Origin of the sequence: Eisenbergiella porci (assembly GCF_009696275.1) — a bacterium.
In the GTDB taxonomy this organism is placed as follows: domain Bacteria; phylum Bacillota; class Clostridia; order Lachnospirales; family Lachnospiraceae; genus Eisenbergiella; species Eisenbergiella porci.
Map to the genome: position 1 here is coordinate 115,344 of NZ_VUMI01000004.1, position 55,974 is coordinate 171,317.

Annotated in this window: 61 protein-coding genes and 1 pseudogene (2 of these 62 running past the window's edge); 47 read left to right on the plus strand and 15 right to left on the minus strand. The window is 48.4% G+C overall.

Annotation, left to right across the window (positions count from 1 at the left end):
- Positions 1-2,101, plus strand: partial view of an ATP-dependent DNA helicase gene (locus tag FYJ45_RS03730; protein ID WP_321170201.1) — the 3' portion only. The gene continues 290 nt to the left of window position 1, outside the view; 2,101 of the gene's 2,391 nt are visible here — the last part of the coding sequence; the start codon falls outside the window, past its left edge; its stop codon occupies positions 2,099-2,101.
- Between the two features lie 91 nt (positions 2,102-2,192).
- On the opposite strand, the gene FYJ45_RS03735 is transcribed toward FYJ45_RS03730, so the two are convergent.
- The gene (locus FYJ45_RS03735; RefSeq protein ID WP_154463542.1) at positions 2,193-3,056 is read right to left on the minus strand and encodes a deoxyribonuclease IV; all 864 of its coding nucleotides are present in this window, start codon (positions 3,054-3,056) and stop codon (positions 2,193-2,195) included.
- 598 nt (positions 3,057-3,654) lie between these two features.
- Here FYJ45_RS03735 and FYJ45_RS03740 point away from each other — a divergent pair.
- Positions 3,655-4,977: an alpha-amylase family glycosyl hydrolase gene (locus FYJ45_RS03740; protein WP_021635439.1), complete on the plus strand. Its 1,323-nt coding sequence runs from the start codon at positions 3,655-3,657 to the stop codon at positions 4,975-4,977.
- Positions 4,978-5,134: 157 nt separating this feature from the next.
- On the opposite strand, the gene FYJ45_RS03745 is transcribed toward FYJ45_RS03740, so the two are convergent.
- On the minus strand, positions 5,135-5,887 hold the full coding sequence (locus FYJ45_RS03745; RefSeq protein ID WP_154463543.1) for a copper homeostasis protein CutC: 753 nt from the start codon (positions 5,885-5,887) through the stop codon (positions 5,135-5,137).
- A 389-nt stretch (positions 5,888-6,276) separates the two neighbouring features.
- Here FYJ45_RS03745 and FYJ45_RS03750 point away from each other — a divergent pair, with 389 nt between their 5' ends.
- Positions 6,277-6,585 (plus strand): hypothetical protein, encoded by a 309-nt coding sequence (locus FYJ45_RS03750; RefSeq protein WP_154463544.1) that lies wholly within the window; start codon positions 6,277-6,279, stop codon positions 6,583-6,585.
- Positions 6,586-6,778: 193 nt separating this feature from the next.
- On the opposite strand, the gene FYJ45_RS03755 is transcribed toward FYJ45_RS03750, so the two are convergent.
- Both FYJ45_RS03755 and FYJ45_RS03760 read right to left on the minus strand, forming a co-directional pair.
- On the minus strand, positions 6,779-7,309 hold the full coding sequence (locus FYJ45_RS03755; protein ID WP_154463545.1) for a phosphatase PAP2 family protein: 531 nt from the start codon (positions 7,307-7,309) through the stop codon (positions 6,779-6,781).
- Between the two features lie 36 nt (positions 7,310-7,345).
- Entirely contained in the window at positions 7,346-8,695 is a 1,350-nt protein-coding gene (locus FYJ45_RS03760) for an MATE family efflux transporter (protein WP_154463546.1), read from the minus strand.
- Between the two features lie 241 nt (positions 8,696-8,936).
- Here FYJ45_RS03760 and clpB point away from each other — a divergent pair, with 241 nt between their 5' ends.
- Positions 8,937-11,537 (plus strand): ATP-dependent chaperone ClpB, encoded by a 2,601-nt coding sequence (gene clpB, locus FYJ45_RS03765; protein WP_154463547.1) that lies wholly within the window; start codon positions 8,937-8,939, stop codon positions 11,535-11,537.
- Positions 11,538-11,795: 258 nt separating this feature from the next.
- Here the strand turns inward: clpB and FYJ45_RS03770 are convergent, their stop codons facing one another.
- Positions 11,796-11,945: a hypothetical protein gene (locus FYJ45_RS03770; protein ID WP_021635448.1), complete on the minus strand. Its 150-nt coding sequence runs from the start codon at positions 11,943-11,945 to the stop codon at positions 11,796-11,798.
- A gap of 91 nt (positions 11,946-12,036) precedes the next feature.
- Positions 12,037-13,176: a sodium ion-translocating decarboxylase subunit beta gene (locus FYJ45_RS03775; protein ID WP_154463548.1), complete on the minus strand. Its 1,140-nt coding sequence runs from the start codon at positions 13,174-13,176 to the stop codon at positions 12,037-12,039.
- 689 nt (positions 13,177-13,865) lie between these two features.
- Between FYJ45_RS03775 and FYJ45_RS03780 the strand changes: the two genes are divergently transcribed.
- The 4 genes from FYJ45_RS03780 (at position 13,866) to FYJ45_RS03795 (ending at position 17,572) form a co-directional block, all read left to right on the plus strand.
- A complete protein-coding gene (locus FYJ45_RS03780; protein WP_330588515.1) occupies positions 13,866-14,066 on the plus strand; it encodes a DUF4250 domain-containing protein in 201 nt (66 codons plus the stop codon).
- Positions 14,059-15,567: an ASKHA domain-containing protein gene (locus FYJ45_RS03785; RefSeq protein ID WP_195841638.1), complete on the plus strand. Its 1,509-nt coding sequence runs from the start codon at positions 14,059-14,061 to the stop codon at positions 15,565-15,567. Before FYJ45_RS03780 ends, FYJ45_RS03785 begins: the two co-directional genes overlap by 8 nt.
- Before the next feature lie 225 nt (positions 15,568-15,792).
- On the plus strand, positions 15,793-16,734 hold the full coding sequence (locus tag FYJ45_RS03790; protein WP_154463550.1) for a 2-hydroxyacid dehydrogenase: 942 nt from the start codon (positions 15,793-15,795) through the stop codon (positions 16,732-16,734).
- A 127-nt stretch (positions 16,735-16,861) separates the two neighbouring features.
- Positions 16,862-17,572, plus strand: a complete 711-nt coding sequence (locus FYJ45_RS03795) for a polysaccharide deacetylase family protein (protein WP_154463551.1) — start codon at positions 16,862-16,864, stop codon at positions 17,570-17,572.
- Between the two features lie 194 nt (positions 17,573-17,766).
- Here FYJ45_RS03795 and FYJ45_RS03800 read toward each other — a convergent pair whose 3' ends face one another.
- The gene (locus tag FYJ45_RS03800) at positions 17,767-17,976 is read right to left on the minus strand and encodes a hypothetical protein (RefSeq protein WP_025490506.1); all 210 of its coding nucleotides are present in this window, start codon (positions 17,974-17,976) and stop codon (positions 17,767-17,769) included.
- A 272-nt stretch (positions 17,977-18,248) separates the two neighbouring features.
- Here FYJ45_RS03800 and FYJ45_RS03805 point away from each other — a divergent pair, with 272 nt between their 5' ends.
- Positions 18,249-19,625 carry a replication-associated recombination protein A gene (locus FYJ45_RS03805; protein WP_154463552.1) on the plus strand — a complete coding sequence of 459 codons (1,377 nt, stop codon included), beginning with the start codon at positions 18,249-18,251 and terminating at the stop codon, positions 19,623-19,625.
- A gap of 55 nt (positions 19,626-19,680) precedes the next feature.
- Here FYJ45_RS03805 and FYJ45_RS03810 read toward each other — a convergent pair whose 3' ends face one another.
- Genes FYJ45_RS03810 through FYJ45_RS03820 form a run of 3 tightly spaced genes read right to left on the minus strand, consistent with a single transcriptional unit; the run spans position 19,681 to position 22,277 of the window.
- On the minus strand, positions 19,681-20,196 hold the full coding sequence (locus FYJ45_RS03810; RefSeq protein WP_021635457.1) for a DUF4364 family protein: 516 nt from the start codon (positions 20,194-20,196) through the stop codon (positions 19,681-19,683).
- Complete coding sequence (locus tag FYJ45_RS03815) at positions 20,105-21,118, minus strand: TIGR01212 family radical SAM protein (protein ID WP_154463553.1); 1,014 nt, start codon at positions 21,116-21,118, stop codon at positions 20,105-20,107. The genes FYJ45_RS03810 and FYJ45_RS03815 overlap by 92 nt, the downstream gene beginning before the upstream one ends.
- A gap of 4 nt (positions 21,119-21,122) precedes the next feature.
- Positions 21,123-22,277, minus strand: coding sequence for an NAD(P)-dependent malic enzyme (locus tag FYJ45_RS03820; protein ID WP_154463554.1), 1,155 nt, complete (start codon positions 22,275-22,277; stop codon positions 21,123-21,125).
- 149 nt (positions 22,278-22,426) lie between these two features.
- Between FYJ45_RS03820 and FYJ45_RS03825 the strand changes: the two genes are divergently transcribed.
- The 33 genes and pseudogenes from FYJ45_RS03825 to FYJ45_RS03985 all read left to right on the plus strand — a co-directional run bounded on the left by FYJ45_RS03825 (position 22,427) and on the right by FYJ45_RS03985 (position 46,193).
- A complete protein-coding gene (locus tag FYJ45_RS03825; RefSeq protein ID WP_154463555.1) occupies positions 22,427-23,527 on the plus strand; it encodes an endonuclease/exonuclease/phosphatase family protein in 1,101 nt (366 codons plus the stop codon).
- 228 nt (positions 23,528-23,755) lie between these two features.
- Positions 23,756-24,100 (plus strand): DUF305 domain-containing protein, encoded by a 345-nt coding sequence (locus FYJ45_RS03830; protein ID WP_195841640.1) that lies wholly within the window; start codon positions 23,756-23,758, stop codon positions 24,098-24,100.
- A gap of 12 nt (positions 24,101-24,112) precedes the next feature.
- Positions 24,113-24,259: a DUF305 domain-containing protein gene (locus FYJ45_RS03835; RefSeq protein ID WP_195841641.1), complete on the plus strand. Its 147-nt coding sequence runs from the start codon at positions 24,113-24,115 to the stop codon at positions 24,257-24,259.
- A gap of 434 nt (positions 24,260-24,693) precedes the next feature.
- Positions 24,694-26,604 carry a transcription termination factor Rho gene (rho, locus tag FYJ45_RS03840; RefSeq protein ID WP_154463605.1) on the plus strand — a complete coding sequence of 637 codons (1,911 nt, stop codon included), beginning with the start codon at positions 24,694-24,696 and terminating at the stop codon, positions 26,602-26,604.
- 194 nt (positions 26,605-26,798) lie between these two features.
- Positions 26,799-27,005 (plus strand): 50S ribosomal protein L31, encoded by a 207-nt coding sequence (gene rpmE, locus FYJ45_RS03845; RefSeq protein WP_025490513.1) that lies wholly within the window; start codon positions 26,799-26,801, stop codon positions 27,003-27,005.
- A 132-nt stretch (positions 27,006-27,137) separates the two neighbouring features.
- Positions 27,138-28,205, plus strand: coding sequence for a DUF1385 domain-containing protein (locus FYJ45_RS03850; protein ID WP_025490514.1), 1,068 nt, complete (start codon positions 27,138-27,140; stop codon positions 28,203-28,205).
- A complete protein-coding gene (gene prmC, locus FYJ45_RS03855) occupies positions 28,202-29,053 on the plus strand; it encodes a peptide chain release factor N(5)-glutamine methyltransferase (RefSeq protein ID WP_154463558.1) in 852 nt (283 codons plus the stop codon). Before FYJ45_RS03850 ends, prmC begins: the two co-directional genes overlap by 4 nt.
- Positions 29,054-29,110: 57 nt before the next feature.
- On the plus strand, positions 29,111-30,184 hold the full coding sequence (gene prfA, locus FYJ45_RS03860) for a peptide chain release factor 1 (RefSeq protein WP_154463559.1): 1,074 nt from the start codon (positions 29,111-29,113) through the stop codon (positions 30,182-30,184).
- A 399-nt stretch (positions 30,185-30,583) separates the two neighbouring features.
- On the plus strand, positions 30,584-30,979 hold the full coding sequence (locus tag FYJ45_RS03865; protein WP_021635470.1) for a nucleoside 2-deoxyribosyltransferase: 396 nt from the start codon (positions 30,584-30,586) through the stop codon (positions 30,977-30,979).
- Positions 30,980-31,048: 69 nt separating this feature from the next.
- Entirely contained in the window at positions 31,049-31,567 is a 519-nt protein-coding gene (locus FYJ45_RS03870; protein ID WP_154463560.1) for a GNAT family N-acetyltransferase, read from the plus strand.
- Positions 31,568-31,999: 432 nt separating this feature from the next.
- Positions 32,000-32,827, plus strand: coding sequence for a protein kinase family protein (locus tag FYJ45_RS03875; protein ID WP_321170202.1), 828 nt, complete (start codon positions 32,000-32,002; stop codon positions 32,825-32,827).
- A 240-nt stretch (positions 32,828-33,067) separates the two neighbouring features.
- Positions 33,068-33,244 carry a hypothetical protein gene (locus tag FYJ45_RS29415; protein WP_195841642.1) on the plus strand — a complete coding sequence of 59 codons (177 nt, stop codon included), beginning with the start codon at positions 33,068-33,070 and terminating at the stop codon, positions 33,242-33,244.
- A 253-nt stretch (positions 33,245-33,497) separates the two neighbouring features.
- Complete coding sequence (locus tag FYJ45_RS03880) at positions 33,498-33,914, plus strand: PH domain-containing protein (protein WP_195841643.1); 417 nt, start codon at positions 33,498-33,500, stop codon at positions 33,912-33,914.
- A gap of 52 nt (positions 33,915-33,966) precedes the next feature.
- Positions 33,967-34,386 carry a DUF3592 domain-containing protein gene (locus FYJ45_RS03885; RefSeq protein WP_154463563.1) on the plus strand — a complete coding sequence of 140 codons (420 nt, stop codon included), beginning with the start codon at positions 33,967-33,969 and terminating at the stop codon, positions 34,384-34,386.
- A gap of 61 nt (positions 34,387-34,447) precedes the next feature.
- A complete protein-coding gene (locus FYJ45_RS03890; RefSeq protein ID WP_117545385.1) occupies positions 34,448-34,783 on the plus strand; it encodes a TIGR04076 family protein in 336 nt (111 codons plus the stop codon).
- Between the two features lie 30 nt (positions 34,784-34,813).
- On the plus strand, positions 34,814-35,470 hold the full coding sequence (locus FYJ45_RS03895) for a zinc dependent phospholipase C family protein (RefSeq protein WP_154463564.1): 657 nt from the start codon (positions 34,814-34,816) through the stop codon (positions 35,468-35,470).
- 52 nt (positions 35,471-35,522) lie between these two features.
- The gene (locus tag FYJ45_RS03900) at positions 35,523-36,389 is read left to right on the plus strand and encodes an aminoglycoside 6-adenylyltransferase (RefSeq protein WP_154463565.1); all 867 of its coding nucleotides are present in this window, start codon (positions 35,523-35,525) and stop codon (positions 36,387-36,389) included.
- 88 nt (positions 36,390-36,477) lie between these two features.
- Complete coding sequence (locus FYJ45_RS32080; protein WP_207708386.1) at positions 36,478-37,248, plus strand: GNAT family N-acetyltransferase; 771 nt, start codon at positions 36,478-36,480, stop codon at positions 37,246-37,248.
- A 15-nt stretch (positions 37,249-37,263) separates the two neighbouring features.
- A pseudogene (locus FYJ45_RS03910) lies at positions 37,264-37,665 on the plus strand (GNAT family N-acetyltransferase); the annotation flags it as partial.
- 51 nt (positions 37,666-37,716) lie between these two features.
- Positions 37,717-37,905, plus strand: a complete 189-nt coding sequence (locus FYJ45_RS03915; RefSeq protein WP_154463567.1) for an SAP domain-containing protein — start codon at positions 37,717-37,719, stop codon at positions 37,903-37,905.
- 48 nt (positions 37,906-37,953) lie between these two features.
- Positions 37,954-38,388, plus strand: coding sequence for an N-acetyltransferase (locus tag FYJ45_RS03920; protein ID WP_154463568.1), 435 nt, complete (start codon positions 37,954-37,956; stop codon positions 38,386-38,388).
- A gap of 136 nt (positions 38,389-38,524) precedes the next feature.
- Positions 38,525-38,890, plus strand: a complete 366-nt coding sequence (locus FYJ45_RS03925) for a nucleoside triphosphate pyrophosphohydrolase family protein (protein ID WP_330588518.1) — start codon at positions 38,525-38,527, stop codon at positions 38,888-38,890.
- 33 nt (positions 38,891-38,923) lie between these two features.
- Positions 38,924-39,619 (plus strand): DUF3795 domain-containing protein, encoded by a 696-nt coding sequence (locus FYJ45_RS30295; RefSeq protein WP_235930542.1) that lies wholly within the window; start codon positions 38,924-38,926, stop codon positions 39,617-39,619.
- A gap of 60 nt (positions 39,620-39,679) precedes the next feature.
- Positions 39,680-40,012 (plus strand): MazG-like family protein, encoded by a 333-nt coding sequence (locus tag FYJ45_RS03940; RefSeq protein ID WP_154463569.1) that lies wholly within the window; start codon positions 39,680-39,682, stop codon positions 40,010-40,012.
- A gap of 44 nt (positions 40,013-40,056) precedes the next feature.
- Positions 40,057-40,377, plus strand: a complete 321-nt coding sequence (locus FYJ45_RS03945; protein ID WP_154463570.1) for a hypothetical protein — start codon at positions 40,057-40,059, stop codon at positions 40,375-40,377.
- 15 nt (positions 40,378-40,392) lie between these two features.
- Complete coding sequence (locus FYJ45_RS03950) at positions 40,393-40,884, plus strand: NUDIX hydrolase (RefSeq protein WP_154463571.1); 492 nt, start codon at positions 40,393-40,395, stop codon at positions 40,882-40,884.
- Positions 40,866-41,399, plus strand: coding sequence for an NUDIX hydrolase (locus FYJ45_RS03955; protein WP_154463572.1), 534 nt, complete (start codon positions 40,866-40,868; stop codon positions 41,397-41,399). Before FYJ45_RS03950 ends, FYJ45_RS03955 begins: the two co-directional genes overlap by 19 nt.
- A gap of 47 nt (positions 41,400-41,446) precedes the next feature.
- The gene (locus tag FYJ45_RS03960) at positions 41,447-41,977 is read left to right on the plus strand and encodes a dihydrofolate reductase family protein (protein ID WP_154463573.1); all 531 of its coding nucleotides are present in this window, start codon (positions 41,447-41,449) and stop codon (positions 41,975-41,977) included.
- Between the two features lie 84 nt (positions 41,978-42,061).
- A complete protein-coding gene (locus FYJ45_RS03965; protein ID WP_154463574.1) occupies positions 42,062-43,045 on the plus strand; it encodes a DUF4003 family protein in 984 nt (327 codons plus the stop codon).
- A gap of 144 nt (positions 43,046-43,189) precedes the next feature.
- Positions 43,190-43,840 (plus strand): GNAT family N-acetyltransferase, encoded by a 651-nt coding sequence (locus tag FYJ45_RS03970; protein ID WP_154463575.1) that lies wholly within the window; start codon positions 43,190-43,192, stop codon positions 43,838-43,840.
- Positions 43,837-44,613: a nitroreductase family protein gene (locus tag FYJ45_RS03975; protein WP_154463576.1), complete on the plus strand. Its 777-nt coding sequence runs from the start codon at positions 43,837-43,839 to the stop codon at positions 44,611-44,613. Before FYJ45_RS03970 ends, FYJ45_RS03975 begins: the two co-directional genes overlap by 4 nt.
- Positions 44,614-44,662: 49 nt before the next feature.
- Positions 44,663-45,271, plus strand: a complete 609-nt coding sequence (locus FYJ45_RS03980) for a nucleoside/nucleotide kinase family protein (protein ID WP_154463577.1) — start codon at positions 44,663-44,665, stop codon at positions 45,269-45,271.
- Between the two features lie 187 nt (positions 45,272-45,458).
- Positions 45,459-46,193 carry an SIR2 family NAD-dependent protein deacylase gene (locus FYJ45_RS03985; protein WP_154463578.1) on the plus strand — a complete coding sequence of 245 codons (735 nt, stop codon included), beginning with the start codon at positions 45,459-45,461 and terminating at the stop codon, positions 46,191-46,193.
- Positions 46,194-46,365: 172 nt separating this feature from the next.
- Here FYJ45_RS03985 and FYJ45_RS03990 read toward each other — a convergent pair whose 3' ends face one another.
- Positions 46,366-47,133: a class I SAM-dependent methyltransferase gene (locus tag FYJ45_RS03990; RefSeq protein WP_154463579.1), complete on the minus strand. Its 768-nt coding sequence runs from the start codon at positions 47,131-47,133 to the stop codon at positions 46,366-46,368.
- Between the two features lie 139 nt (positions 47,134-47,272).
- The gene (locus FYJ45_RS03995; RefSeq protein WP_154463580.1) at positions 47,273-47,797 is read right to left on the minus strand and encodes a GNAT family N-acetyltransferase; all 525 of its coding nucleotides are present in this window, start codon (positions 47,795-47,797) and stop codon (positions 47,273-47,275) included.
- A 706-nt stretch (positions 47,798-48,503) separates the two neighbouring features.
- Here FYJ45_RS03995 and rfbD point away from each other — a divergent pair.
- The 4 genes from rfbD (at position 48,504) to FYJ45_RS04015 (ending at position 52,557) form a co-directional block, all read left to right on the plus strand.
- Positions 48,504-49,352 carry a dTDP-4-dehydrorhamnose reductase gene (gene rfbD, locus FYJ45_RS04000; RefSeq protein WP_154463581.1) on the plus strand — a complete coding sequence of 283 codons (849 nt, stop codon included), beginning with the start codon at positions 48,504-48,506 and terminating at the stop codon, positions 49,350-49,352.
- A gap of 80 nt (positions 49,353-49,432) precedes the next feature.
- The gene (locus FYJ45_RS04005; protein ID WP_154463582.1) at positions 49,433-50,695 is read left to right on the plus strand and encodes a dicarboxylate/amino acid:cation symporter; all 1,263 of its coding nucleotides are present in this window, start codon (positions 49,433-49,435) and stop codon (positions 50,693-50,695) included.
- 50 nt (positions 50,696-50,745) lie between these two features.
- A complete protein-coding gene (locus FYJ45_RS04010; RefSeq protein ID WP_154463583.1) occupies positions 50,746-51,774 on the plus strand; it encodes an arginase family protein in 1,029 nt (342 codons plus the stop codon).
- 51 nt (positions 51,775-51,825) lie between these two features.
- The gene (locus FYJ45_RS04015; protein WP_235930543.1) at positions 51,826-52,557 is read left to right on the plus strand and encodes a zinc-binding dehydrogenase; all 732 of its coding nucleotides are present in this window, start codon (positions 51,826-51,828) and stop codon (positions 52,555-52,557) included.
- A 99-nt stretch (positions 52,558-52,656) separates the two neighbouring features.
- On the opposite strand, the gene FYJ45_RS04020 is transcribed toward FYJ45_RS04015, so the two are convergent.
- Positions 52,657-53,400: a PepSY domain-containing protein gene (locus tag FYJ45_RS04020; RefSeq protein ID WP_154463584.1), complete on the minus strand. Its 744-nt coding sequence runs from the start codon at positions 53,398-53,400 to the stop codon at positions 52,657-52,659.
- Positions 53,401-53,521: 121 nt separating this feature from the next.
- A complete protein-coding gene (locus tag FYJ45_RS04025) occupies positions 53,522-54,052 on the minus strand; it encodes a ferritin-like domain-containing protein (protein WP_154463585.1) in 531 nt (176 codons plus the stop codon).
- 260 nt (positions 54,053-54,312) lie between these two features.
- Here FYJ45_RS04025 and FYJ45_RS04030 point away from each other — a divergent pair, with 260 nt between their 5' ends.
- On the plus strand, positions 54,313-55,308 hold the full coding sequence (locus FYJ45_RS04030; protein ID WP_154463586.1) for a 1-acyl-sn-glycerol-3-phosphate acyltransferase: 996 nt from the start codon (positions 54,313-54,315) through the stop codon (positions 55,306-55,308).
- Here the strand turns inward: FYJ45_RS04030 and FYJ45_RS04035 are convergent.
- Positions 55,271-55,974 carry the 3' portion of a sensor histidine kinase gene (locus tag FYJ45_RS04035; protein ID WP_154463587.1) on the minus strand. 673 nt of this gene lie beyond the right edge of the window, so the window shows 704 of its 1,377 coding nt (coding positions 674-1,377); its start codon lies off the right edge, out of view — the gene reads right to left on this strand; it ends in the stop codon at positions 55,271-55,273. The genes FYJ45_RS04030 and FYJ45_RS04035 overlap by 38 nt on opposite strands.

Genomic DNA, 55,974 nt, shown 5'->3' on the forward strand with positions numbered 1-55,974 from the left:
GAAAGGGCCGGTGGATGTGCATCTGGCGCAGGCGAAGTGCTATGCTTTCATGTATGCCGCAGATCATGACAGCGCACAGATGAAGGTGCGTATGACCTATTGCAATATGGAAACGGAAGAACTGCGGTATTTTGTCAGTACACACAGCAGAGCGGAGCTGGAAGAGTGGTTCATCGGCATTCTGGAGGCATATAAGAAGTGGGCGGATTTTTCCAGCAAGTGGCAGGAGGCAAGGACAGCGTCCATAAGACAGCTGGCTTTTCCTTTCCCCTACAGGGAGGGGCAGAAGGAGCTTGCCACCTATGTATACCAGAGCATCGTCCACAAGCGGAAACTGTTCATTGAGGCGCCTACCGGCGTAGGAAAGACACTTTCCACCGTATTCCCGGCGGTAAAGGCCTTGGGAGAGGGAAAGGCAGAGCGTATTTTTTATCTGACAGCCAAGACCATCACCCGCACGGTGGCGGACAATACCTTCCAGCTGCTGCGTGATAAGGGGCTGCGTTTTAAGACAGTAATCCTGACGGCCAAGGAAAAGATATGCTTTATGGAGGAAACAGAGTGCAATCCCGGCGCCTGTCCCTATGCGGACGGCCATTATGACAGGATCAACGAAGCCATTTATGATCTGCTCACCCATGAGGACCACTATAACAGAGAGATGGTGGAAACCTATGCCAGGAAATATAAGGTCTGTCCCTTTGAAATGAGCCTGGACATGAGCCTGTTTTCCGATGGCATCATATGTGACTACAATTATGTGTTTGATCCCCATGTTTATTTAAAACGATTTTTCAGTGATGGAGTGCAGGGACAGTACCTTTTCCTGATTGATGAGGCGCATAATCTGGTGGAACGGGGACGTGAAATGTACAGCGCAGTGCTTGTGAAGGAGGATTTCCTTGCGCTGAAGAAAATTGTTAAGGAATATGATTCCAAAATGGAGCATCAGCTGGATAAATGCAGCAGGGAGCTGCTTCCGCTGAAACGGGAATGCGAAGGCTGCCAGGTGGTGTCTTCCATAGACAGCTTTGTGCTGGCGGTGGAGCGTCTTTCGGAAACCATGGAGAAATACCTGGAGGATCATGATGAGAGCCCTGTCAGGGAGGATGTACTGGATTTTTATTTTGAAGTTTCCCATTTTCTTGAGATGTATGACAGGCTGGATGATAATTATGTCATCTATACGGAGCTGGAGGAGGATGACAGCTTCCTGGTCAAGCTGTTCTGCGTGAATCCTTCCGTAAATCTGAAGGAATGTATGGAACGGGCGCGCAGCACTATCCTGTTTTCGGCCACGCTTCTGCCCATTCAGTATTATAAGAGCCTTCTGGGCGGGAATAAGGAAGATTACGAGGTTTATGCACAGTCAACCTTTAATCCCAAGAAAAAAGCGCTATATATAGGAAGCGATGTAACCAGCAAATATACCAGGCGATCCAAAACCGAATATATAAATATAGCGACTTATCTGCATGAGATTACAAAAATGAGGTATGGAAATTATCTGATTTTCTTCCCCTCCCATTCCTTTTTGCAGAATGTGTATGAGGCTTACGAAGAATATTTACTGGATGAGGAAAAAGAAGAATGCATCATTCAGGAGGATATTATGAGTGAGGAGGACAGAGAACAGTTCCTCGGGCGTTTCGAAGGAAACAGAGGCTGTGAGCTGGGGGATATGATCCATATGGAGATTGAGGAGGAGCAGGAAAAGAGCCTGCTGGGCTTCTGTGTAATGGGCGGTATTTTCAGTGAGGGCATCGATCTGAAGAACGACAGCCTGATCGGCGCGATCATTGTAGGGACCGGGCTTCCCCAGGTATGTAATGAACGGGAGATACTGAAGAGCTATTTTGATGCCATGGGGAAAAATGGTTTTGATTATGCCTATCGGTATCCGGGAATGAATAAGGTGCTACAGGCTGCAGGAAGAGTGATCCGGACGGCGGAGGATGTGGGAATTGTGGCCTTGCTGGACGACCGGTTCCTGGGAGGGGCCTATCAGCGGCTGTTCCCCAGAGAATGGGACACCTATGAAGTGGTAACGGCGGATCAGGTGGCCCGTCGGGTGGAACGTTTCTGGGACGAATGGCTATAGTAAAGGACAGCACAGGCCGCCGGCGGAGGATAATACTCTGCCGGCGGCCTGGGTTTTATAAGAGGCACCCTGCTGTCTTAGGTGGGGCATCTTACGGTTCCTGTAACAAAAATGCGATTTCTTCCTTATAAGGAGGGAGCGTTTTGTCAGGATTTTCCGGATCCGGACGGTAGGGTGTTTCCAGTATCCTGGGGATGCCGGGGAAATCCGGATGGTGTACGATACAGCGCAGCGCTTCGGCACCGATGGTGCCCTCTCCGATATTGGCGTGGCGGTCTTTTGCCGCGCCCAGGCTGTTTTTGCTGTCATTAATATGAAAAACAGCGATCTGTTCCTTGCCGAGTATCCGGTGGAATTCCTCCATGACCCCGTCAAAGTTATCCACAATGTCGTAGCCTGCGTCATTTACATGGCAGGTATCAAAGCATACACGCAGCTTGTCACTGCAGGCAACTCCGTCATAGATGGAGGCAAGCTCTTCAAAGCTCCGTCCGATTTCAGAGCCTTTGCCGGCCATGGTTTCCAAAGCTATACATACCGGTGTGTCCGGGGTGAGCACCGCATTCAGCCCCCGGACGATTTGGCGGATGCCCACCTCGCTTCCCGCGCCCACATGGGAGCCGGGATGAAGTACCAGCACGCTGCTGCCCATGGCGGCGGTCCTTTCCAGCTCCAGCGCCAGAAAATCCACAGCCAGGGAGTAGGTATCGGGATTTACCGTGTTGGCCAGATTGATAATGTAGGGCGCATGCACTACAAAATCCTCGATCCCGTTCTGTTTCATATAATCTTTTGCAGCATCTATATTCAGTTCGCTGACAGGCTTCCGCTTTGTATTCTGGGGCGCGCCGGTATACACCATGAAGGTATTGGCCCCGTAGGACACGGCTTCGCGCGCCGAACCAAGCAGCATTTCCTTTCCTGCCATTTTTACATGAGATCCGATTTTTATCATAAAAACTCCTGTATCAGGTATCTTTTCCGGGTTGCTTTCAGCCGCTTTTCCGGCGGCAGGAAATCAGTATAGCACAGGATTTGCTTTGTGAAAAGATAAAATTTCAGGGAATTATTATGTTGATGTGGATAAAATTGTGGAATGTGCGGATTACCAAAAACGGAGACGATTTTTTTCGGAAATGTCCTGTGGAAAACTTGTTTATGGCGCCATGAATTGTGGATAACTATGTGGAAACTGGGGATTTCTTATGCAGATAATGTCGAATAAATAAGAAATTTGGTACTTATGCACATTTTCACATGATGGTCGATATTGAGTAAAAATGACCCTGTGGTTACTCCAGTTATGTAAATCAATGTGGATAATTCAGAAGCCTTATCCACAAAAAACCCCTTTTTATAGGAGTGGAAAATACTGTGAATTTATGTTATCCACACATCTGGATAAGTGGAAAATTATCACCGGATATGTGGAAAAATACCTGTGCGGAAAGCAGTGGAAAGTGCGTCCGGTATATGTTATACTTGCACGGGAAACTTTTATTGCGGAGATTTTTGCGGGTTTCCCTGAAAAGAAGAAAAAGGAGGACACAGCGATGTGGGCTTACGAAAGCGTTTTTTACCAGATATATCCTCTGGGCTTCTGCGGAGCGCCGTTTGAAAACGACGGGACGCAGCAGGCGCCGGAGACTGCGGGAATACGGAAGGTGATTGACTGGATCGGACATATCAGAAAGCTGGGGGCAAATGCCATATATTTTTCTCCCCTGTTTGAATCCGATACCCATGGATACAATACAAGAGATTTCAGGAAGGTGGATCGCCGCCTTGGCACGAATGAGGATTTTAAGGAGGTTTGCTCCAGGCTTCATGAGGAAGGAATCCGCGTGGTTCTGGACGGGGTGTTTAACCATGTGGGAAGAGGCTTCTGGGCTTTTCAGGATGTGCTGAAGAACAGGGAGAATTCTCCCTATCTTAACTGGTTCCACATTAATCTGGGAGGAAACTCCAATTACAATGACGGCCTCTGGTACGAGGGCTGGGAAGGCAATTACGATCTGGTAAAGCTGAACCTGCGAAATGAAGAGGTCATCAACCATATTTTTGAAAGCATCAGGCTGTGGGTGGAGGAGTTTGATATTGACGGGCTCCGCCTGGATGTGGCTTACTGCCTGGATCACGATTTTGTAAGACGGCTGCGCAGCTTCTGCGACGGGCTGAAGGAGGATTTCTTCCTTGTGGGAGAGATGCTGCACGGAGATTATAAGGTGCTGGTGAATGACGGCATGCTGCATTCCTCCACTAATTATGAGTGTTATAAGGGGCTGTATTCCAGCTTTAACAGCATGAACCTGTTTGAAATTGTCCATTCATTGTTAAGACAGTTCGGTCCCGAAAACTGGACGCTTTACAAAGGGCTGCATCTGCTTTCCTTTGTGGATAACCATGATGTTACGAGAATTGCCAGCATCCTGTCCAATGAGAAGCATCTGCCGTTGATCTATGCGCTGATGTTCGGCATGCCGGGAATTCCCTGTGTCTATTATGGAAGTGAATGGGGCGCCAAAGGAAATAAAAGTGAAGGGGATCAGGCGCTGAGGGCTTGCTTTGAAGCACCCGTGGAAAATGAATTATCTGAATTCATCAGCCGTCTGGCTGAGGCTAAAAAGAACTCCCATGCGCTCAATTACGGCGCATTCCGTTCGGTGGTACTTACCAATAAGCAATGTATTTTCGAACGCGCTGCCGACGGGGAAAGGGTGCTTGTGGCAATTAATGCGGACAGCGAGCCATATACGGCCCACTTTGATGCGGGCTGCGGCATGGCGGTGGATCTGATTTCAGGAGAAAACCACGATTTTGGCGGAGGAAGCCAGCTTGCGCCCTACAGCGCGTATTTCTGGAAGTGCGAAGCGTAAGGCAGCAGCCGCGGAGGTATGGAACAGTTACATTGAATCAAAAAAACAGAGGTACCGGGCAGGGCTGCTCCGGCGCTTCTGTTTTTTTATAAAGCCTTTTAAAGATAACCCATGTCGGTACGGCAGGGCGCAGCCGCCGTACATGGCTGTACAGGGATTACCGGGCGGCCTCGTCCAAAAGACGGCGAACGGCACGTACAGCGCTTTCATCGGTCTGCCAGATTTCATACTCGCTCATGCCGGGCAGGCCCATGGATACCCGGGGGTTACGAAACTGCATTCCGCTTTCCAGAATCCGTTTCCCGGACATATGATAGGCTGTCAGGGAGGTCTGCTCCAGCAGTGTGCGTACGGCGCCGGCGTTAATGCCTGCGCCGGCCAGAATTGTGAGATCAGGGCCGGCCTGCGCCTGAAGCTTCTTAAGAAGCTCAATGCCCTTCAGACAGGACGGAGCCTGGCCGGAAGTGAGGATGGTGTTGATTCCCAGGGCCTTTGCCTGCTCCAGGGCCTCAAACGGATCCCGGCACATGTCAAAAGCGCGGTGAAGCGTTACGGACATACCCTCCGCCGCTTCCATCAGCTGTTTCATGGCTTCCATATCCAGCCTTCCTTCAGGCGTAAGGCAGCCGATAACCACACCTTCCGCACCTGCCTGGCGGAACTGTTTAACTTCCTCCAGGATTATCTGGAATTCTTCCTGGGAATAAAGAAAATCGCCAAAACGGGGACGTATCAGCGCATGGATCCGTATGCTGCTGTGCCTGCGGATCTGCCGGTAAAGAGCCAGCGTGGGTGTGGTTCCGCCTATAATCAGGTTGGAACAAAGCTCAAGCCTGTCGGCGCCGCCTTTTTCCGCCAGCAGTGCGGATTCTGCAGAATCAACGCAGCATTCCAGTAAATAAGAAGACATAGCATTCCCTCCAAATCAGTTAATACAGTACATTGAACGTGAACAGTAACATTGTGTTAATTTAAGAAAATACAGTGTTTTGTACCAGGGTAAATCCGGTGCATCTGCACTAAGTGTAACATAGTACGGACATAAATTCCACAGCGGAACCGCCGTTGACTGCGGCTGCAGCTGCCTGAAAACCGCGAAAAATAAGTTAATATGAATAAATATGGAGAAAACTGCGATAAATGTGTACGAACTGTGAACAAAATCTTATGAAATTCATAATTTGTTAAAAAAGTTTATAAAAACTATTTACAAGTTTAGAAAAACATGTTATTCTCATTTTCGTAATAAAGATTCAGCCGGATATCCAGCTGAGCGTTCGATTAGGAGGAGAATTAATTATGAAGAAAAAATTAGTAGCAGTTTTAACAGCAGCAGTTATGACATCCGCTCTTATGGTAGCTTGTGGTTCCAGCGATGCAGCAGCACCTGCAGAATCTACCGTAGCAGCAACTGAGTCCGTAGTTGAAAGCTCCGTAGCAGAAAGCTCTGAAGTAGAGTCTACTGTAGAAGAGAGCACAGAAGCAGCTTCCACCGAAGCTACTGTAGAAGCTACAACTGAAGAAGCAAGCACAGAAGCAACTGAAACTGCTTCTACCGAAGCTGAAGCTACTGAGACAGCTACAGAGTCTACAACAGCAGCTGAATAATTCAGCCGGTTATTCTAATAAAATAATAAGAAAGCAGGATTTCCCGCCACATGGAAGATCCTGCTTTTTTATTATTTTATAAGAAGGTTCTGCCTGCGGCCGACGGGGCGGGCAGGCTTTTCCGTTGGCTTCCGGCCGAAATAAGAGGCAGCGCAAAATTATAGGGCAACGGAAATCCGCCGCCCGGAATCGGTCAGGAAATATGCAGCCTGGGCTCCAGCCTGTTGGCCAGGAAACAGCCGGCAAGACCTGCAAGGACACCAAAGATAAGGCCGAAAAATACATCCGTGGGATAGTGTACATACAGATAAAGGCGGGAGAAAGCGATACAGGCCGCCAGGATCAGAGCCGGTATGCCAAAACGCCTGTTGTTTTTCATAATGGCAGTTGCAGAAGCAAAAGAGGCAAAGGTATGGCCTGAGGGAAAGGAAAAATCCAGCGGCGGCGGTATCAGCAGCTCAATGGCCGTATTTACGGTAAAGGGCCGCAGCCTTGCTACCAGGGGCTTCATGATCATATTGCCGGTTACGAGCATAATCAGCAGGGCAATGGCAGAGGCAAGGCCTGTTTTCCTCGTTTTCGGGATAATAAGCAGCACAAGGGTAAGCAGGATCCAGAAAATACCCGCATTTCCCAGAGCGGAAATAAAGGGCATAATCACATCCAGAAATTCATTTCGCAGCAGATGCTGTACAGCGTTTAAAAAATCAATTTCCCAGCTCATAGGTTATCCTTTCGTAAGTGTACGGCGTCCGTACAGTTATTTTTCTTTTTCTAATTTTTTCCTGACAACAATGAAACAGATAAAATGGGCTATGGCGGTTACAAGCCAGGTGACCGGATAGGACAGGTAGAGTATAAACAGGCTCCGGTGCCACTGGAAGATGGTAAATATCCAGACGATCCGCAGTCCACAGGCCCCGGCCAGCGATACAATCATGGGGAGCACGGAATAGTTCAGGCCGCGCAGGCTTCCCACAAGAACATCCATCATGCCGCACAGGAAATACACCGTACAGATGACCTGCATACGCATCAGGCCGTATTGGATGACCTCCGGATCGGAAGAATAAATATGCAACAGCCTGTCTCCAAGGAAGTAGGCGGCATTGCCCATGACCAGCCCGACAGTGATGACGAGCAGCTCACAGGTAATGAGGATTTTGTTGATACGTTCTTTTTTTCCGGCGCCCAGGTTCTGGCTGGTAAAGCTCAGGGAAGCCTGGTAGAAGGAGTTCATTGAGGTATAGACGAAGCCTTCCAGATTACTGGAGGCAGTGCTTCCCGCCATGGCGATGGAGCCGAAGGAATTGATGGAGGACTGGATCAGGACGTTTGAAATGGAAAAAACAGCGCCCTGCATTCCGGCCGGCAGCCCGATCCGTATCATCTGGATCAGTTTATCCTTATGAATATGGAGCTTATTCAGATACAGCTTAAAGCATCCTGTCTCATGAATCAGGCAGCGCAGCACCAGCAGTGCGGAAACACACTGGGAAATAACGGTGGCTGTTGCAACGCCCGCAACACCCATATGGAAGCAGATGACAAAAATCAGGTTGAGAACCACATTGATGACGCCGGCGGCAAACAGAAAATACAGGGGTCTCTGGGTATCCCCTGTGGCGCGTAGTATGGCGGCGCCGAAGTTATAAAGCATGGTGGCGGGCATTCCCACAAAATAAATACGCATATACAGCGCTGCCTGCCCCAATACGTTATCGGGTGTTCCCATCAGGGTCAGGAGCGGTTTGGCAAGAATGATGCCGAAGAAAATGAGAAAGGTGCCGCACAGGAGACTGAGCAGGACGGAGGTATGGACCGTCTCGCTGACCGCCTTTTCGTGTCTGGCGCCCATATAGTTGGCAACCAGGACATTGGTGCCGATGGAGAGGCCGATAAATACGTTTACCAGCAGGTTGATGAGGGAACCTGTGCTTCCTACGGCGGCCAGAGCCTCATGGCCGGCAAACCGGCCCACAACAACAATATCGGCCGCGTTGAATAAAAGCTGCAGGATGCCGGAAAACATAAGAGGGACGGCAAATTTCAGTAATTTTCCGGTTAGGGGACCGTTGCACATGTCGATTTCATAGGATTTTGTCTTCATGATATGCGGGATTTCCTTTTTTATGTATATTCAGAAAAATTTATAAATTTCCATAATTACCCTGAACGGATAATTATATTACAGATTGTACCTCTGTTTTCGAGGGAAAACAAGGGGGGACATCGTGCCTGCGGATAGTTGGTTACCGTTAATTAAAAAAAGGTGTTGACAACAGTTCATACTATTGTTATAGTAGTAATAGAACAAATAAAACAAATGCAGATACAGGAGGGCAATGTGTATGAATATTTCAAAATTTACACAGAAATCCATGGAAGCCGTGGAACGGTGCCAGAAGCTGGCCTATGAATACGGCAACCAGGAAATAGAAGAAGAACATCTGCTCTATAGCCTCCTTACCATAGAAGACAGCCTGATACTTAAGCTGATTGAGAAAATGGGTATTCAGAAGGAGCACTTTGTTAACCGGGTGGAGAACGCGGTGAGCAAGCGTGTCAAGGTGCAGGGCGGACAGGTTTATGTGGGAAGGGATCTGAATCAGGTGCTTACCTCCGCAGAGGATGAGGCAAGGCAGATGGGAGACGAATATGTTTCCGTTGAGCATCTTTTCCTGAGCATGATCAAGCATCCAAATAAGGAAATCAAGGCTATCTGGACCGAATACGGCGTTACCAGGGAACGGTTTCTGCAGGCGCTTTCCACAGTGCGGGGCAACCAGAGGGTAACCAGCGACAATCCGGAGGCTACCTATGATACGCTGGAGAAGTACGGCGAGGACCTGGTGGAGAAGGCGAGGAACCAGAAGCTTGATCCGGTAATCGGCAGGGATGCGGAGATCCGTAACGTTGTCCGTATCCTTTCCAGAAAGAGCAAGAACAATCCGGTCCTTATCGGTGAACCCGGCGTGGGCAAGACGGCTGTTGTGGAGGGCCTTGCCCAGAGAATTGTGCGCGGCGATGTGCCCCAGGGACTGAAGAATAAGAAGATTTTCGCACTGGATATGGGCGCGCTGGTGGCGGGCGCGAAATACAGAGGCGAGTTTGAGGAGCGTCTGAAGGCCGTGCTTGAGGACGTGAAGAATAGCGAAGGCCAGATTATACTTTTCATAGATGAGCTGCATACCATTGTGGGGGCAGGTAAGACGGAAGGAAGCATGGATGCCGGAAATATGCTCAAGCCCATGCTGGCCAGGGGCGAGCTGCACTGCATCGGCGCCACCACGCTGGACGAGTACCGCCAGTATATTGAAAAGGATGCAGCACTGGAACGCCGTTTCCAGCCTGTTATGGTGGATGAACCCACGGTGGAGGACACCATTTCCATCCTCCGCGGACTGAAGGAGAGGTATGAAGTATTCCATGGCGTGAAAATTATGGATAACGCGCTGGTAAGCGCCGCCATCCTGTCCAATAGATATATTTCTGACCGTTTCCTGCCGGATAAGGCCATTGACCTGGTGGATGAGGCCTGTGCCCTGATTAAGACGGAGCTGGATTCCATGCCTACCGAGCTGGATGAACTTCAGCGTAAAATCATGCAGATGGAAATCGAAGAGGCTGCGTTGAAAAAAGAAGAGGATCGGCTGAGCCAGGAGCGTCTTACGGACCTGCAGAAGGAACTGGCGGAGCTGAAGGAGGAATTCCAGAACAGAAAGGCCCAGTGGGATAATGAAAAGGCAAGCGTGGAGAAGCTGTCGAAGCTGCGTGAACAGATAGACGCCATCCAAAGCCAGATAGAAATCGCCCAGAGAGAGGGTAATCTGGAAAAAGCGGCGGAGCTGAGCTACGGCCGGCTGCCGGAGCTGCGCAGACAGCTGGAGCTGGAAGAAGAGAAGGTTAAAAATGAAGATCTGTCCCTGGTACACGAAAGTGTAAGCGAGGATGAAATTGCCAGAATCGTGTCCCGGTGGACCGGCATACCGATTTCCAAGCTGACGGAGAGCGAGAGGAACAAGACGCTGCATTTGGACGAGGAGCTTCATAAGAGGGTGATTGGCCAGGATGAAGGCGTTACCAAGGTGACGGAGGCAATTATCCGTTCCAAGGCCGGCATTAAAGACCCTACCAAGCCTATTGGCTCCTTCCTGTTCCTGGGACCTACCGGCGTAGGTAAGACAGAGCTTGCAAAGGCGCTTGCAGCGGCGCTGTTTGATGATGAAAACAATATGGTCCGCATTGATATGAGTGAATATATGGAGAAATACTCCGTGTCCAGGCTGATCGGAGCGCCTCCCGGATACGTAGGCTATGAAGAAGGCGGACAACTGACCGAAGCGGTCAGAAGAAAGCCCTACTCGGTGGTGCTGTTTGATGAAATAGAGAAAGCCCATCCGGATGTATTCAATGTGCTGCTTCAGGTGCTTGACGACGGCCGGATTACGGATTCCCAGGGAAGGACGGTAGACTTTAAAAACACCATCCTGATCATGACGTCCAATATCGGAGCCAATTATCTGCTGGAGGGCATCAGCCACGACGGCGAGATTACGGAGGAAACGGAAAACTATGTAATGACGGATCTGCGCGCTCATTTCAGGCCGGAGTTCTTGAACCGTCTGGATGAAATCATACTGTTCAAGCCGCTTACCAAAGATAATATCGGAGGCATAATCCGCCTGATTATCGGGGATTTGAACAAACGTCTTTCCGACAGGGAGCTGACGATTGAACTTACCCCTGCGGCAGAGGAATTTGTTGTGGATAATGCATATGATCCGGCATACGGCGCAAGGCCGTTGAAGAGATATATTCAGAAGTATGTGGAGACGCTTTCCGCGAAGCTGATTCTGCAGGACGCAGTGGGAGAGGGCGATACCATCCTTATAGATGTAAAGGACGGCAGTCTGGAAGCCCACAGGAAGGAAGTTCCCGCCAATATGTAACAGCGCGGGCAGGCGGCCCATAATGCGGCAATCGTTAATGGCCGGCTTCCGGCGGCGGTCCTGGGAACTGGATTTTGCGCCAACCATGAAGGCGTCGGACTGTAAAACTTTAAATGAAAATAAAATCCCCTCCGGTGAGATATACACCGGAGGGGATTTTGTAATGGCTCAAAAAATATGGATGCTAAATCCAAACTTGCATTCCAGAAAGTTCAGTTATCTGAATTGTTACATTATTTTGCCGGCTGAAATACAATGCTATTTTTCAGCCTTATTCTCATCTTCTTTTTTCCCGGCGCCAAGACGGCCCATCAGAGCCACGACCAGGCTGATAATAATGATAACGGTGAAAATTCCAACCATACCCTTTCCCATGATGGACAGGGTAATTAAAAAATTATTCCACATAAAAAATACTCCTTTCCGTAACAGTAAGTTAACCTGCGGTTAAAAGCGTCCGTCCCACAAACAGGCGGAAGCCAGGCTGAAATCGTCCGTCCTACAGATAAGCGGAAACCAGGCTGATAACCAGGCCGCCCGCGATAACGGAAGCAATCTGGCCGGAAACATTGACGCCGGTCGCCTGCATGATAAGAATATTGCCAGGATCTTCCTTCATGGCCATCTTCTGTACGACTCTGGCGGACATGGGGAAGGCCGAAATACCGGCGGCGCCTATCATGGGATTGATTTTTTCCTTGCGGAACAGGTTCAGGACCTTGGCAAAAAGAACGCCGCCGATGGTGTCGAATACGAAAGCCACAAGGCCGAGCACCATGATCAGCAGGGTGTCAAGGCGTACGAAGGCATCCGCTCTCATGCTGAAGGAAATGGTGATTCCCAGAAGCAGGGTAATCAGGTTGGCAAGGGAGGTCTGGGCGGTATCGGAAAGATTTCCCAGGACGCCGCATTCACGAAGCAGGTTGCCGAACATCAGGAAACCGACTAAAGATACAGAGGCGGGGGAAATCAGTCCCACCAGGAAGGTAACAATTATCGGGAAAAGGATCCTGGTGGTCTTTGTAACCGGTCTGGCCGGTTTGGCGGGCATGCGGATCCGTCTTTCCTTTTTCGTGGTGACCAGACGGATGGCAAAGGGCTGTACAATGGGAACCAGCGCCATGTAAGAATAAGCGGCGACGGCAATTGGGCCGACATACCTGGAACCCAGAACCTGGGAAACCAGAATGGAGGTGGGGCCGTCGGCAGCGCCGATGATTCCGATGGATGCGGCATCCTTCAAATCAAAGCCCATCAGAGCGGCGGCGCAGATGGCAAAGAAAATACCAAACTGGGCGGCAGCGCCGAAAAGGAACATGACGGGCTGGGAAAGAAGGGGACCGAAGTCAATCATGGCTCCGATACCGATAAACAGCAGAATCGGGAGCGCTTCGGAGGCCTCAATCCCTACGTTGAACAGCCATTCAATGATACCGTTAACCTCTCCGATGCCGGACATGGTCTGGTTGATGACGCCGGACAGCGGAAGATTGACGAGAATGGCGCCGAAGCCCATGGGCAGAAGCAGCGCAGGCTCGTACTCCTTTTTGATTGCGAGATAAATGAGCAGGAGGCTGACAAGATACATAATTACCTGCTGGGGGGTGATGGACAGTAATCCTTCATAAATGAATTCCATACTTTTTCATCCTTTCTTTGTGGTGGTAAAATGTTGCAGGGCTGCAGCGTCATGTACATTTTACGGGAGGCGCCAGGCTCTTACAGTAATGGTAAAGCAAAAACGCCGCCCGGGGAAATTCCTGTAAAACCATAAAAAAAGAGACCTTCGGCGTACGCCAAAAGTCTCGTTCTTTCTTCACAGAAAGTGTACAACCATGATTCAGCCTGCCTGTCCCGGCATACGGTACTGTAAATCTGCGTTTCCCGTAATGCGGACGGCCTGAATCAGGGTATGTTGATTGTACATGGATACTACTCCCCTTTAACTTATCTTCAGAATAGCATCAAAAAAGAAGCTATGTCAAGTCCATTTCATAATATGAACAAAATATATACATGAATTCAGGGGGGGAATGGCGTGTGTCGCTCTGCCCGGAGCTGGTTTTGTCCCCGGAGACGTCAGCGGCGGTGATGCAGTTCCCCCCTGTCCATGGGACTGTCTGCCCGGCGTTCTGTTTTCCGGGAGGGATGGGGGCTATTTGCGTGACTCGCATGCAAATATTAGAAGAAAATAAGCCAGGTTTCTTGAAAGAAGGGCGGGGATTGCCTATAATAGGGGAGGCTCCTGCTGGTGAATTTGCGAGGCGGGTGATGGTGCAGGGGATGTTGGTTTGGCTGTGAAAGGATTAGGCGGTTGCGGCTGATTTTTTGGATGATTATGGAGGTAGTGTTATGGTGATGCCTGAGGATCCGGTGATGCTGTTGAGTTTTGTGAATATGAAGCTCAGGGATTTTTATGGGAGTCTGGATGCGTTGTGCGAGGAGTGCGGCGTGGATAAGGCCAGGCTTGTGGAAAAACTGAAGAAGATAGATTATGTTTATGATGAGGAGAGAAACCAGTTTGTCTGATAAGAGGATAACGGTAAGGCGGGACGGGGAAGAGCGGGTGATCGAAGCGCCTGTGGGAGCAGGATTTCTCAGTCTTTTGAAGATGCATGGGTTTCCTTTGGTGTGCTGTAATGGGAAGGGGACGTGCGGGCGGTGCCGGATTTTGTTCGAGGGGCAGAGGGCGCCGCTGCCTGTGGCGGCGGACAGGATCGCTTTTTCGGCGGAGGAGCTGAGACAAGGGTACCGGCTGGCGTGTATGCACCGGGTACAGGGGGATTGTACTGTGCGGGTGGAGTTCGTGGAAAGCAGGACTGTGGAAGCGGTTACGGATCATGGCGGCGGGATAAGGGACGGCAGTGCAGGTGCCGCCAAAGACAGCGGCGCGGCGAATGGAGGAATGCCGGGCCGCAGCGCAGAGTATCTGATCGCAGTTGACCTGGGGACGACAACGGTGGCCATGCAGGCTGTGGCAGCGGATTCCCTGCGGGAGCTGAGGCGGGGAGGAAGGCTGCGTATCCTTGGGGAATACAGCTGTATGAATCCGCAGCGCAGGTGGGGGAGTGATGTGATTTCCCGGCTGCAGGCGGCGGAAAGGGGAGAGGCCGGAGAACTGGCAGAGGCTGTTAGAGATGTCCTGGAAGAGGGTGTGGAACAGCTTTGCGGTGAGCTGGGCGGGAGGCCGGAGAGTATCTGGCTGGCGGGAAATACTTCGATGGAGCATCTGCTGATGGAGTTGGATACGCGGACGCTTGGAAGATATCCTTTTACTCCGGTATGCCTGCAGGAAATGTGTCTTACCGGAAGGCAGGGGAAGGACGGCGTTTCGGGACAGGAGATCCGTTTATTGCCGGGAATATCGGCTTTTGTGGGCGCAGATATTACGGCGGGGCTTCTGGCCTGCGGTTTTGCGGAGTGTGAAGACGGGGAATGCAGATTGTTTATTGATCTCGGGACGAATGGGGAAATGGCAATCGGCAGGGGAGACAGGCTCATCTGTACGGCTGCCGCGGCCGGCCCGGCTTTTGAAGGCGGCGCAGGAGTTAATGTGCCGGGAACGGATATGATTGCATTGCTGGCAGAAATGCTGGAGGGCGGTGTGATTGATGAGACAGGCCTGCTCCAGGAGCCTTTTTTTGATACGGGCTGGCAGAAGGGAGAGCTGCGTATCACACAGCAGGATATCCGCGGGCTGCAGATGGCAAAAGCAGCGGTATGCGCGGGTGTGGAGCTGCTGATGGAAGCTATGGGGACGGATGCCTCCCGGATTGACAAAGTCTTTCTGGCCGGCGGTTTCGGTTATTTCCTGGATGTGGAAAAGGCGGCCCGGATCGGTTTATTCCCTCCGCAGCTGGCGGGAAGGGTGACTGCGGTGGGGAATACCTCGCTTTTGGGAGCCTGCCTTTATGGCGGGGAGGAATCCCTGCGGGAAAAAGCGGAAGCCATGTGCCGCAGGGCCGAGGTGCTGAATCTGGCGGAAGTGCCGGGATTTGAGCAAAAATATCTGGAACGGCTGAATTTTTAACCGGTGCTTTCCGGTGGGGAATTTTCAGACATTGTATATGTTTGAGTGTGACTGTTCAGGACCTTCACAGTTACGTACGTTTTCGTTGACAGTTAAATGAATGGAGTAAAAAAACTGCCCGTCAGGGAACCTGTATTTTGCTCCGCAAAACTAAAATCAGGAGTAAAATCATTTCCTTTTCAGAGGACGCGCATTTTACTCCACAAAAACAGGAGAATAAAAAAGATGAAACTTGTGATTATTGAACCGCTCGGCGTAGAAAAGGAGAAGCTCCTTGCGCTGGCAGAGGAAAAACTGGAAGGAAAGGTGGAAATCGTATATTATGATACCCGCGTTACGGATACGGAAACGTTGATAGAACGGGCGAAGGATGCGGATATTCTCGCTTTTTCCAATCTGCCCTTTAAAAAAGAGGTGCTGGAGCACTGTGATAACCTGAAGATGATTTCCGTAGCTTTTACGGGTGTGGATCATGTGGCTATGGATTACTGCCGGGAAAGAGGAATCCTGGTGAGCAACTGCGCCGGATATTCCAATACGGCGGTGCCGGAGCTTGTGTTCGGCATGGTGCTGAACCTTTACCGGTATATTATTGAGTGCAATCAGGCTGTCCGTGAGGGAAAGGATAAGACCGGGCTTGTGGGACAGGAGCTGGAAGGAAAAAAATTCGGCATCATTGGAATGGGCGCAATAGGGACAAGGACCGCGCAGCTTGCCAGGGCATTTGGATGTGAGGTTTACGGTTATAACAGGAGCCCCAGAGAAACAGAAGGCGTCACCATGACGGATATGGATACTCTTTTGCGGGAATGCGATATTGTATCACTCCATGTACCACTGACCGAACAGACAAAGGGGCTGATAGGTGAGGCGCAGCTTCGTCTGATGAAGCCCAATGCGATTCTTGTCAATACGGCAAGAGGGCCGGTGGTGGACAGCCAGGCGCTGGCGGCAGCCCTGGAAGAGGGAAGAATTGCCGGAGCGGCAGTGGATGTATTTGAAACAGAGCCTCCCATCAGCGAGGATCATCCGCTTCTGAAAGCGCCCAGGCTGCTTGCCACGCCTCATGTGGCTTTTGCTACAAAGGAGGCCCTTTATAAGAGGGCGGTTATTGTATTCGTTAATATTGCATGCTATCTGGACGGGAAGCCGCAGAACGTGATGTAATAAGGACCGCTGTTCGGCAGGTCAGCGTATTCGCTTCGCGAACCTGCACACGGTACCAGGAAGGAATGATAATTTTCCATCCTGCTGCATATAGTATGAAAGAAAGCGGAAACCAGAGGTCAGTGTCATGCTGAAGGGAAAAGGATGGATAGCGTTCCTGACGATAGTACTTTTTACGGCGGCTTTGTCCTATTTTGCAAGAGAGAAAAACGGGGCCGCAAGGCAGGAAGCGTGGTCCTCCCATACACTGGCGGACGCCGGCTATGAGGATGAAGCGCCGTATAAGGGCAAGGTGGCCCTGACCTTTGACGATGGCCCGCATCCGGTATGTACGCCGCAGCTTTTGGTCGGCCTGAAAAAAAGAGATGTGAAGGTGACTTTTTTTGTGACGGGGGAAAACGTGGAGAGCTATCCTGAAATTGTAAAAAGAGCCAGCGAGGAAGGTCATCTCATTGGAAACCATACCTTCCATCATGTACAGCTGACTGCGGCAAATTCAGATGATTTTAAAAAAGAAATTATTTCAACCAACGATATTATCCAGGAGGTGACCGGAAAGGAAACCTCCTTTATCCGTCCGCCCTACGGTTCCTGGGATAAAAAGTATGAAAAGGAGCTGAACATGTTTCCTGTGCTCTGGGATGTGGACCCTCTGGACTGGTGCTCCACAAACGTGGATAAAATCGTGAGGAGCGTGCTTGCGGGAACGAAGGAAAACAGCATAATCCTGATGCATGATTCCTATGATTCCACGGTGACGGCAGCGCTTCAGGTGGTGGATATCCTGAAAGCGGAAGGGTATGAATTCGTGACGGTTGACGAGATTTTGTTTGACTGAAGCTTTGCGGGAATGATATGGGAAAAACAGCGCCGCCTCAGACCGCCTCCATCGTAAGGAGAAGGAAAGGAAGCTGTTTGAAGCGGCAGGGCAGCTGCCTGCGGCGGCATTGCTTTTCCCCCAGGGGCAGCCTGGTATTTCTTCCGATACTGCAAATCCGGGTTATGAAGTTGTCAGTCATGGTTACGAAACTGTCAGTCCTGGTTTTCTTTTTTATCCTTTTCTCTCATCTGTTCCATTTCTTTTTCACTCATTTCGGGCGCGCCGAAGGGATATAATTCACGGTAGGCTTCCAGTGTTTTTTCATGGACGGTGCCGGCGGGAATCAGACCCGTGCAGTCATAGGCGGATACGGCGCTGGTGTAGTCCTGATCTTCGGGAATATTGTAATCTTCATCTTTCATGGGATATTTCCTCCTTTTGGATTTTAGTATATGGAAAGCGGATAAAATTATGCGGCGTGTGTCCTGCGGCAGTATTTCAGCGGCTGTTGATGGAGGGAATTCCTGAAGCATTTTCTTACGGTCAGCGCGGTAAATGCGCAGACCTGCCTGAACCGCTGCCGATGCCTGCCTTTTTTTAAAATCCCTGGCCGGCGCCGATTGATTTCACGGTTGCGGGACGTTATAATAGAGGAAGCCGACGCAAAAAAGTACGGCATCAGGAGAAAAATACAATGGATTTATTTGATTATATGAGAGAAAACAGTATGGAGAAGGAATCCCCGCTGGCGGCCAGGCTGCGGCCAACAACGCTGGACGAGGTGGTGGGGCAGCAGCATATTATCGGAAAGGACAAGCTGCTCTATCGCGCGATCCAGGCGGATAAAATCAGCTCCATCATTTTTTATGGCCCGCCCGGAACAGGGAAAACCACGCTGGCAAAGGTGATCGCCAATACCACAAGTGCGGAGTTCACCCAGATTAATGCAACTGTCGCCGGGAAAAAGGATATGGAGGAGGTCGTGGCCAGGGCGAAGGATACCATGGGCATGTATGGGAAAAAAACGATCCTGTTCATCGATGAAATCCATCGTTTTAATAAAGGGCAGCAGGATTATCTTCTTCCGTTCGTGGAGGACGGAACCGTAATTCTGATCGGCGCGACCACGGAGAACCCGTATTTTGAAGTGAACGGCGCTCTGCTTTCGCGTTCCATTATTTTTGAATTAAAGCCTCTGTCCAGGGAGGATATAAAGGAGCTTCTGCGGCGGGCTGTCTATGACAGGCAGAAGGGGATGGGCGCCTACGACGCGGAGATAGATGAGGACGCCATGGATTTCCTTGCCGATGTGGCAGGAGGGGATGCCAGGCATGCGCTGAATGCCATAGAGCTGGGGATCATGACCACGCCGCGGGGCGCGGACGGAAAAATCCACGTAACGCTGGAGGTGGCGGGCGAATGCATCCAGAAGCGTGTGGTGAAATACGATAAGACCGGGGACAACCATTATGATACGATTTCGGCCTTTATCAAAAGCATGCGGGGGTCGGATCCGGACGCTGCGGTCTATTATCTGGCAAAAATGCTTTATGCCGGGGAAAGTATCACCTTCATTGCGCGCCGTATCATGATTTGCGCTTCGGAGGATGTGGGAAATGCGGATCCCCAGGCGCTTCAGGTGGCTGTGAGCGCATCGCTGGCGGTGGAGCGGGTAGGCATGCCGGAGGCCCAGATCATTCTGGCGAATGCGGTGACTTATGTAGCCTGCGCGCCTAAAAGCAACGCAGCGGTGTGCGCCATTGACGCGGCCATGCGTTGTGTCCAGGAAACAGGAAATCTGCCGGTGCCCCCGCACCTGCAGGATGCCCATTATAAAGGAGCGGCAAAATTGGGACACGGACTTGATTATAAATATGCTCATAATTATCCGAATAATTATGTCAGACAGCAGTATCTGCCTTATGAACTAAGCGGAAGAGAATTCTACAAACCTTCGGGAAACGGTTATGAAGTGAAAATAAAAGAGCATATGAAGCGCATTAAAAAGGAAGCGGCGCTGCCGGAAGAAGAAGAAAAATATAACGGCGGGGATGTGCCGAAAAGAGGATAGTAAAAAACCCTGACATATACACAGTATTGTGTGTGTATGCTAGGGTTTTTTATAATTAAAATAACTGTTCCGTCAGGTATTGGTAAATTTCCTTGTTTTTCTTCTGCCAGTTGGCGCAGATGGAAGCTGCCAGCTCCTGGGTAGGGACGGAAATACGGATGTTCACCAGATCCACGTCCTTGTCCTTTGCCACCAGCTGGGCTTCAAATTCTCCGTTTACCAGCTTGTAAAAATTCCCCTGGATAGAGGATTCGTTGCGCAGCTCCAGCTTATGATTTTTAAAATAATCGATAATGTCGCTTTTGATGGCATCGCTGATCCGGTTCTCAAAATAGTGTAGGGTATCGCGCCCTTCGTCGGTGATCTGCAGCTGTGTCCTGTTCAGTATTGTCCGGGATTCAGCCAGACCGGTTTCCATCAGTTCGGAAATGGCTGTCTGCAGGGTCAGAAAATTGGTGTATTCCTTATCCAGGACGAATTCACTGATCTGCGCTGTGGTCAGGGGAAATGTGACCCTGTCCAGCATGTACAATACAATTAATTTGTAAAGAGTCAAAGGTTCCTGATTCATAGCATTGTCCTTGTCTGATTGAGGAGAGCTTCATGCGCTGATGAAGCGTATTCAATACGTTACGTTTGTTACGGCTCCAGTCCGGAGCTATCAAAAGGCTTTTCGGGCCGTCGCCGGTTACCCGGTGGATGACGATATCGGGCGAAAGGGCGGCAATGCATGTTATTAAAAGGGTAAGGTAGGAATCCAGGGTGAGCACCTGCACCTTACCTGCGCGGTACTCACCGGCCAGGTCGGTATTGTCAAGTATATGCAGAAGCTGCAGCTTGATTCCGAAAATCCCGCACCCATTAAGGAAACGGATGGTTTCCAGGACCATTTCCGTTGTTTCTTCGGGAAGACCCAGGATTACGTGCACGATAACCGGAATTCCGGCGGCGTGCAGTCGGTCACAGGCATGGGTAAAACAGGAAAGCGCATAGCCTCTGCGGATATACCGTGCGGTTTGTTCATGGATGGTCTGCAGTCCCAGTTCGATCCAGATGAACTTGTCCGGATAATCACTTTTCAGGCCTTCCAGCAGCGCCATGACTTCATTTCCAAGGCAATCCGGCCTTGTTGCGATAGAGATGCCGGCAATATCCGGTTCGGAAAGCGCCTGCCTGTAAACGGAATCCAGATAGGATACAGGTCCGTAGGTATTAGTATAGGCCTGAAAATAAGCGATATAGCGGCTGCCTGTCTTTTTGGCCCGAAGAAGCTGTTTGCCGGCTGTCAGCTGTTCAGGGATGGAAAGGGCGCTTCCAGGAGTAAAATCACCGCTGCCGCCTGCGCTGCAGAAAATACAGCCCCGGGTATCCAGCGTCCCGTCCCGGTTGGGGCAGGTTAAACCTGCATCCAGCGCTATTTTATATAATTTTTCACCATAGGTGTTCTTACACCAGGCGTCCAGGGAATAATAGGACTTGCCATGATAATCCATAGTCCTATTTCCGGATGTGTGATTTTACAGCTTCGGCTACCACTTCCGCAACCTTCGGATTAAAGGCTTCAGGCATGATATTGTCTTCGTTCAGTTCCCCGTCAGGCACAAGGGATGCGATGGCGAGCGCGGCGGCCAGCTTCATTTCTTCCGTAATCTGTGTGGCCTGGCCTTCCAGCGCGCCCTTGAAAATTCCGGGGAAGGCCACCACATTGTTAACCTGGTTGGGGAAGTCGCTCCGGCCTGTGCCTACGACTTTTGCGCCCGCAGCTTTTGCAATATCAGGCATGATTTCGGGAACCGGATTGGCCATGGCAAAAAGGATGGCATCCTTGTTCATGGAAGAAACCATTTCCGCGGTTACGATTCCGGGAGCAGAAACACCTATAAAGATGTCAGCGCCTTTCATGGCGTCGGCCAGCGTGCCGTTTTCTCCCTGAAGATTGGTGACCTCCATCATTTTTTCCTGCATCCAGTTCAAATCCTTCGTATCCCTGGAAAGGATGCCGGATTTATCGCACATGATAATATTGGGGAAGCCATAGGTCAGAAGCAGCCTGGTGATGGCAATTCCTGCACTGCCTGCGCCGTTTACCACGATGCGGCAGTCTTCCTTTTTCTTTCCGGTAACCTTCAGGGCGTTGATGATTCCTGCGAGAACCACGATAGCTGTTCCATGCTGATCGTCATGGAAAACAGGAATATCCAGGGTGGCTTTCAGCCGTTCTTCAATCTCAAAGCAGCGGGGAGCGCTGATATCTTCCAGGTTGATTCCTCCGAAGCCGGGAGCCATCCAGGTTACCGCCTTAATGATTTCCTCCGTGTCCTGTGTGTCAAGGCAGATGGGAACGGCATTGACGCCGCCGAATTCTTTAAAAAGGACGGCCTTCCCTTCCATGACGGGCATAGCGGCATAGGGGCCGATGTTCCCAAGGCCCAGTACCGCGGAGCCGTCGGAAACCACGGCAATGGTGTTGGCCTTGATGGTATAGGTATAAGCGGCTTCCTTATCATTGGCTATCACCTTGCATGGCTCCGCCACGCCGGGGGTGTAGGCGAGTGACAGCGCCTCTCTTGATTTAACGGGTGTTTTGGAAACGGTTTCTATTTTACCATTCCATTCTTTATGTAATTCCAGTGCTTTTTCGTTGGTTGTCATGATTTTTCCTCCCATTTGTTTTCCAGCAGGGTAACGCTACAGAAGTATCATATAATATTTGGTTTCGATTCGCAATAGCGAACCTGGAAGATTGTGTTTTCCGTCAGGATGGAGTAAGATAAAAGACAGAAAGAGACAGGAGGTATAGAATGGGAAAACAGGGGAAAAAGAAACGGATCTGGCTGCGTGTACTGCTGGGGATTCTGGCTGCGTTGTTTCTGGTGATTATCGGTTATGTCCTGTACGTGATGATAAGCTATCACAGGCTTCCGGATGACCTGACGCTGGATGTGAGGACGCCGGAGAATGCGGATACAACCGGTGCGGTTTCCGTTGGTACAGATTATGAAATTATTACCTACAATATCGGCTTTGGCGCTTACACGCCGGACTACAGTTTTTTTATGGACGGAGGGAAATCCTCAGTTGCAGCCAGTAAGGAAAGCGTGCTTGCCACAGTTTCGGGCGCCGGTGGGCTGGCGGCGGGCTATGATCCGGACTTCATGATTTTTGAAGAGGTGGATCTTAAAGCCACAAGGAGTTACCATGTGGATGAATATGAGCTGCTGGATAAGTATTTCGGCGGATATTACTCGGATTTTGCCATCAATTATGATTCAGCGTTTCTGATGGTCCCGCCCTGGGAGCCTCATGGAAAAAGCCTGGCGGGAATCGCTTTTTATTCAAAATATCCAATTGCATCGGCTGTAAGGAAGAGTTTCCCCATATCCACCTCCTTCAGCAAGTTCCTTGATCTGGACAGATGCTATTCCATCAGCAGGATCCCTGCAGACAATGGAAAAGAACTGGTTATTTTTTCCCTGCATATGTCTGCTTACGGCAACAGCGATGCTATCCGGGAGGCACAGGTGAATAAGCTGTGCGGGGACATGCAGGCGGAATATGAGAAGGGGAATTATGTGATATGCGGCGGGGATTTCAATCACGATTTGAAGGCATCCGAGGATACTGAGGAGGATCGTGCGTCCTGGGCGTATCCGTTCCCCAGATCCGATTTGCCGGAGGGCTTTTCCTTCAGCATGGATTTTCTGGGAGAAGCGGGAAAGGCGGCTCTTCCGGACAGCGCCCGGAATGCGGATATGCCTTATGAGGAAGGTGTGACTTATACGGTGACGCTGGATGGATTTATTATATCGGATAATATTGAACTGAAGGAATATGAAAATATCCATACAGGTTATCTATATGCGGATCATGATCCGGTGAGAATGGTATTTTCACTGAAGTAGACGGCGGTGAAACGAGACGGCACGTTTAGCATGTGCCGCCCTGGGATGAAAATGGATGAATGCGGCGGCTGCTGCCGGATGGGAAGGGAGAAAAGCGATAAATTACGGCTCTTTTTATAAGGAAAGAACCGGTGCGGTAAATATATTTCAATATTTTGCAGATACTATGGTTTGAAAGAAACAGAGGCCGCAAGCGGCAATCAATCAACCTCTATTATGGAGACAGAAATGAAAAAAAAGACAGGAAGTTCCTCACTGGCCTTTCTGACCGGCATGATTCCCCATCATGAATCCGCCATAGAAATGTCGGAGGAGTATCTGAAGTATGCTCCTGAGGATGCTCATTTCAGGAAACTGGCAGAGGATATTATAACGGCCCAGACTTCGGAAAACGAGCAGATGAAGAATATGATGGAAGATATAAAAAGCGGTTATCAGACCGATGGGACGAAAGAGGAAGCCTATCTTAAGGAATATGATGAAATGATGGAAGGACATCATTCAGGTCATGGATCCTCTGATACACAGGATTTGGATACGGCTTTTGCAGAAGGCATGGTTATGCACCATTAAATGGCCGTGGATATGGCTGAGACCATCATAAAATATTCGGACAATGATTCGGTAACGGATTATGCAAATAGTGTAATTGAGCTGCAGGAGCAGGAAATTTCCCAGATGCAGGACTTCCTGGATGGGAAAAACGGCAGCGGAAACACGCACTGGCATTGACGGAGAATAATATTAAACGTTATCTTATATACGTTTTAAACTTATTCAAAATTGATAAAATATCAAGTAAAATACGCGTCCTGGAAGCTTTTTGAAAAAAAAGCTTCCTATTTTTTTGAATGTGGTGTATAATGTGGACACATAAAGTTTACTTTTTAGAGTATCGTATCCCAATACATATCTTGTTGACGTCACATGTCCGGCTGCCGGATGGCGCCATTGAACAGACGTGGAGAGCTGGCTTTTCATACCTACGATAAGCGGCAGGTCAGCCAGGTGTCATTAATTTATTTCCCGATAAAAGAAAGAAATGAATAACAGACAGAAGAATCAGCAGGAAGTCATCCTGTTTATTAGCGGGTTGTATTGAACCAGATTCATTGTATTTAATTTTGAAACATTTTGTACTATAAGCACGGAGGAAATTCATGAGCATGAGAGAAAAGTATCAGTCCCTGGCATTGGCAGATCTTAAGGAAATTGCCAAGTCAAGAGGAATCAAGGGCACTTCCGGAATGAAGAAAGCGGACATTATTGAGGCAATGGTGGCCCTTGATGAGGAAGCGGAAGGAAGGCCCGGCACGCCGGTCAGGACGGAAGAAAAGGGAGACGCTGCAGACAAGGCTGCGGCTGCGCCGAAAAAGAGCCGGAGTGTGTCTGAAAAGCCTTTGGAAAAGACTGCCCCGGAGAAAAGGACGGCAGAGAAGCCTTCTGAAGTGAAATCGTCAGCGGAAAAAGAAGAAGAGGCAGCGCCTGCGGAAACGGAAGGACAGGCAAGGGTGCAGAATGTACAGCAGGCGGCACCTCAAGTGCAGAACGCAACCCAGGCACAGAGCGCGGCACAGCCCCAGGCGGTAACGCAGCCGCAGAGCGCCTCACAATCACAGCAGGCGAATCAGTCCCAGACTGCTTCCCAGAACAGACCGGCGGAGCGCGGGACGGACAGGAAACCGATGCGCCGGAATACGCAGAACGAGAATGGCAGCCGCAGGAACTACGGAAACCAGGAGCAGCGGAGTACAAGAACCATTATTATGAATAATAACGACAATCGTCAGAATACCCCGGGATCACAGCAGGGTGAACGCACCTATAACGGAGAACGCAGCGTTCCCCAGAACAGAAGCTATAATACGGAACGCGCGGAAAGCAGCCAGCAGGATAATCCGATGCCGGTTCAGAATGTAAATGATGACGACAAGTTCCCATCCGAGCTGGACAGCGGAGTTGCAGCGCATGGTATTCTGGAAGTAATGCCGGACGGCTACGGATTTATCCGCTGCGCCAATTATCTTCCCGGAGAAAACGATGTTTATGTGGCGCCCAGCCAGATTCGCAGATTTAATCTGAAGACGGGCGATATCGTAGAAGGCAATACAAGAATCAAAACCCAGAATGAAAAATTCAGCGCGCTTCTTTATGTGAAATCCATCAATGGATATTCTCCGGATGTGGCGGCGAGAAGATGTAATTTTGAAGATATGACGCCTATTTTCCCGGAGGAAAGAGTCCGCCTGGAGCTGTCACGCTCTTCAACGGCCATGAGGATCATGGATCTGATGAGTCCTGTGGGAAAAGGGCAGAGAGGTATGATCGTATCTCCGCCTAAAGCTGGTAAGACAACGCTGCTCAAGCAGGTTGCGCAGTCCGTAAAAGTAAATAATCCGGACATGCACCTGATCATCCTTCTGATTGATGAACGGCCTGAGGAAGTTACGGATTTCAGGGAAGCAATTGAAGGACCGAATGTGGAGGTTATTTATTCCACCTTTGATGAGCTGCCTGAGCATCATAAAAGAGTCTCCGAAATGGTAATCGAACGGGCGAAACGTCTGGTAGAGCATAAGAAAGATGTCATGATCCTTCTGGACAGCATCACCCGTCTGACCAGAGCCTATAACCTTGTAATCCCGCCCAGTGGAAGAACTCTTTCCGGCGGTCTTGATCCGGCAGCCCTGCATATGCCGAAACGGTTCTTCGGCGCGGCCAGGAACATGCGCGGGGGCGGAAGCCTGACCATACTGGCTACGGCGCTTGTGGATACCGGAAGTAAAATGGACGACGTTATTTATGAGGAATTCAAGGGAACCGGCAATATGGAAATCGTGCTGGACAGAAAGCTTTCCGAAAGAAGAGTATTTCCTGCCATCGATATTCCCAAATCAGGCACCAGAAGAGAAGATCTGCTGCTTACCCCGGAAGAACTGGAAGCCATCGGTATTCTGCGTAAAGCGCTTAACAGCCTGAAGCCGGAAGAAGCTGTGGATAAGATTCTTGATATGTTCGCACGTACAAGAAATAATACCGATTTTGTAAATCTTGTGAAAAAAATGAAGTTTATCTGATATCCGGAATTACTGTCGGGCAGAAATATTGCTGTTTTTTTGCTGCTTTTTGCTTATTTTTACTTGCATTGACAGAAAAGCTATGCTACAATTAAAAAGCTGTTTACAGGTTAATCTGTATCCGGCGGCCGAAAGGCAAGTGGATGAGAACGAAATAACAATAAGGGAACACAATAAATAGAAGAGGTGAAATCATGAAAGAAGGAATCCATCCTGGATATTACCAGGCAACAGTAACCTGCAACTGCGGAAACACATTCGTAACAGGTTCTACCAAACCGGAACTTCACGTGGAAGTATGCTCCAAGTGCCATTCATTCTACACAGGCCAGCAGAAGGCTGCTCAGGCTCGTGGACGTATTGACAAGTTCAACAGAAAGTACGGCGTGGAAAACAAATAAGAGCTGCGAAAAAAGGTTGAGGTTATTTAATCTCAACCTTCTTTTTCATATATATACCGCGTAACTGTTCAGTATCCCTCACAGTTACTGTCCCGCACCAAATCCAACACAACCCGTAAGGGAGGAATTAATATGAGTAAAAAGAACTGCGGACACTATTCCGGCATCGGCGGCCAGGCCGTTCTGGAAGGCGTCATGATGAAAAATAAAGATGAATACGCCGTAGCAGTCAGAAAGCCGGACGGAAACATCGAAGTCAAGAAAGAAAAATATGCCGGAGCCCTGGCCGGCAGCAAGCTTACAAAGCTGCCGTTTGTCAGAGGGGTTTTTAATTTTATAGATTCCCTTGTGCTGGGAATGCAGACTCTGACCTATTCCGCCAGCTTTTACGAAGATGATGAAGCGGAAGAGACCAAAACGGACAAGCTGCTGAACAAAGTAACCAAAGGAAATGCGGAAAAGGTATTCATGGGATTTACGGTAGCCTTCTCCATTGTTCTGGCGGTGGCGATTTTTATCGCACTTCCCTATGGAATCAGCCTGTTGTTTCATTCCTATGTCAGGAATGCTTCTCTTCTCGCCATTCTGGAAGGCGTGGTGCGTCTTGCCATTTTCCTGGCATATGTGGCCATTATCGCTTCCATGAAGGATATCAGAAGGGTTTACCAGTACCATGGTGCGGAGCACAAATGCATTAACTGCCTGGAAAAGGGGCGTCCTCTTACCGTCAAGGATGCAATGAGAAGCTCCAGGCTCCATAAAAGGTGCGGAACAAGTTTTCTTTTGTTTGTCATGCTGATAAGCATTATCCTTTTCATGTTCATCCGGGTGGAGAACCCTGCGCTCAGGCTTGTGGTCAGGATTCTTCTGATTCCTGTAATTGCCGGGATTTCCTATGAAGTAATCCGCCTTGCGGGAAGAAATGACAATGTAATCATCAATCTGATTTCAAAACCCGGAATGTGGCTTCAGAAACTGACCACCAGAGAACCGGATGAAAGTATGATTGAAGTGGCGATTGCCTCTGTAAATGCGGTTTTTGACTGGAAGGCATATCTGAAGGAGGAATTCGGGTATGAAGTGGATGAGTCATGGCTGATGGAGGATGATCAGCCGGAGGATTTCGATGAGGATGAGGACGGGGCGGGTGACGCTTCTGATGGGAAAGAAACCAAAACCGGGGAGCCGGCGCTGCAATGAACTACAGAGAATGCTATGAATGGGGCCGGCAGAGCCTGAAGGCGGCCGGAATTGAAGAAGCTGATCTGGATGCCAGACTGCTCCTGGAAACAATATGCCATACGGACAGGAATACGCTGCTGGTTCACGGGGACAGACAGGTGTCCCATGAAGAGGAGAGCGCTTATAACGACTGGATATCCAGTCGCGCCCGGCACATCCCTCTCCAGTACATTACCGGCGAACAGGAATTTATGGGGCTTACCTTTCTGGTAAACGAGCATGTGCTCATTCCCAGACAGGACACGGAAATCCTGGTAGAAGAAGTATTACGGCAGCTGACGGACGGCAGCAGGATACTTGACATGTGTACCGGATCAGGCTGTATTTTACTGAGCCTGCTCCATTATTCCAATGACTGCCAGGGGACCGGGGCCGATATTTCCAAGGAAGCGCTTGCGGTTGCCCGGGAAAATGCGGACCAGCTGGGAATACAGGCCCGGTTTGTGGAAGGGAATCTTTTTGAAAATATTGATGGAAAATATGATTTTATCGTATCCAATCCGCCTTACATTCCAACTGCCGTCATTGATGGACTGATGGAAGAGGTCAGGCTGCATGAACCGTTGACGGCACTGGACGGAAAAGAAGACGGACTTATTTTTTACAGAAGGATACTTGAGGACGGTACTGAGCATCTGATGCGGGGCGGCGGTCTTTATTTTGAAATCGGCTTTGATCAGGGAGCTGCCGTAAAAAAAATGATGGAAGAGGCCGGGTTTCATGAGGTACAGGTGACAAAGGATTTTGCCGGACTGGACCGGGTGGTATCCGGATTTTGGTATGGGACGGACACCCTGCCACAGTAAATGTATAAGAAAAGCCGCCCGATATGCGGCTGTTTATCAGGAAGGAATGGTATAAAAATGTTTGACAGGCTGGAAGACCTGCTTCAGCGATATGAGGAAATCATGAACGAACTGAATGAGCCTACCGTAACGGCCAACCAGGACCGGTTCAGGGCTTTGATGAAGGAACAAAGTGATTTGACTCCTATTGTGGAAAGCTACAGAGAATATAAGAAAGCAAAACAGGATGCGGAGGACAGCCTCTTTATGCTGGAATCCGAATCCGATGAAGAAATGCGCGAACTGCTCAAAGAAGAACACAGCGAAGCAAAAAAACGCATACAGGAGCTGGAACAGGAACTGAAGATCCTTCTGCTCCCCAAAGACCCCAATGATGATAAAAACGTTATTGTAGAAATCCGCGCCGGCGCCGGCGGAGATGAGGCAGCGCTTTTTGCCGCCGAAATGTACCGCCTTTACGTAAAATACGCGGAACGGAACCGTTGGAAGGTGGAAACCGTAGGCGTTGACGAAATCGGAATCGGCGGCATGAAGGAAGTCAGCTTCATGATCAACGGAAAAGGAGCCTACTCCAAACTCAAATACGAAAGCGGCGTACACCGCGTACAACGCGTCCCGGAAACCGAATCCGGCGGCCGCATCCACACCTCCACCATAACCGTGGCTGTAATGCCCGAAGTAGAAGATGTGGACGTTGTCATTGACGATAAAGACATACGAATCGACGTAATGCGCGCCTCCGGAAACGGCGGCCAGTGCGTCAACACCACAGACTCCGCCGTACGACTGACCCACTACCCCACAGGAATCGTTGTATACAGCCAGACAGAGAAATCACAGCTTCAGAACAAAGCAAAAGCATTCGCACTGCTCCGTGCCAAGCTGTATGACATTGAACAGCAGAAAGCACACGATGCAGAAGCGGAACTGAGAAGGAGCCAGATTGGTACGGGGGACAGATCAGAAAAAATAAGGACCTATAACTTCCCCCAGGGAAGGGTTACGGACCATAGAATAAAGCTGACGCTTTATAAGATTGATGATATTATGAATGGGGATATTGATGAATTGTTGGATAGTTTGATCGCAGCCGACCAGGCGGCGAAGCTCCTGAAGATGAACACCCAATAACCCTCACATCCCCGATACCCAGCCAGACGCCGTAAAAAGCCATAAGGCCCCGCTGCCTGCTTGCAGAGCAACGGGGCCTTATGGCTTTTTACAAAGCTTCGCGCAGCGAAGCGCGAGAAAGCCCGCAGGGATTACTCGCAGGCGTCAGGCGTCCTCCTTCCATCACCCTTCCCCTTCGCCATCTGTCCGCCCATACAGGGGTGAGAGTGCGCAGCATTCTCACCCCTGCCCAACATTACAAACCAACTATTTACAAACTATAGATTTTACAAACTATAGATTTTACAAACTATAGATTTGACAGAATTGCCATGAAATCGTAGAATAAAACAAATGGAAAAGAGTTAACCCATATCAGACAAACAAGACGGCCCCAGGACTGATTGAATTGGAGAAAAAATGAAATTTTACATAGCTTCAAGCCTTAAAAATTATAAACAAGTGCGTGACCTTTCATGCTTGCTGAAAAGTGCCGGTTGGGAACATACCTATGACTGGACATTACATTGCCCGGCGAAAGAAACAGACGCGGAAACGCTAAGGACCATTGGTGAAAAGGAATATGAAGCGATAAAGCAGTCTGATGTTGTCATAATATTAACTCCGGAGGGGAGAGGAACTCATACGGAATTCGGTATAGCGATTGCACTAAATAAAAAAGTTTATTTATGCCACCATGATGATACATATTTTAAATGCGATGATAATACATCAACGTTTTATTGGCTTACACAAGTAGTCCAGCTTATCGGAAATACAGAAGATATTGCGAGTAAACTGCTAAAATCATACTAAACAATAATCTCATACATAATAACACCATAAAACCATCTTCAATAAGACACCACTGAAAGGCTCCCGATTATGCAACAGTACATCCTGCAAACACCCAGACTCATCCTCAGGCCGCTCACAGCCGCAGATGCGGAAGAAGTTTTTATCTGGTGCTCGGACCCGCTGGTAAACCGTTTCATGCCTTACGCCCTTTACACGAAAACAGAAGACGTACGCAGATGGCTGGAAACCGTGGAAAAAAACGAAAAACAATACGAATTTGGCTTTGTGTGCAAAGAAAATAGCCGGTTAATCGGCAGCGGCGGCATAGGCCCGGCGGAAGACAATACACAGTGGGAAATTGGCTACAACCTCCGTTCTGACTGCTGGAACCAAGGCTATGCCACGGAGGCGGCAAAAGCTATGATTGACTTTGCATACCAAGAATTTGATATACATGACTTCAGCGCAAATCATGCGGTGGCAAACCCGGCGTCAGGAAGAGTCATGGAAAAATGCGGTATGTATTTTGACCATTATGGAAAATACAGCTGTTTTGACGGGAGTGAAACCTTCCCGGCAAAATTTTATAAACTCCATCTTGATTGACTTTTTGATCGATTCAGCCGGCCCGGGACTATCCCGAAAAGCCATCGTATCTGCGTTTTCAATCCACATGCAGTTATGGAGCTTTCTGGGATATTCCCGGTTTTTTCATTCCCTCATTTCAAAGAGTTTGAATAGTTATGAAACATTAAAGATATCTACTGCAGAAATTAAGAATTCTATACTAAAATATAAAATAAAGCTCAACTCCACACAGTTACAAAAAACAAATAACAATTTTCCATATATTTCATCCGACTAAAAAGGAGTTTGCTATGGATAAAAAATTAGCTGTTGTTGTGTAAATTAAATGGGTTATAAACACTGCGAATATTGCCGGGAATTACCCAACAAATTGAACTTGATGGAATTACCTTCCGATTGAAAACTTGGTGTGATTTTAGCTGGCTGAGGTCTTATGGAACAGCCTTCAGGGTGATTGACGCAACAGGATCGGGATGCCTTTGTATAGTTATGCAGAAAGGGAGTCAGAGATATTTCCTGAAAATAGCAGGTGCGGATACTATTTATGCAGAAGTTCCACCAGATGAATCCATAAGAGTTTTAAAGAATGCGGCAGACTTATACCAGGAGCTTGCACATCCAAATCTTATACACCTCATAGAATATTTTCCACATGAGAATTTATATGTGGCAGTATTTGATTGGGTGGAAGGGGAATGCCTCTTTGATTTCTGGAATTTTGAGAAATATACACAGAATAAGCAGCTGATAAGGCCCAGCGACAGGTTCCATACACTTTCAGCCAGAAAGAAGCTGCAGTGCGCTGAGGTTCTGTTCTCCTATCTTGAAAAAACTGCCGAAAAAGGTTATGTTGCCGTTGATTTCTATGACGGCAGTATTATGTATGACTTTAATACTGATCAAACAATGATATGCGATATCGATTTTTTTAGAAAAATGCCGGCCTATAACAATATGGGAGAAAAACTTTTTGGAACAAAAAGGCTCAAGTCACCGGAGGAATATATTTTAGGAGCAAAGCTTGATGAAAAAACCAATGTATTTACGCTGGGAGCTTTGCTATTTGATTTCTTTGGTGAATTCAGCAGCTCAGACATTGCGGAGCGATACATGAAAAATGCTTTTTCCCCTTGTGACCGTGAAAAATGGGAATTGAATACTGCATGCTATGAAGCGGCAGGAAAAGCAGTCAGCGCCGAGAGAAACAGCAGATATAGAACTATCCGGGAATTTCATTTGGTATGGGAAAAGGCTGTGAATTCTGATACAGATATTTAAGCATTGGAATCCGGCCAGGATAAATTTCTATGAAGAAAAACCATTTATTCTTTATCCTGATGCTCATTTTACAGATGCTGTTACAGTGATGTTATTATTTCTGCAAAGTTCTGAAAGAGAAACGCTTTTTTGGCATAGAAGTTTACTATAGACGAGATTTTCACTGATAAACATCGTCAGATGCTTATTTTTTTATAGAAAACGGGGACAATAACAGCAGAAAAAAGTCAGGAGGTCTCCATGAAAAAAGCAAAGGACGATAAACGTATTTCAACCATACCGGACGGCGTTTATGAGGCAGGCGTGGTGGGGCATGGCCCAAGCCATGATAAAAACAGCCATGAAAATACGCCTTCAACAGATGCCCAGGGAAACGGGTATCCCATGTATGAAGCAAAAAACAGGACAGGCAGATAACTGGCCTGTTCTCTACATAAATTCTATTTCACCCCTTAATATAAGAAAAACTTCATAGTATTGCCAGGAAATATTTGATATACTGAATAAATAGCGGATACTGTTCTGTTACGCACTTTTTTCTGAGTATTCTGAAATCTTTGTGCAACAGACATCAATGCGGCATCATACCGCGGAGAATTTTTTTACGGACAGCTGCAGTAAGGACAGAAAAAGGATGAACTGCGATATATGGCAAGATAATGGAGGAAGCATGAAATTTAAAGGAAAAGTAGCCGCCTGGTTCTGGCTGATTATCATTGCGGTAAATGCGGTATGTATATACGAACTGCTTTTTGCCCCTGATAATGTACCCATATTATTATTTTCGCTGGCTCTGTGCGATATTATTTTTATACCAATCGTTGTGCGCAACTATGTGGTAATCGAGGAAGAAAACCTGAAGCTGTTTTTCGGTTTTGGAAAGGATTCCATGCGGATTGCTGACATTGTGGAAATCAAAGGTTCCTATTGCCCGATTTCTTCCAGTGCCGCTTCTTTGGATCGTCTTTTTATCAAGGGGAAAAGACAGGAAATGGTGATAGCGGTGAGGGATAAAGCGGCGTTGGTAGCTGAATTGAAAATGAGGAATCCCGCGATACGGGTGTGCAGTGTACCGGGAGTACAGTAATGAACGGCCTTTTCTATTCTGAGGCTGAAAATTGAGAGCAGGGGATACATATATGATGGAAATACAGGTTGGAGCATTGATTTTTGCGGGAATGGGGTTGCTGTTCCTGTTGATTGGGATTTTTTTGATGAAAGTGTTTGGCAGGAAGCGGAAGACCGCCTCGATGGTTACCACGGCGCGGGTAGTGGATGTGGAATGCAGAAGAGACAGTGGTGGCAGCACATATTATTATCCGGTATTTGAATACTATGCCGGAGGCAGAATGCAGCGGGTAGTATCGACTTTTGGAAGCAGCCCCTGCCGGTATCAGACAGGAGAAGAAACGGAACTATATTATGATCCGGAAAAACCGGAAAAATTCTGGTGCGAACGCGATACAAAAATGATGAAGCTGCTTTGCGGTATTTTCATGGGAATCGGCGGGATTTTTCTTGTATTGGGCATCGTTTTTATGGTAACCGGAGCATTCTGACTGTAATGGCAGAGAAATTTGGTGGAAGCAGGGGAAAAAGGAAAAGCAGGGGGATAAAGAGATGGATGTGCGTATTAAAGTATTAAAGACAGAATTTTATGAGGATATTGCAGATGAATATCTGAGCGAAGGAAGGGCGGTTGGTCCGTGTCCGATTCTGAAGGAAGGGGATACATTTCTTTATAAATCCGGAGAGGAGGCAGTCATGCCGGAAGGCTTCTGCCCTTGGGCATGGGTGGACTTATACGCAGCTATTTCCCGCAGGGCAATCGATCGTGCGCCCAGGGAAGCCGGGAAGGAATACTGGTATAAGCATGAAAATAAGACAATAGAATGCTGCACTGATGGTGTGCGTCCGGTGATTTTTTTGCTGGAGGCGGTTCCGGAGGAGGAATGATGTGTATGGCAGACTGGCCGGGGAGGAAAAATGGCATCACGGCTTTTGCATTATCTAATAGCATCAGAACTTGCTGAAAGGCAGGAAATAAAGGATAAGAACCGTTTTTGTATCGGCGCTTTGCTGCCTGACCTGTCGGGGCATGAGGATGGAAGTTACAATACGGCGCATTTTTGGGTGGAGCTGGAGAAAGAAAATAAAAAAGGGATTAACTGGCTTTTATTTAGAGACAGGTATGAGGAACAGATGGAAAAAGACAGCTTATACCTTGGTTATTACTGTCATCTGATTATGGACAGTATATGGTTTTGTTCCATTGCCGACAAGTATATCAGAAATTATCCGCCGGAAATAAAAAAGGCCCGTTATAAGGCAGGATATCGGGATTATCAGAGGCTGAATTATCTGTTGGGGGAAAAATACAATGTGCGTTATAACATATACAACATAGCGGCTGAAGAAATTAATGAAATAAAGGGAGAGCTTCTTGAAAATTTTCTTTGTGCCCTGAAAGATGATATTCAATATGCATCGGAAGCCAAGGTGGAGGAGCTTGAAATTTATAAATTGGAGCTAATGGAAGAATATATTAATAAATCGGTAGCACTGTGTGAGAGTGAAATGGCGGCGTTTTTTCGGGGAGAGGAAAGAGAGCGGCCGGAAAATTATTATGTAAATATCATATAATTTAATATTCCAAAACAGTATAAATTTAATGTGGAAAAGGTGAGGAGGAAAAATGCGTTCAGAAAAAGAAATGCTTGATTTGATTATAAAAACTGCAGAAGAGGATCCGCGTGTCAGGGCGGCATATTTGGAAGGATCCCGCGTTAACCCTAACGTTCCCAAGGATATTTTTCAGGATTACGATGTGGTATATGTTGTAAACGAGACGAAATCCTTCCGTGAGGACAGGCAATGGATTGACAGATTCGGGGAACGGTTGTTTATGCAATATCCGGAAGATAGCATATATTTCAGTTCTGATGTGGAAAACTGTTATGGCTGGCTGATGCAGTTTACGGATGGAAACAGGCTGGATCTGCATGTCAGTACCATGAAGGCGGTACAGAGCAGCCTTAAAATCTATCGGATACTGGTAGATAAGGATGGTATCCTGCCGGAAGCAAAGCCGGCCTCGGATGAGATTTACTGGGTGAAAAAGCCGACGGAAGAGCAGTTTTATTTTACCTGTAATGAGTTCTGGTGGTGTCTGGATAACGTGGCGAAGGGACTTTGGAGGGAGGAACTTCCCTATGTAATGGATATGATTCATCTGTATATCCGGCCGATGCTTACCAGAATTCTGGAATGGAAAATCGGCAGGGATAACAATTTTTCCGTCAGCGTGGGAAAGTCGGCAAAATATATGAAACGGTATTTGCCGGAGGAAACCTATAAAAGGTATCTGTTAACTTATTCCCAGGCAGAAACAGAGGCTGTTTGGGATGCAGTTTTTATTATGTGCGATCTATTCAGGCAGACAGAGGAAGAACTGGCTGAGAAAATGAACTTCCATTTTGATGCGGCGGAGGCGGATAATTGCAGGGCATATCTGGAGCATGTGAGAAAACTGCCTGCAGATGCGAGGGTAATATATGAATAAAAGCGTAACAGTTCAAGAAGATGCGTCGTTTTGAATAAATAGAAAAAACGATAGTTTTCTGATGATTTTTGGATGGAAGGGCTATAAAATGAATTACAGAATGAAGGAATCGATTAGCAAAGAAGAAAAGACCTTTATCTTTGAACATCTTCTTGCTTACAATCTTAATCATATAGAGGATAAAAATCCAAAGGAACTGGGAATCTTTGCGGACGAAGAAAATGGCAGGCGGATAGGCGGGCTGCTTGGCTCCACACATGGGAACTGGCTGAAGGTTGATTTCCTATGGGTGGATGAGGAAGCCCGCGGGAAGGGAATTGGAAGCGTTCTGTTGGAGAAGGCTGAAGATGAGGCCAGGAACAGAGGGTGCAGATATGTTTTTCTGGATACCTTCAGTTTCCAGGCTCCTGGTTTCTATACGAAAAAAGGATATGAGCAGGTTTTTGTGCTGGAGGAGTATCCCCGTACAGGAAAAAGATTTTATTACACAAAGGAACTGGTGCAGGAAAAGGCAGAAGGGCAGAGGGATAACCGTCAAAGGCTGAGAGAGTTTTTCCAGGCTGAGAATGAAAGAAACTGGAAGGTATACGAACAGTTCATCGCAGAGGACATCGTGTGGGAGCTTCATTCGGACATGGGAAATACAGAAAGTATCCGTGGTGCAAAAGCTTATCTGCAGCGGATCAGGGAAGCCTATCGTAATTCCTCAGTTACTTTTTCCTGTGAAAAAATGGCTGTCAGCGCTGATGGAAATAGAATTGCCTGTATGCTTGTCAATGTTGCCGGGGAAAAATCCAATGATGTTTTTGAATTCAGTGATGGGAAGATTATAAAGGAAATTGAATTTATTTTAGGCTAAACTGTACGATATGGGTTGGAACTTTCCGTGGATATGTCTGCCGTTGAAAAAGAATCCGGAGATTACTATGAAAAAGCCCTCAGGGACGGCAGTCATGCGGCCTATCTGGTTTTTGACGCTGAGCTGTTTGTCGGGGCCGGAGGTATCAGTTTTTATCGGGTGATGCCCACCTTTCACAATCCATCGGGCAACAAAGCATACATTATGAATATGTATACGCACCCGGATTACAGACGCCGCGGGATAGCCTCAGCGGTTCTTGAGTTGCTTGTGAAAGAAGCGCTGACAAGAAGAGTAGAGCATATTTCACTGGAAGCCACCTCAATGGGAAGGCCCCTATATACAAAATATGGATTTGTTCCGATGAAGGATGAGATGATCCTTCCTGAGGAATTTGTGAATGGCGGAAAACTATAAATAACAGGAAACTATGAATAGCAGAAATCTATGAATGACAGGAAAATATGAATGAGAAAAACAGCGGGAGGAAGTATTTTGAGTGACAGGCCCGATTTACAGAAAGATTTGGACAGTAAAATATTTCGCAGCTATTATTATTTAAAGGAAGAACTGACTGCATTCTGCAGGGCGGAGGGGCTTCCTGTTTCGGGAGGGAAAAAAGAGCTGACAGAGCGTATTGCCCGCTATTTGCTTTAAACAGCCTGGCTCTGATTCCGGCGCAGAAGAAAAAAGGAAGAGGAGAATATGATTAGAAAGTTCAGAAATGAAGACTTGGAACAGATTATGCAGTTGTGGCTGCAGTCCAACATACAGGCACATAGCTTTATAGAGAAAACATATTGGAAATCACATTACAATGAGGTCAGGAAGATGCTGCCCGAGGCTGAGATTTATGTTTTTGACAGCGGGGAAGGCATCCTTGGCTTTCTGGGGCTGCAGGAAGATTATATCGCAGGAATTTTCGTGGAGGAAAACAGCCGGGGACGTGGTATTGGAAAACATCTGCTTCATTGCGCCAAGCAGAATCGCGACAGCCTTTCTCTGCATGTTTTCACGAAAAATGAACGTGCCGTGCGGTTTTATGAGAAGGAGGGATTTAAAATAACAGGGGAACAGAGTGATGAAGAGACCGGTGAACGGGAATATGTAATGGAGTGGGAAAAGGTAAGTACTTTGTAACTGTTCAGCAGTTCAGCACATTTACTGTGCTGAACGTAAGAAAGTGATTCAAGAGTGCAAAATCCATCGTCAAAGGTGATTTAGGATGGATTTTAGCAGTAACTGTGAGGGTACTGGACAATTACGGAAATACTTCATGAAGACGAACCGGAAAGAGGAGAAGAAAATGACACCGAATGAATATCAGAGGCTTGCAATGACCACATTAAATTCCTCTCTTGAGAAGAAGGATATCCTCATTAACGGCGTTATGGGACTGTGCGGTGAAGCCGGGGAAGCAATTGATATTGTAAAAAAGCATTTGTCGCAGGGGCACGAGCTGGACAGGGAGCACTTAATAAAGGAGTTGGGTGATATCGCCTGGTATCTGGCGGAAACCGCTACTGCGCTGGATGTGAGCCTTGAGGAGGTCCTGCAGGGAAATATCAGGAAGCTGAAGAAAAGATATCCCGAAGGTTTTTCTGTACAGGATTCAAAGGAAAGGGACAGGGACGATTTGTAACCGGAAGCGCAGATTTTTACCAGGAGATAAAAGATGAAAAATTATCAGAGAGAGTACCCGTTGTTTTCCCTCTGCGGATTAAACTGTGCGTTGTGCCCCATGCACCTCAATCAGTATTGCCCTGGCTGCGGCGGCGGGGAGGGGAACCAGTCCTGCGCCATATTCCGCTGCGCCAGGGAACACGGCTGCCCGGAATATTGTTTCCAGTGCAGTGAATATCCCTGTGAAAAATATGACAGTGTGATGGAGTATGACTCCTTTCTGCCTCACAGAAACATGCGGAAGGATATGGAGCGGGCCAAAAGCGGAGGAATTGAAGCCTATCAGACGGAACTGGAAGAAAAGGAGTTAATTTTGCAGGAACTGCTGGACAACTATAACGATGGGCGCAGGAAAACCTTTTACATGCTGGCAGTGTACCTGCTGGAGCTGCAGGATCTCAGGGATGCGATGGAACAGATTTTGCGTGAAACGTCAGGGAGAGGAACACAGGAAAAGGCGATAGGAACGCAAGGTAAGGCAAAAGGAACACAGGAAAAGGCGATAGGAACGCAAGGTAAGGCAAAAGGAACGCAGGAAAAGGTGAAAGGAACAATACAGGGAACGGTGCAGGAGATGACGCTGAAGGAAAAAGCCGCGGCTGCGGCCGGATGTTTTCAGGCGATTGCACAGGAAAAGGGAATTGTCCTGAAGCTGAATAAGAAGCCTGCGAAGAAAAAAACGGAGTAATGGAAGGATTAAATAAACGATAAGATATAGCTGAAAAATGAATGGAAGAAGGAGAAAATTATGGGAATGACATTTCAGGAGGCAATTCAGCTTTACAGGGATATTTACCACAGATTTGAAAAGGTAGAGGGAAAGCCGTGGGGAGTAAACGGCGCGATGATAGAATTGACCAAACAGATGGGCGATTTGTCAAAATGTATTATGCTTCAGGAAAACTATTATGCTTATCAGGGAGAAAAGCCGGAGAATCTGGAAGAGAGCATCGGGAATGAGCTTGCAGATATTCTGGGGCAGCTTATCCGGATTGCCGACTGCTATGGCATTGATTTGGAAGAAGCGTACAAGGCAGCCAGGGCAGATGAGGATATGGATCTGAAGAGAAGGGGCGTCTGAAAGTAAGAAACATTGGCGGCAGAGGAAAAAGGGGAGGAACGTATATGTATGGTTGGTTAAATGTGGGAAGCCTGCTTTTGGGCCTGGCCGCACTTATAATACCGGTAATTATTATTGTCCGATACAAAAAGAGGGGAAACAGAAACCAGCCGGTTTTATATACCGAGAGTATGTGCGCCTGTGCTTTGTCTCTGTTTTTTCAGATATGCTACAATGACCATCTGGTAAAAATTAAAGACTGGCCGGCACTTTCCGATACCTCGGAGGCGGTAGTGTCAGGGGCGCTGAACCTTCTTCTGGGAACCATTTTATTTAATGTATTTGCGTTTGTGATTTGTTACGGGAAAAAGACTGATAGAAAATAAGCGGGAGGGTAATATATGGAGGAACATTTCAAGGTTTATTCCGCTGTATTTCCAATAATTATAAAAAGATATGAAGGACAGATGCAGGTACTGCTTTCTATGAGAAAAAATACAGGCTATATGGATGGTAGGTGGGACTTTGCTGGCAGCGGCCATGTGGATAAAAATGAGTCTGCAAAACAGGCTGTGGCAAGAGAATGCCTGGAAGAATTAGGTATAATTGTAAAGCAAGATAATATTCATTTTGCACACCTATCACATCGTGTTGGACTGAATGGAGAACGTACTTATTTTGATATTTATTTCACAGTGGATAGTTTTATTGGCGAACCATTTATAGCAGAACCTGAAAAATGTTCAGAATTGCAGTGGTTTGCAATTGACAGGCTTCCGGACGAAATAATAGAAATAAGAAAACAGGCTTTACAGTTATACCTTGAGGCTGTACCTTATGATGAAGTTATAACCGGAAATACGGAGGAACATTCATGCTGCCGGAAAGACTGAAAAGAAGAGTCATTTATGAAAGTGACTGGATAGATTTATATGCGGATACTGTTCGTATGCCCGACGGAAGTATAATAGAACCTTACCATGTCCTGCATTATCCCCATAATTCGGTCAGTGTTGTTATCTATAATAATAAAGATGAGATTCTCATGCTCCGCTCTAAAAGATATACTGCAGGAGGTCTGGAATGGGAAATTCCGGCGGGCAGAGTTGAGAAAAATGAATCCCCTGAGGACGCAGCGCGAAGGGAATGCATGGAAGAGACGGGCTGTGAGCTTGAAGATTTATCGTATTTGGGATATCAGAACCCTCAGAATGGTATGACGGATTTCCGGGTTCATATGTATGCAGCCCATGTCAGTACGGAGAACGGTAATTTTGACAAGAATGAAGTCGATAGCAAACTATGGGTAAAAAGGGATGAGGTAATGGATTGGCTGAAAAATAATGTTATCCGTTGTGGAGTGTCAATGCTTACTTTACTATACGCTGACCGTTTTTATGAAAAATAGAGTTAGGCTAGGGGAACGTACGGTGTTTGGAAGAAAGGGAATATAGCATGAGAAAAGTAGTTTTGTATCTTGGAATGAGTCTGGACGGATATATCGCGGACAAAAACGGCGGTGTGGGCTGGATGGAGGAGGATGATACGGGGAGCCTGGAGGAGAGCAGCTACCCGGATTTTGTTCAGACAGTGGATACCGTCCTGATGGGATATACCACCTATCATCAGATAAGGACGGAGCTTTCGCCGGATAACTGGGCATATGCGGGAATGCAGACATATGTATTCACACATCGCAGTGAGCAGGATGAGGAGGAAATACATTTTACAGATAAAGGACCTGAAGAGCTTGTCCGACGGCTGAGAGAACAGAAAGGGAAGGATATCTGGCTCTGCGGAGGCGCTGATTTGGTGAAGCAGTTCGTGGAAGCGGACCTGGTAGATCAGTACAGGATTACCGTGCTGCCTGTGCTGCTGGGTGATGGTATCCGTTTATTTGGAGGCGGAGGCCGGCAAAGAAAGCTGAAGCTGACAGGGACAGAGCGGTATGGCGGTATGACAGAACTTATTTATGAAAAACAGTAACCGCCCGGCGGCATTTTTCTGCATGCATGGCATTTTTATGCATGCCTGGCATGCATATGCTCCGGCGTGCATAAAGGAGAGGAAATGAAGGAAAGTACAGAAAACAGATGCCGACAATTCATAAAAAATAAAGAAGTAATCAGGAAGGAATTCAGCTGGGAAAGCACCTATATGTATCCTCTTTGCGCGGCGATTTTCACTATGAACGGCAAGGAGGCGGACGGTGGGCAGCTGAAGGCATGTACAGAGCTGCTCAGGCAGCATACGGGCATGTTTTCCAATTTCCGAAGCACTGCCAGACTGCCAATCGCATCCTTGATGGCAGTATCAGGGAATCCGGAAAGTACGATTTCGAATGCGCTGAAGGTATATGGGATGCTGAAGGAGGAGTTTTTCGGTTCTGCTTATCTGCCTCTGACGGCGATGGTAATTGCGCAGATGGCCGAGCCTTTTGATTATGAACATATAGTAAAACGAACCCGCGCGTTATATAAGGAAATGAAATCAGAGCATCCGCTGCTTACCTCCTCGGAGGACAGCTCCTTTGCCGCGCTGCTTTCACTATCGGAGAGGGATGACAGTACATTGCTATCGGAAGCGCAGAGGTGCTATGAGCTTTTGAAGCCGCAGTTTTTTTCAGGAAATGCGGTTCAGTCGCTGAGTCATGTTCTTGCGCTGGGAGACGGAAGGGCGGAAGAAAAATGCAGCCGGACGCTGCTGCTCTATGACCGGCTGAAGGAACGGGGATACAAATACGGAACGGATTATGAGCTGCCGACGCTTGGTGTGCTGGCACTGTCGGAAAGCGATTTGATGGAAATCGTGACGGAAATGACGGATACGGATGATTTTCTGGCAAAGCAGAAGGGACTGGGCAACTGGAGCATCGGGAGAAAACAGCGGCTGATGTATACGGGAATGCTGGTACAGGGAGAGTATGTAAAGACAGACGGCCTGGAGACCGCTGCGATCAACGGGACGATTTCCATGATTGTGGCACAGCAGGCAGCCATGTGCGCAGCCGTCGCGGCCTCCACGGCAGCCGCCGCCTCCAATTCCTCCTCATAAGTCAAATTCCTCCAAGCTATGGGACATCAAATTTGAAACGTCGTGAACGGCGGTATTTGACTCTCGCGGCAGCCGTCAAAGGGATGTACGAGTGCATCACGTTGGCTCGTTGATCGCGGAAATAAAAAAGAAAAGAGAAAGTGTATGGAAATTATCATCAGACAGGAGCTCCCGGAGGAGTATTGGGAGACGGAATATATGACTAAAAAAGCGTTCTGGAATCTGCATTTTCCGGGCTGCAATGAGCATTATCTTGTCCACCGGCTGCGTTCTGACAAGGCGTATATCCCGGAACTGAGCAGGGTTGCCGTGTCAGACGGCAAAATTGTGGGAACCATCATGTATTCCGCTGCCAGGATCGAGGGCGCGGAGGGGAGCAGTAATGAGGTGCTTTGCTTCGGGCCGCTTTGCGTTGATCCGGCAATGCAGAATATGGGGATTGGCGGCCTGCTTTTGAATACGACAATGCAGCTTGCCAGAGAGGAAGGATATCCGGGAATTGTGATTTTTGGGGAACCGGGCTATTATCCTAAATTTGGTTTTCAAACCTGTGATCATTATGAGATTACCACCGCGGAAGGTAAAAATTTTGACGCATTTATGGGAATTGAGCTGGTGCCCGGAGGCCTGCGCAGCATGCCGGGAAGGTTTTTTGAAGCGGAGGTGTTTGAGAGCCTGACCGAAGAGGACACGGAAGCGTTTGATAAAGGCTTTCCTTATATGGAAAAGCTGAGGCTGCCCGGACAGTGGGATTATGATGCCGGGACCAAGCAGAAAGATGGGGAAGAAGCATGATTTTTATAGACTCGTCAAAATGTACGGGCTGCGGGCAGTGTACGCGGGTATGCCCATTTACGGTACTGCGGCTGAACCAGGAGGGAAAGGCGGAAAATACCGGGAAAAAGTGTATTGCCTGTATGCATTGCGCGGCGATTTGCCCGGCGGAAGCAATAACTTATGATTCCCGGCCCGCTGTGGCGGAAAAGACCCAGCCTTTGCCGGAGGACTGCAGTACAACGGTAAAACAGCTGATATACCAGCGCCGTTCCTACCGCAGGTTTTTAAAGAAAAAAGTTCCCGGGGATATCCTGCGGGCTGCGCTGGATGCGGCGGAGAATGCGCCCAGCGCCAAGAATGAGCATCCGGTCCGGTGGATAATTCTGGAGAGTGAGGAAATCAGGCAGTGCATCATGGACTGGATTCTGGAATATTGCAGGGAAAACCAGGTCTCAATGGAATTGATTTCAGAATATGCCAATGGTAATAATCCGGTAATGGGGGAAAATGCGGTTATTATCATCGGAATATGCCGGAGAAATTCCATAAATCCCGCGCAGGATACGGCAATAGCCCTGACTTCGGCAGAGCTGCTGCTCCAGGCTGAGGGGATCGGCACTTGCTGGGGCGGCTATCTTACCCGTTTCCTGAATCTCATTCCGGAATGCCGCATGGTCCTGGAAATTCCGGAGGGCTATGAAGTATACGGGACGCTGCTGGCAGGCTATCCCGACCGTCAGAATTACCGTTACCTGCCTGCCAGGAAAAAGGCGGAGATAAAAATCATCTGATTTAAACGGAAACGGCGGTGGCCTGATTTTCCGGAAGGGAAAGAGGTATATGGAAGGATTATATATTATCGGAGGCTCTCCTTGCAGCGGCAAGAGCACCATAGCGGAAATGATTGCCGAAAAGTATGATTTTATCTACTTTAAGGTGGACGATTATCTGGAACAGTATATGAAAAAGGCGCAGGAGGATGGGAAGCCGCTTTCTGAAAGGGCCATGCAGATGTCCCCGGAGGAAACCTGGATGCGCAGCCCCCGGTTACAGACGGAGGAGGAGCTGGAAATCTACAGAGAGATTTTTACATATATATGGGAAGCTTTGAGCACTTTTCCAGAGAAAAAGAAAATCATAACGGAAGGAGCGGCATTTTTGCCGGAGCTCGTTTCTGCTGTGGGAGTGGATAAAAAGCATTATATCAATATTGTTCCGGTGAAGGATTTCCAGTACCATTTTTACAGCCAGAGGCCCTGGGTTCCCTATATTTTAGAGGGCTGTACAGATAAGAAAAAGGCTTTTGAAAACTGGATGGAGAGAGACGCGCTTTTTGCGGAAGCGGTGCATGCGGATGCAAAGCAGAGAGGGTATGCCTGCCTGGTAACGGACGGAAGCATTGGAATTGATGAAATGTTCCGGACGGTATGCAACCTGTTTGAATTATAATAAAGAAGCTGCCATTTCCGGGAGTTTTTTCCGGGGCTGGCAGTTTTTTCTTTTACTGTGTAATCCATAGAAAAATACGGGAAATAATAGTATAATAGAAACAGTCGCAGCAGTATGGAGAGCTGAACTGCTGCAAACAGATTATGCTGAGAAAAACTGGCGGAGAAGCCAGAGGAGGAGGTAATAGATGGAGGAAAGAATAGCCACTTTGCGCAGAATCCTGGATGAAAGCAGCTGTACGGTAGCCCTGTGCGGATCGGGAATGATGGAAGAAGGGGGATATATCGGAGTAAAAAATCCGGACAAAGCGTATGATATTGAAAAGAAATACGGATATTCGCCGGAAGAGATTTTTACCAGTGCGTTTTATAATACGCGGCCGAAGCTGTTTTTCGATTTCTATAAGCAGGAGATGCTGAACGGCGGCCCGGAGCCTACGGAATCAGAGGCTGTGCTTGAAAAGATGGAGCAGGATGGGAAGCTTCAGTGTATTATTACAAGCAATATTTATGAGTTGTGCCAGAGGTCCGGTTGTAAAAATGTGATAGAGCTGCACGGAAGTATTTACCATAATATCTGCCAACGGTGCGGCAGGGAGTATCCTGTGGAGTATATCAAACAGGCGCATGGGATTCCTGTATGCGAGGACTGTCAGATTCCCATTCGCCCCGGTTTGTTTTTCTTCCGGGAAATGGCCGACAGTCAGCTGGTAACGCAGGCGGTGGAGGAGATTAACCGGGCGGAGGTTCTGCTGCTGCTGGGAACCAATCTGAATTCGGAGGTATTTTCCCACTATATCAAATATTTCCAGGGAAAATATCTTGTGATTATACATCAGCGGAGCCATTATCTGGATGACAATGCGGATATGGTTTTTATTGATCAGCCGAAGAATATTCTGTCCAGGCTGGGATATGTGTAATCTTGTCGTATAATCCTGTAGGTGCTTATCAAATGGGGGATGCCTGCATAATGGAATAGAGAGAAATGGCCGGAGAAAGGAAGGATCCCGGCCATTTTTGATTTGTTTTTAGAAGGAAGAATATGCGTTCCAGGCTGTCCGTTTGGCGGTTGCAGTGAGGGGTGAAGCGGGGTTACAGTTTCACCGCTTTTATAATAAAAGAGAGCGGCATTTTCTTTGCCCTGAAAGGCGAATAGTAGGAATCCGAAAATTCATATTCCTGGGAAAGGGTTTCGGCGTCTGTTTCCTCAACAAGTTTTTCCACCTTAAAGCCGGCACCAGCCAGGGCATTGATCCAGCCGGACATCTTATGGTTATGAATGGTGACAGGATTTCCGCGCTGGATATAGGAAAAAGGATTTTCATCAAGATATGAGCCATTTAGTACCAGCTTTTCCCCCTCCGCATCGATGCAGCGCATAAGCGGATGATCCCATGAAAAAATGAGAATGCCGCCCCTCTTCAAATAACAGGAAATCCTGTCTATGGTAGTATTCAAATCCACAGTCCATCCCAGGGCATAAATAGAATAGACCACGTCAAAATAGTCTGTGGGAAGATCGCAGTCAGATTCCATGGGCGCGTTGATAAGGTGAGGCTCATATCCTGACTGTGTCAGATAGGTACGGGCATTTTCAAGCTGTCTGGTGGACATGTCAAGACCCCATATTTCTTCGGCTCCATGTTCTTTGCACCATTTCAGGGAATGGCCGCTTCCGCAGCCGATATCAAGAACTTTTTTTCCGGTAAGGGCAGGAAATAACTGCAGCTCTTCCTCTGAAGGGACAAGGCGGCCGTAGCTGGGAAGGGCTGTGCTTCCAAACCAGGAGTCAGCCATAGCATCCCAGCTGTTTTTATTTTGTTCCAGTATTTTGGTACTGTTTATGTTTTTTTCTATCATGTTGTTTCTCCTTGGGCGGTAATCCAATCATTCAAATCGATATCCAGATAGCTTTGTATTTCCTGTTTCAGGGATTCTGACAGGGTATCGGCGCGTCTGTGGGAACGGACATAAGGATTTATGTAACGTTTTTTGGCAGCTATTCTAATGTTTTAGAAAGATAAAGAACCAAATCATCATTATTGCAGCAATTACCGTAAGGCACACAGATTTGATTCTGATACCACACGCCGGTGCCGTCAGGAACATAACCTCTTTTTACATACATGCGCTGTGCGCTGCCATAGCCGGAATGGAGGCCCACACCCAGACATACGGTATCCGAACGGGTTTTGGCGAGCTTTTCCGCAATGTCCATCAGGCGGCGGCCGATCCCGCGGCAGCGGTATTTTTCCAGGACGCCGAAGTCAACAATTTCCGGTATGTTCCTGTTTGCAAAAGCGCCGGCAGGCGGATTCCAGTAGACATTGATATAGCCTGCGGGAGCGCCCTTATATTCGGCTGTCAGAGCGAGGCAGTCCCCTTTTTCCTGATCGGCAATACGCATTTTGTATTTATCCGGGGAGGCATGCCAGCCCTGTTTGATTTCTTCATCACTGAAGATTTGAGGATCCGGTTCCCGCATTTCCCGGATAAGAATGTCATTTTCATTCAAATAAAGCATAGAAATTCCTCCCTTGCTGGTACATAATTGATGAAAATTTGTTCCGCCGTATACAACGGCCTTTTTTGTAGTAGAGGTAGCAGGCGGAACAATACACGCAGCTTTTTTGTAAATGTAATGTCAGTATACAGGGTAGTTCTGCAAATGGCAACATGAGAGCAGAAACAGTAACACGAAAATAAAAGCTCTGGATATTACGATATGAAATTAGGGAAATTGAATAATTGGGATAAGTTTTTCGGTGAAAAAAGCCAGAAGTGACCTGAGATGCCGGGATACTGGATAATTTATGTAAAACGGCAGAATACTAGAAACAGATGTAGATAAATTTTTATCAGAAAAATTTTTTGGATTTCTGTTGACGGTTTGGCTTCCGGTTTTTATAATAAACTTTCAAAAAACTTTTATAGTGAGCGTTTATGCTGTGATAAAGCGGTCAGGAAGGCCATCAAATCTGTGCTCACGATAAAAGTGTTTCAGGAAGATACGGACTCAGACGATAAAATACGCCTGAGTCTTTTCATGCCGGAGCAAAGCAAAAAGGAAAATCCTCTGCTTGCCAGAGGGCTCGCATTTTGCTCCGCAAAACCAGGAGGAAAATCCTCTGCTCGCCAGAGGGCTCGCATTTTGCTCCGCAAAACTAGGAGGAAAATCCTCTGCTCGCCAGAGGGCTCGCATTTTGCTCCGCAAAACTAGGAGGATTGATATGCTGCTGCAACATGAGAGAATATGGATAACGGGGGCACAGGGGCAGGTGGGAAGCGCTTTTGCCAGGATGCTTGATACAACAGAGCTGGATGTGCTTCTTACGGATATTGACGAGGTGGATATCACGGATATGGACGCTGTGAGGAACTATGCCGAAATGTACAGGCCGGATTGTGTCATTAACTGTGCCGGAATCTGCGGTCCGGCGTTCTGTGAGGAGAACAGCGATCTGGCCTATAAGGTAAATGCCGTCGGCGCGCGGAATTTGAGTGTTGCCGCCAGAAGCGTGCACGCGGAGCTGGTGCAGATATCCACAGATGATATTTTTGACGGGAGGGCTTCGGAGCCTTATAACGAATTTTCAACGCCCATGCCGGTAACGGTATATGGGAAATCAAAGCTGGCCGGAGAGGAGTTTGTAAAAACCATTGCGCCCAAATTCCTGATTATCCGCAGCTCCTGGGTTTACGGAGACGGGGAAAATTTTGTGACGCAGCTGTTGCGGAGAGCGGAAACGGAAAGCTGCATAAGGGTGCCCGGGGATCAGCTGGGAGCGCCTACAAGCGCGGATGAGGTGGCAAAGGTGATTTACCGGCTGCTGGAAAAGGATGCCTATGGTCTGTACCATGCGGTCTGCGGCGGTGTGTGCAGCCGGTATGAATTTGCCAGGCGCATCCTTACGCTTGCAGGGAAAAATACGGAAATCCTGAAGGCGGACAGCGCCGGGGAAAACGGTCATCCGTCTTATGCGGTGCTGGATAATCTGATGCTGCGCCTGGATGACATTGAGCTTCCGGTATCCTGGGAAGAGGCGCTTCGTGCCTATATGAATAAAATGCGGCGGTGAGGATGCCGGGCGGCTGTGACAACACTGTAAACAGAAGTAACCGTTCCGTAATCGGGACGGTTGCAAAAGGAAGAGGATCGATGAAGAAAAAGAAACGGAATCTGACAACCATTATATTTATAGCATTGATTTTAGGGGCGGCTGTGGGGCTGGCGTTGAATCTTTGGGCGCCTCAGGGGTATGTGAGGGATGAGGTGATTGTCAACGGTATTTTTTATGTGATAGGGCAGGGGTTTATCCGGCTGATGCAGATGCTGGTGGTTCCGCTGGTTTTCTGCTCCCTTGTCTGCGGCAGCATGGCAATTGGAGATACCAGGCGGCTGGGAAAGGTCGGTATGAAGACCATTGCTTTTTATCTGTTGACCACGGCTATCGCCATTACGGTAGCCATATTGCTGGCAAGCCTGATCAATCCGGGGACAGGGCTGGATATGGGGAGGATAGAGACAACGGAAACTGCTGTGGGGGAAAAGCTGAGCATGGCGGATACCCTGCTTCAAATTATCCCAACCAATCCGCTGGGGGCGCTGGCAAGCGGGGAGATGCTGCCTATCATTCTGTTTGCGCTGATAATCGGCGTGATTCTTGCGCACAGGGGAGAAAAAGCGGATACGGTTTCTTCCTTTTTCAGCCAGTTTAATGATATAATGATGGATATGACCATGGGGGTGATGAAGCTGGCTCCGGTGGGAGTATTCTGCCTGATTGCCAGAACCTTTGCCGGGCTGGGGCTGGATGCCTTTTTGCCGTTGCTGAAATATATGCTGGCTGTGTTTCTCGCCCTGGCGCTGCAGGGGCTTGTGGTTTACCAGGTGCTGCTGAAGCTGTTTACCGGCCTCAGCCCGGTGCGTTTTTTGAAAAAATTCGCTCCGGTTATGGCGTTTGCCTTTTCCACGGCGACCTCCAATGCCACCATCCCGCTTTCCATCGATACGCTTCACCGGAAGATGGGCGTGAGCAAAAAGATTTCTTCCTTCACGATTCCGCTTGGGGCCACCATCAATATGGACGGCACGGCTATCATGCAGGGAGTGGCGGTGGTGTTTGCTGCGCAGGCCTTCCATATCCAGCTGAGCGCAGCAGATTTCCTGACGGTAATCGCTACGGCCACGCTGGCGTCCATCGGTACGGCGGGCGTGCCAAGCGTGGGGCTGATTACACTGTCCATGGTTTTTAATTCCGTAGGTCTGCCGGTGGAGGCAATCGGCCTGATTATGGGGATTGACAGAATTCTGGATATGACCAGGACAGCGGTCAACATTACAGGGGATGCGGTCTGCACCACCATTGTGGCCAGGCAGGATAATGCAGTGGATGTGGAGATTTTCAACAAAATGGTTTAGTGCCAAATTCCCCCATTCAGCCTGGCAGCGCCATCCGGGGAGGGAAAAGTATGGAGAAAAAAGCGCCGGACACAACGCCGGTTGTATTGATGAATTTTACCCATGTGTATGAGCAGGAAAGCTTCTATAAAAAGGAGCCGCATTGTTGGATTGATCTGACGGATCTGGAGGGTGTGAACGGGTACTGCGATGAAAATGCGGGAAAGGCCATCCGGGAGCGGATTGCCAGGCTGTCTCCTTATGGGCTGCATTTTATTGATTCCGGAAATTATCATTATGTGAGCAAGTTCTGGACGGACAGGATACGGGAGGATTTCGTGCTGGTCCTGTTTGATCATCATACGGATATGCAGCCTTCCCGGTTTGGGGAGCTGCTCAGCTGCGGTTCCTGGGTGAAGGATGTGCTGGATGAAAATCCTTTTGTCCGGAAAGCGGTCATAATCGGCGCGGATAAGCATTATCTGGACCATATTGATGAAGCATACCGCGACAGGCTGGTTTGTTTTACTACGGATTCGCTTGGTATGGGGAAAAACTGGCGGGCATTTGCTCAGGCGCATGTGCGGCTCCCTGTTTTTATATCCATTGATAAGGATGTGCTTTCACCAAAGGAGGAGATTACGGACTGGGATCAGGGAAATATGAGTCTGGCCATGCTGGAGGGAATTCTCCAAATCCTGATTCGCAGGCACAGGATCCTTGGGATCGATATTTGCGGGGAATGTCCTGAACTTCTGGGAGAAGGTCTGGAAGCGGTTCGGGTGAACGACACCGTCAATGAAAAGCTGGTCAATTTTCTGAAAGATCAGATTTTCATGAAGAACAACCGGGCCGTGATCTGCCGGATTGAAGAGCCGGATTTTGGCTGTGAGGAACGGCCGGAGGGCAGGCCGGCGGCCTGCCGGGTATTCCTGAAGGAGCTGCCGGAAAATGGAGATGGCAGCCGGTGCAAAGACAAAGTTTTTGCCATGCTGATGGAGGAAAAGCTCCTGGAGGAACGCGGACTGGCGGAAGGAATGAAGGTGGTGCTGGATGAGGACGGCACGTTGGTAAAGGTTTTGGAAACTGGCGGTCTTTGAAAGGCCGGTGGAGAAAAGGATAGCGCGCCGGGGGCGCAGAGGGGAGCGGGAATGAAAAGTGCGGTTTTTTATGGGCATATGATTGGCTACGGAACGACCGTAAATGGCGGCTTTGCGGAGTACTGTGCGGTGAATTGCCGTCAGGTCTACCGGCTGGGGGAAAATACCTCTTTTGAGCAGGGCGCCATGGCGGAGCCGGCGGCATGCTGCCTGCATGGTCTGGATATGTGTGAAATCAGGCCGGGACATCATGTGGTGGTTATCGGAGGCGGCATGATAGGGCTTCTTATGGTGCAGCTGGCAAAGCTGGCCGGGGCAGCCAGAGTAGCGCTGCTGGAGCCTGTGGAAGGAAAGCGTGAGGTGGCAGGAAGGCTGGGCGCGGATCTGTGCATCGATCCGCTGCATGAGAATGTAAAGGACGCGCTGACGGCTGCGGGAATGACCTGGATTAATACGGTGATTGAATGTGTGGGAAGGCCCTTCACCATGGAACAGGCAATTGAAATTGCCGGGAATAAAGCGGTGGTAATGATGTTCGGGCTGACAAAGCCGGAAGACACAATAGCGATTAAACCGTTTCAGATTTTTCAGAAAGAGCTGGTGCTGAAGGCATCCTATATCAATCCTTATACCCAGAAGCGGGCACTGGAACTTATTGATTCCGGACGTCTTGATGTGAGCAGCATGGTTTCTGAGGTGTGTGGGCTGGATCGTCTGGAGGATATTCTGAGCAAGCCTGAAATTCGTGCTAAGGGGAAATACATTATTTCTCCGGAAAAATAAAACTGGTTTTGCAGAAAAAAATGTGGAGCCGGGTCCTTGCAGGGGCCGGCTCCGTTGGAGTCAGTGATTGTGGTGCCGGTTATCCTCTGCAAAGCCTTATCAGTCGTACACTGATTCGGATTCCCATTCCAGGATGGTTCCGGTTGCCGCATCAATATCAAATTCATATTTCATTTCATTGTAGACGATTTTCACTTCATATTTCATTATTCCGTCATCATAATCCGTCTTGATGCGCAGGTTGCTGTCCGTGGCGCCGGGCACCTTTTCCAACGCAATTTTCTTGGCGTCGGCTTCGCTTATGGAGCCGGCCGGGAGGGCGGCGTTTTCGCCAGATGCGGAAGAACTGGCGGAATGCCCGTTATGGGTTTCAAAATCAAAGCTGCGGATTGCGCCGGTAACAGCGTCAATGTCGTAATCGTACTCCGTATTCCCTGAAACAAATTCAACCTCATACTCTGTAACGCCGTGATCGGTATCCAGTTTTATTTTGAAATAGGAAATATCCTCTTCCTTAAGGCCGGCATGCTCCAGGGCAATTTTTTTGGCATCCTCTTCACTGATATAAGCAGCCTGGCCTTCGGTACCTCCGTCTGCGGCTGCTGCGGCCTTTATTCCGCTGTCGGCTATGGGAACACTGTCTCCTGCAGCAGGAAGCGGCGTATCGCTGTTTTGCTTTTCCGTGACTGAAACGGTGGAGCCGGAAGCGTCTGCCGCCAATGTTTCCTGGGTGGTGGTGATTTCCTGGGTTACTGTATTTTCGTTGTCCCGGCCTGTGCAGGCTGTGAGCAGGACTGCTGATATTCCAAACATACAAGGCAGTAGAAATAAATGTTTTTTCATAATGAACTCCTTTCTTATTTTCCCTTTTGTTAAACTAATCTTATAATGTCAAGATTAAAGGAAAATTAAAAAGAATAAAAAATTATTGTTTAACCGCAGCCTGCAGAAAAGGGATGGACAATTAAATCTGCTGCAAAAAATCATTGAATATTTGAACGTGAAGTTCTTCATCAAGCGACAGGCGCGCGAGCATTTTTGAAACGCAGGGATCCTTGATTTCCTGCGACTGTTCTGCATATGCCTGAGCGGCAAAACACTCTGATTTGGCGTTATTGGAAAGAAGGGTGCGAAGGTCGCAGCTGTAGTTTATCATATTTCCGCACCAGTAGGAGTTGTTCATTGTGGAACGGCATTCCGGTTCGCCGCCAAGAAGCGCAATCAGCTGGCCGATGATGGCATAGTGGTGCTGTTCCACCGCGGCCAGGCGTTTTATGACGCAGCGAATGGTTTCATAATCATTTTCGATAGTCCAGGACTGGTACAGATAGGTGTGCACGGTGGTCATTTCACTGGCGGCAGAGGCGAGGTCAGGCATGAGTAACTGGGCGTACTGCGGATTTTTTTCCTGAACGGCGATGGGAGGATACCAGTTGGAGTGTATTACCGGAATGCAGTCAGGGTTGCTGCAGATGCTGTATTTGATGTTGTTCATGAGATGTTCTCCTGGGAAAAAGTATCGATATTAATTAGTAATTTGTATGTGAAGGCAGAGGGATATAGAATTACTTTGTTTTAAATCGGCTGTTTTTTGAGATAGTATATTTATTTACAGGCGTATGTTAAAATAGAACAATGACCTGTTACATTTTTCAGATGTATTGGAATGGAAAAATCGACGGCGCAGAGCTTTGGCCCCGTATGCCATAGGCTGGTACCGGGGACGCATGGCAAGGATATAACAAAGGAGTAATCATGCTTCATAATAAAAAGCAAAACTGGAAACCGTTTGACATGAATAAGAAGCCCGTAAAGCAGTATCCGTTTCTGGTGCCGCTCATTTGGGGCGCCTCCTGGCTGATGACCAGGAGGTTCAGGCTGAAAATTGAGAAAGAAAATATGGAGCATATCCGGCCGCCCTATCTTGTGCTTTCTACGCATCAGGGTTTTTCCGATTATTATATTGCGCCGCTGGTACTGTTCCCTCACCGTGCGAATTATGTATCGGATATGGAGGGCTTCGCGGCCTTTGGCGAATGGCTGTACCGGAGTATCGGCTGTATTGGAAAGAGAAGATATGTTTCCGATGTGGCGGTAGTAAAAAACATCTATTACGCTTTACATAACAAAAAGCAGATTGTTGCTGTTTTTCCGGAATCCAGACATTCCAATGTGGGAACCACCTCCAGGATTCCGGGAAATATGGGGAAGCTGGCCAAACTGATGAAGGCGCCGGTGGTGACGCTGTCGGTTCACGGAAGCTATCTTGCCGGCCCCTTCTGGGACGAAGAGCACATAAGGACGGTGCCCATGGAGGCCAGGCTTACCTGTATTTACACGGCACAGGAGCTGGAGAGGGCCGGGGATGAGGAGGTTCAGCAGAAAATAGAGGAAAAATTACAGTATGACGAATACCGCTGGCAGAAGGAAAAGGGGATTGCCATCCGTTATAAAAACCGGGCGGAAGGGCTTCATATGGCGCTTTATCAGTGCCGGGCCTGCAAAACGTCTTTTCGTATGGAGAGCTGCGGCTGTGTGCTGCGCTGTTCCGCCTGTGGGAAGGAGTGGGAAATGGACGAGTACGGGCAGCTGCTGCGGGGAGAGGAAACACAGAGGATTCCCGACTGGTATGAGTGGCAGCGCAGGAACGTGGAGGAGGAAATTCTTCGGGGAGAGTACCGCTGTGACCTGTCTGTTCGGCTATGGGAAGCCGTTACTTTTCCGCATTTTTTGGCTGCGCGGGAAATGTAAACGTGAATCGGGTGCCTTCTCCGGGACTGCTTTCCACGGAAATTGTGCCCTTGTGAGCCTGCGTGATCCATTTGACCATGGGAAGCCCCAGGCCGGAACCCTGCCGTTCCCCGGAGCTTCTGGCGGAATCTACCTGATAAAAACGGTTCCATATTTTATCCAGCTTATCCTTTTCAATGCCGATTCCGTCATCGGCAACAGAGCCGGTAATGTATCCGCTGCCGGAGGAAAGGGTAATGAGCGTATGGCCGTTCTGCCGTCCATAGGTGATGCTGTTGGAAATCAGATTGATAAAAAGGCGCATCATCATGGTTTCATCTCCGCAAAACAGGATATCGGGCTGGATATCGGTTTCCAGCGTGATGTTTCTTGCAGCAGCAAGGCTGCGCTGTTCTTCCGTTATGATTTCGGCCAGCTCGCTCAGGTTCAGGATTTCGGGATGAAGCTGCTGCTTTCCGCTGTCTGCGCGGGCCAGGGTGAGGAGCTGGGAAATCAGGTTGGACATTTTGCGGGCCTGGTTCGTTATGGCCCGGATGCAGCCTCTGGTTTCCTCAGGGGTGGTATCTTCCCGGGAGGCATATTCGCATTGGGAGAGGATGACGGCTACGGGGGTGCGGAGCTCGTGGGAGACATCCGAGGTAAACTGTTTTTCATTTTCAAAGGAGG

Excerpts from the sequence above, each read along its gene's own strand:
- FYJ45_RS03950 (WP_154463571.1), top strand. The coding sequence starts at position 40,393 with ATGGAGGAACATTTCAAGGTTTATTCCGCTGTATTTCCAATAATTATA.
- prmC (WP_154463558.1), top strand. The coding sequence starts at position 28,202 with ATGAACTACAGAGAATGCTATGAATGGGGCCGGCAGAGCCTGAAGGCG.
- FYJ45_RS03975 (WP_154463576.1), top strand. The coding sequence starts at position 43,837 with ATGATTTTTATAGACTCGTCAAAATGTACGGGCTGCGGGCAGTGTACG.
- FYJ45_RS30295 (WP_235930542.1), top strand. The coding sequence starts at position 38,924 with ATGAAAAATTATCAGAGAGAGTACCCGTTGTTTTCCCTCTGCGGATTA.
- FYJ45_RS04010 (WP_154463583.1), top strand. The coding sequence starts at position 50,746 with ATGGAGAAAAAAGCGCCGGACACAACGCCGGTTGTATTGATGAATTTT.
- FYJ45_RS03980 (WP_154463577.1), top strand. The coding sequence starts at position 44,663 with ATGGAAGGATTATATATTATCGGAGGCTCTCCTTGCAGCGGCAAGAGC.
- FYJ45_RS03755 (WP_154463545.1), bottom strand. The coding sequence starts at position 7,309 with ATGAGCTGGGAAATTGATTTTTTAAACGCTGTACAGCATCTGCTGCGA.
- FYJ45_RS03990 (WP_154463579.1), bottom strand. The coding sequence starts at position 47,133 with ATGATAGAAAAAAACATAAACAGTACCAAAATACTGGAACAAAATAAA.
- FYJ45_RS03920 (WP_154463568.1), top strand. The coding sequence starts at position 37,954 with ATGATTAGAAAGTTCAGAAATGAAGACTTGGAACAGATTATGCAGTTG.
- FYJ45_RS03995 (WP_154463580.1), bottom strand. The coding sequence starts at position 47,797 with ATGCTTTATTTGAATGAAAATGACATTCTTATCCGGGAAATGCGGGAA.
- rpmE (WP_025490513.1), top strand. The coding sequence starts at position 26,799 with ATGAAAGAAGGAATCCATCCTGGATATTACCAGGCAACAGTAACCTGC.
- FYJ45_RS04030 (WP_154463586.1), top strand. The coding sequence starts at position 54,313 with ATGCTTCATAATAAAAAGCAAAACTGGAAACCGTTTGACATGAATAAG.
- FYJ45_RS03900 (WP_154463565.1), top strand. The coding sequence starts at position 35,523 with ATGCGTTCAGAAAAAGAAATGCTTGATTTGATTATAAAAACTGCAGAA.
- prfA (WP_154463559.1), top strand. The coding sequence starts at position 29,111 with ATGTTTGACAGGCTGGAAGACCTGCTTCAGCGATATGAGGAAATCATG.
- FYJ45_RS32080 (WP_207708386.1), top strand. The coding sequence starts at position 36,478 with ATGAATTACAGAATGAAGGAATCGATTAGCAAAGAAGAAAAGACCTTT.
- FYJ45_RS03925 (WP_330588518.1), top strand. The coding sequence starts at position 38,525 with ATGAAGACGAACCGGAAAGAGGAGAAGAAAATGACACCGAATGAATAT.
- FYJ45_RS03955 (WP_154463572.1), top strand. The coding sequence starts at position 40,866 with ATGCTGCCGGAAAGACTGAAAAGAAGAGTCATTTATGAAAGTGACTGG.
- rfbD (WP_154463581.1), top strand. The coding sequence starts at position 48,504 with ATGCTGCTGCAACATGAGAGAATATGGATAACGGGGGCACAGGGGCAG.
- clpB (WP_154463547.1), top strand. The coding sequence starts at position 8,937 with ATGAATATTTCAAAATTTACACAGAAATCCATGGAAGCCGTGGAACGG.
- FYJ45_RS03745 (WP_154463543.1), bottom strand. The coding sequence starts at position 5,887 with ATGTCTTCTTATTTACTGGAATGCTGCGTTGATTCTGCAGAATCCGCA.
- FYJ45_RS03890 (WP_117545385.1), top strand. The coding sequence starts at position 34,448 with ATGGATGTGCGTATTAAAGTATTAAAGACAGAATTTTATGAGGATATT.
- FYJ45_RS03800 (WP_025490506.1), bottom strand. The coding sequence starts at position 17,976 with ATGAAAGATGAAGATTACAATATTCCCGAAGATCAGGACTACACCAGC.
- FYJ45_RS03830 (WP_195841640.1), top strand. The coding sequence starts at position 23,756 with ATGAAAAAAAAGACAGGAAGTTCCTCACTGGCCTTTCTGACCGGCATG.
- FYJ45_RS03970 (WP_154463575.1), top strand. The coding sequence starts at position 43,190 with ATGGAAATTATCATCAGACAGGAGCTCCCGGAGGAGTATTGGGAGACG.
- FYJ45_RS03760 (WP_154463546.1), bottom strand. The coding sequence starts at position 8,695 with ATGAAGACAAAATCCTATGAAATCGACATGTGCAACGGTCCCCTAACC.
- FYJ45_RS04015 (WP_235930543.1), top strand. The coding sequence starts at position 51,826 with ATGAAAAGTGCGGTTTTTTATGGGCATATGATTGGCTACGGAACGACC.
- FYJ45_RS03825 (WP_154463555.1), top strand. The coding sequence starts at position 22,427 with ATGGGAAAACAGGGGAAAAAGAAACGGATCTGGCTGCGTGTACTGCTG.
- FYJ45_RS03915 (WP_154463567.1), top strand. The coding sequence starts at position 37,717 with ATGAGAAAAACAGCGGGAGGAAGTATTTTGAGTGACAGGCCCGATTTA.
- FYJ45_RS29415 (WP_195841642.1), top strand. The coding sequence starts at position 33,068 with ATGAAAAAAGCAAAGGACGATAAACGTATTTCAACCATACCGGACGGC.
- FYJ45_RS03750 (WP_154463544.1), top strand. The coding sequence starts at position 6,277 with ATGAAGAAAAAATTAGTAGCAGTTTTAACAGCAGCAGTTATGACATCC.
- FYJ45_RS04025 (WP_154463585.1), bottom strand. The coding sequence starts at position 54,052 with ATGAACAACATCAAATACAGCATCTGCAGCAACCCTGACTGCATTCCG.
- FYJ45_RS03895 (WP_154463564.1), top strand. The coding sequence starts at position 34,814 with ATGGCATCACGGCTTTTGCATTATCTAATAGCATCAGAACTTGCTGAA.
- FYJ45_RS03865 (WP_021635470.1), top strand. The coding sequence starts at position 30,584 with ATGAAATTTTACATAGCTTCAAGCCTTAAAAATTATAAACAAGTGCGT.
- FYJ45_RS03835 (WP_195841641.1), top strand. The coding sequence starts at position 24,113 with ATGGCTGAGACCATCATAAAATATTCGGACAATGATTCGGTAACGGAT.
- FYJ45_RS03815 (WP_154463553.1), bottom strand. The coding sequence starts at position 21,118 with ATGGATTATCATGGCAAGTCCTATTATTCCCTGGACGCCTGGTGTAAG.
- FYJ45_RS04005 (WP_154463582.1), top strand. The coding sequence starts at position 49,433 with ATGAAGAAAAAGAAACGGAATCTGACAACCATTATATTTATAGCATTG.
- FYJ45_RS03870 (WP_154463560.1), top strand. The coding sequence starts at position 31,049 with ATGCAACAGTACATCCTGCAAACACCCAGACTCATCCTCAGGCCGCTC.
- FYJ45_RS03810 (WP_021635457.1), bottom strand. The coding sequence starts at position 20,196 with ATGAATCAGGAACCTTTGACTCTTTACAAATTAATTGTATTGTACATG.
- FYJ45_RS03820 (WP_154463554.1), bottom strand. The coding sequence starts at position 22,277 with ATGACAACCAACGAAAAAGCACTGGAATTACATAAAGAATGGAATGGT.
- FYJ45_RS03770 (WP_021635448.1), bottom strand. The coding sequence starts at position 11,945 with ATGTGGAATAATTTTTTAATTACCCTGTCCATCATGGGAAAGGGTATG.
- rho (WP_154463605.1), top strand. The coding sequence starts at position 24,694 with ATGAGAGAAAAGTATCAGTCCCTGGCATTGGCAGATCTTAAGGAAATT.
- FYJ45_RS03795 (WP_154463551.1), top strand. The coding sequence starts at position 16,862 with ATGCTGAAGGGAAAAGGATGGATAGCGTTCCTGACGATAGTACTTTTT.
- FYJ45_RS03740 (WP_021635439.1), top strand. The coding sequence starts at position 3,655 with ATGTGGGCTTACGAAAGCGTTTTTTACCAGATATATCCTCTGGGCTTC.
- FYJ45_RS04020 (WP_154463584.1), bottom strand. The coding sequence starts at position 53,400 with ATGAAAAAACATTTATTTCTACTGCCTTGTATGTTTGGAATATCAGCA.
- FYJ45_RS03775 (WP_154463548.1), bottom strand. The coding sequence starts at position 13,176 with ATGGAATTCATTTATGAAGGATTACTGTCCATCACCCCCCAGCAGGTA.
- FYJ45_RS03735 (WP_154463542.1), bottom strand. The coding sequence starts at position 3,056 with ATGATAAAAATCGGATCTCATGTAAAAATGGCAGGAAAGGAAATGCTG.
- FYJ45_RS03965 (WP_154463574.1), top strand. The coding sequence starts at position 42,062 with ATGAAGGAAAGTACAGAAAACAGATGCCGACAATTCATAAAAAATAAA.
- FYJ45_RS03790 (WP_154463550.1), top strand. The coding sequence starts at position 15,793 with ATGAAACTTGTGATTATTGAACCGCTCGGCGTAGAAAAGGAGAAGCTC.
- FYJ45_RS03945 (WP_154463570.1), top strand. The coding sequence starts at position 40,057 with ATGTATGGTTGGTTAAATGTGGGAAGCCTGCTTTTGGGCCTGGCCGCA.
- FYJ45_RS03940 (WP_154463569.1), top strand. The coding sequence starts at position 39,680 with ATGGGAATGACATTTCAGGAGGCAATTCAGCTTTACAGGGATATTTAC.
- FYJ45_RS03885 (WP_154463563.1), top strand. The coding sequence starts at position 33,967 with ATGATGGAAATACAGGTTGGAGCATTGATTTTTGCGGGAATGGGGTTG.
- FYJ45_RS03805 (WP_154463552.1), top strand. The coding sequence starts at position 18,249 with ATGGATTTATTTGATTATATGAGAGAAAACAGTATGGAGAAGGAATCC.
- FYJ45_RS03880 (WP_195841643.1), top strand. The coding sequence starts at position 33,498 with ATGAAATTTAAAGGAAAAGTAGCCGCCTGGTTCTGGCTGATTATCATT.
- FYJ45_RS03850 (WP_025490514.1), top strand. The coding sequence starts at position 27,138 with ATGAGTAAAAAGAACTGCGGACACTATTCCGGCATCGGCGGCCAGGCC.
- FYJ45_RS03960 (WP_154463573.1), top strand. The coding sequence starts at position 41,447 with ATGAGAAAAGTAGTTTTGTATCTTGGAATGAGTCTGGACGGATATATC.
- FYJ45_RS03985 (WP_154463578.1), top strand. The coding sequence starts at position 45,459 with ATGGAGGAAAGAATAGCCACTTTGCGCAGAATCCTGGATGAAAGCAGC.